Genomic DNA, 56,912 nt, shown 5'->3' with positions numbered 1-56,912 from the left:
GCACGAACGGCGACCACGCCAGCACCGCGAAGAACGCCGCCGTGTACAGCGCCGACGCGACCGACGTGCGCAGCAGGCCGGGGTGCTTCAACGCGCGGATCGGGTCGAGCAGCTTGATCGGCTCGCGCTTCTCGTGCGAGTCGCTCTTCAGGAACACCGAGCACAGCACGAGCGCACCGGCCATCAGCACGGCCGTGCCCAGGAACGGGCCGCGCCACGAGATCGTGCCGAGCAGCGCACCCAGCAGCGGGCCGACGGACAGCCCGACGCCCAAAGCCGCCTCGTACAGCAGGATCGCGCCGGACTGCCCGCCCGTGGCGGCGCCGACGATCACCGACAGCGCGGTGGCGATGAAGAACGCGTTGCCGAGGCCCCACACGGCACGCAGGCCCACGAGCTGCTCGATCGAACCAGCCGCGGCGCACAGCGCGGTCGCGGCGACGATCAACGTCAGCCCGACCAGCACGGTGCGCTTCGCGCCGAAGCCCGCGGACATCGAACCGGTGAACAGCATCGCGATCACCTGCACGCCGAGGTACGACGTGAACAGCAGCGTGACCTGCGACGGCGACGCGTTCAGGCCCTTGGCGATCGACAGCAGGATCGGGTCGACCAAGCCGATGCCCATGAACGCGATGACCGCGGCGAACGCCGTGATCCACACCTGTTTGGGCTGGCCCTTGACCGCGTCCAGCAGACTCGAGTGGTGCTCAGCGCTCATCGCTGATCAGTTCCTCCTGACTTTTCTTCCCTGGTACGACGTGGAAATCGCGGATCAGCTTGCCGAGCGCGGGCAGGGCGGCGTCGATCGCGGCGCGCTCCTCGTCGGTCAGCTCCAGCAGCCGTTCGCGCATCTGCGCTTCGCGAGCGGCAACGAGCTCGGCGTAGAAGCCTTGGCCCGCTTCCGTCGCTTCCACCAGCACGGCTCGCCCGTCGTCGGGGTCGGGGCGCCGGACCACGAGCCCGAGCCGCTCCAGCCGCCCGACGACGTCGGTCATCGACGGCATGCGCACGCCTTCGAGCTGCGCCAGCCGGCTCATGCGGCTGGGCCCGACGCGCACCAGCTCGGACAACACCGAGCCCTGGGTGGGCGTCAACGCCTGCGAAGTCTCGCGGCGCACCAGGTAGTAGAGCCGGAACACGACCGGCCACAGGCGGTGCGCGAGATCCACGATTCCGGAAGTCACTTAGCCAGGCTAACAAATTTAGTTAGAGTAGCGAAGTAATTCGCCTCACAGACTAGGATGCAGCCATGGACGCGGTGATCTTCGACCTCGACGGCGTGCTGGTGGACTCCGAAAAAACCTGGGACGAGGTGCGCCGCGCCGTGGTCGCGGAGCACGGCGGTACCTGGTTACCCGAATCGACCAGGGCACAGCAAGGGATGAGCACTCCCGAGTGGGCGGCCTACCTGGTCGGCACACTCGGCGCGCGGCTGACGCCCGACGAGATCGCGCGGACCGTGATCGACCGGATGGCGCAGCGCTACGCGTCGGGCCCGCCCGTGATCGACGGCGCGCCCGACGTGGTCCGCGCCGTCGCCCGCCGCTACCCGGTGGCGATCGCGAGCTCGTCGCCGCCGGTGCTGATCCAGGCATTCCTGCAAGCCTGCGACCTCACATCGCTGGTGCCCGTGGCGGTGTCGAGCGAGGAGGTCGGCGCCGGCAAACCCGCGCCCGACGTCTACCTGCGCGCGGCGAAGCTGCTGAACGTGCCGGCCGAGCAGTCCGCCGCCGTGGAGGACTCGACCAACGGGCTGAAGGCAGCACTGGCGGCGGAAATGGCCGTGTACGCGGTGCCGAACCCGCACTTCCCGCCGGACCCGGCCGTGCTGGAGCAGGCCACCGCCGTGGTGCGCGACATCAACGAGCTCCCCGCGGCGCTCGGTCTGTAGCAATCGGGCGGTAGAAATCGAGAAGGGCTCCCCGGTGAACCGAGGAGCCCTTCTGCCGACGAGGAAACGCGTCAGCGCTCCAGCTCGCCGCGGATGAACTTGTCGACCGCGTCGCGCGCGGTGGAGTCGTCGTACTGCTCCGGCGGCGACTTCATGAAGTAGGACGACGCGGAGAGGATCGGGCCGCCGATGCCGCGGTCCTTCGCGATCTTCGCGGCGCGCACGGCATCGATGATGATGCCGGCGGAGTTGGGGGAGTCCCACACCTCGAGCTTGTACTCCAGGTTCAGCGGCACGTCGCCGAACGCGCGGCCTTCGAGGCGCACGTAGGCCCACTTGCGGTCGTCGAGCCACTGCACGTAGTCCGACGGTCCGATGTGGACGTTGCCCTTGCCGAGCTCGCGGTCGACCTGCGAGGTCACCGACTGGGTCTTCGAGATCTTCTTCGACTCGAGGCGCTCGAGCTCCTTCATGTTCAGGAAGTCCATGTTCCCGCCCACGTTGAGCTGCATCGTGCGGTCGAGCTGCACGCCGCGGTCTTCGAAGAGCTTCGCCAGCACGCGGTGCGTGATCGTGGCGCCGACCTGCGACTTGATGTCGTCACCGACGATCGGCACACCCGCGTCTTCGAACTTCTTGGCCCACACCGGGTCCGACGCGATGAACACCGGCAGCGCGTTCACGAACGCGACGTTCGCGTCGATCGCGGCCTGTGCGTAGAACTTGTCGGCCTCTTCCGAACCCACGGGCAGGTAGGAGACGAGCACGTCGACCTTCGCGTCGCGCAGCGCGCCGACGATGTCGACGGGCGCCTCATCCGACTCCGAGATGGTCTCGCGGTAGAACCGCCCGAGACCGTCGTAGGTGTGCCCGCGCTGCACCGGCACGCCGAGCGGCGGCACGTCGGCGATCTTGATCGTGTTGTTCTCGCTCGAGAAGATCGCCTCGGACAGGTCGTGACCGACCTTCTTGGCGTCGACGTCGAACGCGGCGACGAAGTCGATGTCGCTGACGTGGTACTCGCCGAACTGGACGTGCATCAAACCGGGCACGCGCGTGCCGGGATCCGCGTCGCGGTAGTACTGCACACCCTGGACCAGCGAGGAGGCGCAGTTGCCGACGCCCACGATGGCCACCCGAACGCGGCGGTTCTCGCCCATGCCGGTTTCTCCTTCAATCCGTTACTTCATCTGCAGGTCTGGCCGCGACGTTGCGGCCCGAGCGGCGCGCCCTCACTCCTGCGGGTCACGCTGCTCGGCTTGTTCGTGCGCGATCAGCTCGTTGAGCCAGCGCACCTCCCGCTCGCTCGACTCGAGTCCCAGCCGGTGCAGCTCGCGGGTGTAGCGGTCGATCCTCTCCTCGGTCCTGGCCAGCGCCTCGCGCAAACCCTCGCGACGCTCTTCCACGCGACGCCGCCGGCCCTCCAGGATCCGCATCCTGACGTCGGCCGGTGTCCGCGAGAAGAACGCCAGGTGGACGCCGAATCCCTCGTCGTCCCAGGTCTGCGGACCCGCGTCACCGAGCAGCTCGGCGAACCGCTCCTTGCCCTCGGCGGTGAGCTTGTAGACGCGGCGGCCGCGCCGGGACCAGGCCCGGTCGTCCGCCTCGTCGAGCTCCTCGACGAGGAATCCCGCCCGCAGCAACCGACGCAGGGTCGGGTACAGCGAGCCGTACGAGAACGCCCGGAACATCCCGAGCGTCTCGTGCAAACGCTTGCGCAGCACGTACCCGTGCATGGGTGCCTCGTGCAGCAACCCGAGGATCGCGAGTTCGAGCACACCGCACCCCCTCACGGGAACAAACCGCAGCGGCCGCCGTTGCCCCAGTGGCTACCGGGGCGACCGCCTCCACGAACCTACTCGGCAACTATATCGCGCCGATACATCGAAGTGGCGGAAGTAACCCCCGGAAGTGGTCAGACCAGGGGAACGTCACCAGAGAGTTATCGAATTTCCGGCGTGTCCGAATGGTCGCCCTGGGTGGCCTCGCGCAGGGGGCACTGCGCACACAGGAAGAGCCCGTACTCTGTTCCTCGTGCTTACCCAGCGGCAGGTCGTGGACTACGCCTTGCAGCGCCGTGCGCTGCTGGCCGGCGTCCGCTCCGGACGCGTCGGCGACCATGAGGTGTGCGACGCGAGCCCGTACCTGCTCCGTGCGGCGAAGTTCCACGGCAGGCCGGACGACCGCGCCTGTCCGATGTGCCGCCGGACGCCGTTGACCCTCGTGTCGTGGGTCTACGGCGACGAGCTGAAGCACGTCTCGGGATCGGCGCGGACACCCGACGAACTGGCCCGCATGGCGGGGCTGTTCGGCGAGTTCACCGTCTACGACGTAGAGGTGTGCCGGACGTGCCACTGGAATCACCTGGTCCTGTCCTACGTCCTCGGCACGGGCGAGCCCCAGCCCACCCGGCCGCGGAGGACAGCGGGCCAGTGACGAGTACCAAAACCGCCGCAGAGCACAGGGCGGCACGCTCCGGCTTTTCCCGAACCCCGGTGCCGGCAGTGCCGCCTTCGGAGGCCCATTCGTGAACGACGACCGCAACCGCTCCTGGCCCGGCCAGGAGCCAGATGCACCTCGCCGTGCCCAATGGCCGGAGGAAGAACCGGGTCCCGCCTGGCCGGGCGAGGACGGCCCCCGCCGCCCGCCGCGGCAGGCCCCGCCACGACGCAGCCCCAACGGGGGTGCGCCGCGGCAGCCGCGTGGCGCCGCGCCCGAGTGGCCCAGCGGTGACGAGCCGCGTGGCGCGGACCGCCGTGGTCCAGACCCGCGTGGTGCAGACCCCCGCGGTGCAGATTCACGCGGCTCAGAACCACGCGGTTCAGAACCACGCGGCTCAGAACCTCAGTGGCCGGCTGACGAGCCCCCGCGCCGTCCGCAGCGGCCGCCGCAGCGTCCCCAGCAGTCCCAGCGCGTGCCGAACGCCAACGGTCAGGGCGGCATGCCGCCGCGCCGGCAGGCTCCGCCGCCCCCGCCGCCGCCCAGTGGAAGTCCGGCGGGGCCGAGCGGTCCCACCGCCAGCCCGCCGCAGGGCTTCCGCCAGCCGGGTCCGCCCAGGCCCGGTGGTCCAGGCCGCAACCCGTCCGGTCCCGTCCGCCGTCCGCCGCAGGGCCGGCCGGCTCCGCCGCCCCCGGCGTATCCCGACCGTGAACCGGACCTGATCACCCACGCCGCGCACAACGGCACGGAGTTCGGCTACGACCCGTACGACGACCGTTACGACGATCGGTACGCCGACGGCTACGACGACGCCGAACACCCCCAGTACTCGGACGAGGACGACTTCGAGGACGAGGGCCCCGAGCTCGACGAGAACGGCAAGCCGATCAAGCCGCCGCTCACGCCGAAGCAGCGCAAGAAGCGCCGCTGGAAGATCATCCGGCGCATCGCGTACGCGTGCGTGGGTCTGTTCATCGTCGTGCCGGCCGTCGCTTTCGTGATCACTTACTTCATGGTGAAGGTTCCTTCCCCGCAGGACGTGAAAGCGTTGCAGAGCCAGCCCATCACGTTCTTCTACGCCAACAACCAGGTGATGGGCCGCAGCGTCCCGCCGGGCGGCGACCGCGAGCTGCTGCAGCCCAACCAGATCCCCGACGTCGTGAAGCACGCCGTGTACTCGGCCGAGGACAAGACGTTCGAGACCAACTCGGGCTTCGACATCAAGGGCATCCTGGGCGCGGTGTACAACCAGGTCACCGGTGGTACCGGTGGTGGTTCGACCATCTCGCAGCAGTACATCAAGAAGGCGACGGAGAACGAAGCGCCGACGCTGACCCGCAAGTGGACCGAGCTCGCGAAGTCGTTCAAGCTCAACAACGAAGAGTCCAAATCGGACATCATCACGGGCTACCTGAACATCGTCTACTTCGGCCGCGGCGCCAACGGCATCGCGGCGGCCGCGAAGGCCTACTACGGCAAGGACGTCAGCCAGCTGTCCCCGTCGGAGTCGGCGCTGCTCGCCGGACTGATCCAGCTGCCGAGCAAATCGGAAGACCCGGCGTACACCCAACGACGCTGGTCGTACGTGATGGACCAGATGGTGGCCAACGGCTGGCTCTCTAAGACCGACCGCGACGCCGCGACGTTCCCGAAGCTCATCCCCAAGAACGCACAGGCCAAGCAGGACGCGGGCACGCTGGACTACTTCATCCAGCAGCGCATCCTCGACGAGCTCGAAGCCAAGGGCTACGACCAGGACAAGCTCTACGGCAGCGGCGCGAAGATCTACACCACGATCGACCCCGCCGCTCAGCAGGCGGCGGTGCAGGCCGTGCAGGACAACATGAAGGGGCAAACCGACCCCGACATCCTGGGAGCTCTGGTCGCCGTCGACCCGAGAACGGGCGGGGTCGTCGCGTACTACGGCGGCCCGAACACGGTGAAGGACGAGAACGGCAAGGACACGCTGGCCAACGACTGGGCCAACACGCCGCAGAACCCGGGCTCGTCGATGAAGCCGTACGACCTCACCGCGTTCCTCAAGATGGGCAAGGGGCTCGGCGAGACGTTCGACGGCACCAACAACCGTGAGCTCGGCGGTCGCATCGTCCGCAACGCGGGTGAGAGTGCCAGCTGTGGTCCGCAGTGCACGGTCAAGAAGGCCATGGAGGTCTCGGCCAACACCGTGTTCTACGACATGGTGCTGAACGTGACGAAGCCGACGCCCGTCGCCGAAGCCGCGAAGGAAGCCGGGGTGCAGCCGGCGCCGAAGGGCAAGGCCAAGCTCGGCGTCAACGACGCCAACATCGCGCTCGGCGGTGGTGAGACGTCGTTGACCCCGGAGGACCAGGCCGCGGGTTACGCGACCTTCGCTTCGGGTGGCATCTACCGCCAGCAGCACTTCGTCTCGAAGCTCACCAACTCCCAGGACGAGGTGGAGTTCGACGAGGCGACGCTGCAGGGCAAGCCGGCGTTCGATCCCGACGAACAGAAGAGCCAGCAGATCGCGGGCAACGTCACCGACGCACTCCAGCCGGTCATCAAGGAATCCCACCTGAAGTGCCCGACCGGCCACGACTGCGCCGGCAAGACCGGTACGCAGCAGTTCGACCCGCACGGGCAGACCAACCTGCCGAAGGGCTACGCGGACCGCAACGCCCAGACGTGGATGGTGGGCTACACCCCGTCGATCTCCGCGGCGGTGTGGATCGGCGGTGACGGCAACAAGCCGTTGCACGACAAGAACAACAAGCCGATCTTCGGTGCCACGATCGCGGGTCCGGCGTGGCAGGACTTCATGGACACCTACCTCAAGGGCAAGCCCACCGAGAAGTTCCCGAAGGTCGACCCGATCGGCAAGGACGCCGACACCGTCACGCCCTCGAGCCGGCCCAGCAGCACGACCACCACCCCGTCGTCGACGACCACCACGCCGTCCTCGACGACCACCACGCCGAGCACGGAATCGAGCGAGACGACCACGTCGGAGACCACCACGCCCAGCCGCCCCGGCGGGATCTTCGGCGGTGGCCCCGGCGACGGCGGCGGTCCGGGTCGTAACGGCGGAGGCGGCGACGGCGGAGGCGTCGAGGTGACACCGCCACCGAGACAGCCAGGCGGATAACCCGTGCCGAGGGGCTCCTCTCCGGTCAGGAGGGGAGCCCCTCGTCGTGTCCCGGCCGCCGCGACCCCACGCCCGGAGTGACCCGGTCGAAGTGACCCAGGCGACATCGCTCAGCGGCCACCCTGGGCGTAGTTTTGTCCGGTTCACGCCGCGCCGGGGCCGTTACCCAGAGATACGTCCCGCCGGTCGAGTGAACCGACCCCACCCGCGGTGCGTCCCCTTGTGGAGAGGGGATCTGCGCCCGCAGCACGCCCGCGTCCGAGAAGAGGATCCGCACGTGAACGACGACCGCAACCGCTCCTGGCCCGACCGGGATCCCGATCCGCGGCGTCAACCACCCCCCGCCGGACGGCAGGGGCCACCGCCGTGGGCCCGCAACCAGCCGCCTCCGGGTGACGCCCCTCGCACGCCCCCGCCCGGCAACCCCGCGCAGCCCGGCCAGCCTGTTCAGCCCGGCCAGCCGGGCCAGCCGCCGCGCGCGCCGCAGAACCGCCCCGGCACCCCACCGCCCGGCTTCCGGCAGCCGCCGCCCCCGGGCACGCGCGGGGGTCGCCCGAATCCGCCGCCGCGGCGTGAGCCGGAGCTGATGACGCACCACGTGCACAACGGCACCGCCGACGACGGCTACGACGCTCGGTACGACGCCGGCGGACCGCTCGACCCCGACGACGTCTACCCGGAGGAGCCGGAGCTCGACAAGAAGGGCCGGCCGGTCCTCACGGCCGCGCAGAAGAAGAAGCGGCGCTGGAAGATCATCCGGCGCAGCATCTACGCGTTCGTCGGCGTCTTCATCGTGATCCCCGCGATCGCGTTCGTCATCACGTACTTCAGCGTCGACGTGCCTTCACCGCAGAGCGTGGCGCAGGGGCAGAGCCAGGCCGTCACGTACCTCTACGCCGACGGCAGCCCGATGGGCAAGGACGTGCCGTCGGGTGGCAACCGGCAGATCCTCACCGCCGACCAGATCCCCGACATCATGAAGCACGCCGCGATCGCGACCGAGGATTCGTCGTTCGAGACCAACTCGGGCTTCGACGTCACGGGCATCCTGCGGGCCGTGTACAACCAGGTCACCGGCGGCACCGGTGGTGGTTCCACGATTTCCCAGCAGTACATCAAAAAGGCCACCGACAACGACGCGCCCACGCTCACCCGCAAATGGACCGAGCTGGCGAAGTCGTTCAAGATGAACCAGACGTACTCGAAGCAGGACATCATCACCGCGTACCTGAACATCATCTACTTCGGGCGTGGTGCGTACGGCGTGGGCGCGGCGTCGCAGGCCTTCTTCCACAAGGACGTGAAGGACCTCAGCTTCTCCGAAGCCGCGCTGCTGGCCGGCCTCATCCAGCAGCCGGGCCGTTCGGAGAACTCGAAGGTGGCGCACGACCGCTGGAACACCGCGCTCGACCGGATGGTGGAAAACCACTACATCACGGAGGCCGACCGCAAGGCCGCGCAGTTCCCCACGCCGATCCCGCTGTCGGAGGACCAGGACGACTCGAGCGCGCCCTACCGTTTCATCTCCGACCAGGTGCAGGCCGAGCTAGAGGCCCACGGCATCTCGAGCGACCAGTACTACTCGGGTGGCTACACGATCCAGACGACCATCGACAAGAAGGCGCAGGATCTCGCCGAGCAGGCGGGCGCTGACGCGCTGGCGAAGCAGTCGGACAACCGGCTGCTCGACGCGCTCGTGGCCGTCGACCCGAAGACCGGCGGCGTGCTCGCGTACTACGGCGGGCCCACGACCGTCGACGTGAACGGCCAGAAACAGAAAGCGCGAGACTGGGCCGACACCCCGCAGAACCCCGGTTCGTCGATGAAGCCGTACGACCTCACGGCGTTCCTCAAGATGGGCAAGGGGATCAACTCGACCTTCGACGGCCGCAACAACCGGGAGTTCGACGGGCGCATCGTCCGCAACGCCGGTGACAGCGACAGCTGTTCGGAGCAGTGCACCGTCGCCGAGGCCATGAAGATCTCGGCCAACACGGTCTTCTACGACATGGTCCTCAACGTCACCAAGCAGGGCCCCGTCGAGCAGGCCGCCCAAGAAGCCGGCGTCAAGACCAAGGACAACGGCGGCGGCAACTCGCAGATCGACATCTCGAACAACAACATCTCCCTCGGCGGTGGCGACACGAAGATCACGCCGGCCGACCAGGCCTCGGCCTACGCCACCTTCGCCGGCGACGGCCAGCAGCGCGACCGCCACTTCGTGCTGAAGGTGACGAACGCGCAGAACGAGGTGGCCTACGAAGCTCAGGCACAGCCGGCCAAATCGGCGTTCGCCGACGGCGACCCGGAGCTGAGCAAGCAGATCGCGGGCAACGTGACCACCGCGTTGGAGCCGGTGATCGGCTTCTCGAAGCTGAAGTGCCCGTCGGGACACGAATGCGCCGGCAAGACCGGGACGCAGCAGCACACGAAGCGCGCCGGTGAGCCGGCTTCGGCGGCGAACGCCAACGCGCAGACGTGGATGGTCGGCTACACGCCGTCGGTCTCCGTGGCGGTCTGGGTCGGCGGCGACGGCGACCTGGCTCTACACGGCAAGGGCAGCACCCCGATCTTCGGTTCCACGATCGCCGGCCCGCTGTGGCAGAAGTTCATGACGAACTACCTCGCGGGCAAGCCGGCCGAGCGCTTCTCCCAGGTGTCGCTGATCGGCGACGCCGCGCCGCCGATCAGCCCGCCGAGCGACCCGAACATCCCGCCGTCGGACATCACGCCGACCGACAACCCGGACAACCCGGGTAACGGCGACGGCAACCCGGTGAACCCCGGCGACCCGAACGGCCCTGGCGGCCCGGGCGGCAACTTCCCGTCGTTCCCCACGCACACCCCGAAACCGCCGAAGAACACGCCCTCGGGCGATCCAACCGATACGGGCGACCCCGGCGACACGGGCGATCCCGACGAATAGCCAGGGAGTCGCAAGAGAAAAAGGCTCCCCCAGCCGGGTTTCCGGACGGGGGGAGCCTTTTTCGCGCCCGCAAAGGAAAAGCGGGGGAGGCCGCGAGCTCGGCACTGGGGGTTGCCGAGCTCGCGGCAAGCTAGTCGAGCGTGATGACGCGGCCCTCGGCTCCGGAGCGGTGGGCGGCTTCGATCACGCGCAGCGCGGCCACGGAACCGGCCGGGTCCACGGGGAACGCCGCTTCGCCGCGCAACGCGTCGCGCACCTGGGCGTAGAAGTCCTCGTAGCGGCCGACCTCGGTGGGCACGGTTTCGGTGTGGTCGGTGCCGTCGTCGACGCCGAGGGTGCCGGCGTCGGCCTCGGGCTCGACGCCCCAGCGCTCGTCGCCGGGGCGCAGGCCGTCCTTGATCTGGGGTTCCTGCACGTCGAGGCCGTACTTGGTGAAGGCGGCGCGGTCGCCGAGCACGCGGAAGCGCGGGTTGCGCGTGGCGGCCAAGGCGGAGGCCCACAGGTGCGAGCGCACGCCGTTGGCGTGGTGCAACGCGACGAACACGTCGTCGTCGACCTGCACGCCGGCGCGGCGGCGGTCGACCTCCGCGTAGACCTGCGTGACCGGGCCGAACAGCTGCAGCGCCTGGTCGACGATGTGCGCGCCGAGGTCGTAGAGCAGGCCGCCGGCCTCGGCGGGGTCGCCGAACTCGCGCCAGTTGTCCTTGATCTTCGGCACCCAGCGGTCGTAGCGGGACTCGAAGCGGAACACGTCGCCGAGGCGGCCGGACTCGATCACCTTGCGCACGGTGAGGAAGTCGGAGTCCCAGCGGCGGTTCTGGAAGACGGTGAGGCCGACGCCCTTGGCCTTCGCCGCCGCCACGACCTGCTCGGCCTCGTCCGCGGTTGGCGCGAACGGCTTGTCCACGACCACGGGCAGGCCGAGCTCGATGGCGCGCAGCGCGAGCGGCACGTGGGTACGGTTCGGGGTGCTCACCACGACGAGGTCGAGGTCACCCGCCTGGGCGAACAACGCGTCGGCGTCGGGCACGATCTCGGTGCCGGGGTACTCCGCACGGGCCTGACCGGCGCGTTCCGGGTTCGCCGTCACGATCGCCGTGGGCACCAGGCCCGGCGTCGAAGCCACCAGCGGCGCGTGGAAAACGCGGCCGCCGATGCCGTAACCGAAAATGCCGACTCGCAAGTCATCAGCCATGCCACCTATTAAACAACACTGTTGCGTAACTAGCCAGTTCTTCGGGAGGATCTCCGGATGGCGGAAACCGGGGTCAACCTGCGCGGGCTGCGCCGCTACAACAGAGCGCTGCTGCTCGGTCACATCCTGCGCGCGGGCGGGCTCAGCCGCGTGGAGCTGGCCGAGCGCACGGGGCTGACGCAGCAGGCGGTGTCGAAGATCGTCGCCGAGCTGCTCGAGACGCAACTGCTCGATGTCGAGCGGCAGGCCGCGGCCGGCGTCGGCAAGCCGCGCACGCAGCTGCGGATCCGGCCCTCGGCGAAGTGCGCCCTCGGCGCGCAGCTGGACCGCGACGGGTTCCTCGTGCTGCGCACGGGCCTGTCCGGCGAGGTCGAGGCCACCGTGGAAGGTCCGCTGCCCGTCGGCTTCACGCCTGAACAGGCCGTGACCGCCGTGGTGGATGCGACGCGCAAGCTGCTCACCGACGTCGACCCGGCGCGGGTGCTGGGCCTGGGCGTCGGCGCGGTGGGACCGCTCGACCACCGCGAAGGCCGCGTCCGCGACGCCACGAACATGCCGGGCTGGCACGACGTGCCCCTTCGCGACCTCCTCGCCGAGCGCACGGGACTGCCCGTGACGCTCGACAAGAACACGAACTCCGCCGCGGTCGCCCACACGTGGCCCGACACGCCGGAGACCGCGACTGCCGTGGTGCTCGTGGGTACCGGCATCGGCGTCGGGTTGCTGGTCGACGGGAACGTCTACCGCGGCCCGCGCACCAACGCCGGTGAGTTCGGCCACACCACGATCGCCTACGACGGCCCGCGCTGCGCCTGCGGACGGCGCGGTTGCGTCGAGATCATGCATCGCTCGGCCGCCACGCCGGCCGAGGCCGCGCGCCTGCTCGGGATCGGCCTCGCCGACCTCGTGCAGGTCCTGGACCTGGAGCGGATCGTGTTGTTCGGCCGCACGATCCGCGCGGCGCCCGAGGTCTACCGGGACACGGTGTCGGCGCAGCTGCGCGAGCTGCTGCCGGTGCCGCACTGGCAGCGCATCGACGTGGAGCTGAGCGACCTCGGCGAGGAAGCCGTGGCCCTCGGTGGGGCTTTCGAGGTGCTTGCCGGGTTCTACTCCGACCCTAAATGACCGGCGCCTGACCTGGGGGCAGATAGCATCCGCGACGTGCCCGACCAAGCCACCGCCGAAGAGCCGGACGCGGCTCCCCGCACGCTGACGCCAGCGGAGCGGATCGTGCCGAGCTGGAACGACCCGCTGGCCTCCGCGGCGACCAGACCGATCGGCGGTCCGCTCGGCGAGCACGCGGCCGTGGGCCGGCACTGGTTCTGGTCACCGCAGCGCGTCGGGCTGGGCCTGGCGGTCCTCGCGCTGGTGCTGTGCTGGTTCGGCAAGGCGTCCTGCATCCAGCAGTACCAGGACTCCAGCGGCGCCAGCCAGCTCGACTGGCGGGCGGGCCGCCCATTCGTCGCGATGTGCTACTCGGACATCGTGCCGCTCTACAGCTCCGAGCGGCTCAACGACCCGAAGACCTTCCCGTACGTCTCGTCCTGGCAGGAGGACACGCAGACGGCGCAGAACCAGACCCGTTACATGGAATACCCCGTGGTCACGGGCCTGTTCCAGTGGATCAACGCGAAGCTCGCGGCGGGGTGGCTCTCGGTCGCGAACTCCGGCTGGCTCCCCAGCGCGCTGCCGGTGGCGATCTACTTCAACATCTCCGCGTTCTGGCTCTCGCTCGCGTGGCTGATCACTGTTTGGGCGACCGGGCGCACGATGAAACGCCGGCCGTGGGACGCGGTGCTGGTGGCGATCTCGCCGCTGGTGCTGGTGCAGGCGTTCACGAACTTCGACGCCATCGCCACGGCGTGTACCGCGGCCGGAATCCTCGCGTGGTCGCGAAAACGGCCGGAGATCGCCGGCGTGCTGCTGGGGCTCGGCGCCGCGGCGAAGCTGTACCCGTTGCTGTTGCTCGGGGTGTTGTTCGTGCTCTGCCTACGCGCCGGGAAGCTGCGCACGTGGGGCAGAACCGCGGCGTTCACCGTGCTGACCTGGCTGATCGTGAACGTGCCGTTCATCCTCGTGGCCACGCGCGGGTGGTGGGAGTTCTTCCGGCTCAACACGTTGCGGCCGATGGATCCCGACTCGATCTACAACGTCATCTCCTACACCACGGGGTGGACGGGATTCGACGGCGTGCTCCAAAAAGGACAGACGCCGGCGATCCTCAACACCGTGATCGCCGTGCTGTTCCTGCTCTGCTGCGCCGGCATCGCCTACGTCGCCCTCACCGCGCCGCGACGGCCGCGGCTGGGGCAGCTCGCGTTCCTCGTGGTGGCGGCGTTCCTGCTGACCAACAAGGTGTGGAGCCCGCAGTACTCGCTGTGGCTCGTGCCGCTGGCGGTGCTCGCGATCCCGCGCTGGCGGCTGCTGCTGAGCTGGATGGTGATCGACGCGCTGGTGTGGGCGCCGCGGATGTTCTACTACCTCGGCATCGACCACAAGGGACTGCCGGAGGGCTGGTTCCTCGGCACGGTCGTGGTGCGCGACCTCGCCGTGGTGGGCATCTGCGTGCTGGTGATCCGCGAGATCTACCGGCCGCGCACGGACCTCATCCGGCTCGCCGGCGACGACGACCCGGCGGGCGGTGTGCTGGAACGAGCGCGTGACCGCGTGACGTTCCCGGGCTTCGGGAAGCACCGCCAGGCTGTGCCGACAGTGCCCCCGGTGCCCCCGGCGCCTCCCGCGCCCGAGTCCTAGGCGGTCTGCTTGCGCAGGTAGGCGATGTCGGCCGCCTGGCCCTCGCTCGGCGTCTCCACGACGACGGGCGCGCCCGCCTTGCGGACGACGTCGGCGAGCAGCTCGGGGTCGATGGTCCCCTCGCCGCCGACGACGTTGGCGTGGCGGTCGCGGTTGGAGCCGAACTCGTCGCGCGAGTTGTTGAGGTGCACCAGGTCGATGCGGCCGGTGATGGCCTTGACCTTCTCGACGGCGTCGGCCAGCTCCCAGCCCGCGGCGTAGGCGTGGCAGGTGTCGAGGCAGAACCCGGCGCCGAACTCGCCGACCTCGTCCCACAGGCGCGCGATCACGTCGAGCTCGCGGGTCATCGCGTTCTCGCCACCCGCGGTGTTCTCGATGAGGATCGGCACGGCGAAGCCGCCCTTGTCCGCTTCGCGTTCGAAGAGCTTGCGCCAGTTGGCCAGGCCCTCGGCCACGTCGTCGCCGGCGCCCACGTGGCCGCCGTGCACGATGAGTCCCTTCGCGCCGATCGCGGCGGCGCCGGTGGCGTGCTGCGCGACGTTCTTGCGCGACGGGATGCGGATGCGGTTGTTCAGCGACGCGACGTTGATCAGGTACGGCGCGTGGATGAACACCTCGACCGGCGACTCCTTGATCGCGTCCCCGAACGGGTGCGGTTTCGGAGCCTTCCACCCCTGCGGGTCGGACAGGAAGAACTGGACGACGTCGGCTTCTCGCTCGGCGACAGCGGCCAGCGGATCGTCGTCGCGGACATGGGCGCCAATCTGCATGCCAGCACGCTACCCCCGGGTGAATCCGCACCTGACGCCCCAGTTGGTGACGCTCGTGGAGTACCGTGAGCGCGTTCCGTGATCCAGTTCGGGGCCGACGGAGGGGTTTTGCATGGGGAAGCACGCCGCCCGGATCACCACGTTGGGGATCGCCGCCGCGCTGCCGGTTCTCTCGGCCGCGCTCGCGCTCCCCGCCACGGCTTCCGCGGATCCGAGCCCCACGCTCAACGGCGACTGCTCGGCGACGCTGCAGAACGGCAAGTCCGGCAACGGCCTGTCGCTCGACGCGGGCGCGCCGCTCAACGCCCCCAACCGTCTCACCGTCGGCCTCGACTCGAAGGCCGAGCAGTCGGACGGGAGCAACCCGCTCTTGACGCTCCCGGTGGGCGACGTGGTGCGCGGCCTCGGTGTCGGCGAGGTGCCGGTGGTCGGTGACGCGGCGACCAACGCCGTCTGCCCGCTCGCGCAGAACACGGCCAACGGTGTCGGCAACGCCACGCAGAGCCTGGTCGGCGGCGTGACCGCGCCGGTCGTGCCGCCCACCGACAACCCGCCCACCGACAACCCGCCGGACGACAACCCGCCCGGGACGCCTCCCGGCATCCCGCCGGGTGGACCCGGTGGCCCCGGCGGACCGGGACAGCCCGGCGGTCCCGGGAGCAGCCTCGACCCGGTGATCACCGGCGCTGGCGACCTGTCCGGAATCGACTCCATCGCGGGCATCTTCACCAACGCCGCCATGCTGCCGTCCGGGCTGGTGCAGGCGCCGCCGGTGATCACGCAGGTCATCCCGGGCCAGCTGCCCGCGGACCAGGTCCCGACCGTCGACGCGAAGAAGTCGGGCACCGCCGAAGCGCTGCCGGCCGTGACGCCGCCGGCGAAGCTGCCGATGCTCATCGCGGTGCTCGCGCTGGCCCTCGTCGCGGCGGCGCTCGTGCGGGCGTGGCTGCGCCGCAAGACCGCCTGATCGACACCCGCGGTGACGCCCGCTTCCACCCGAATGCCTGACATCGGTGGCTGAGCGGGCGTCACTCGTTCCCGTTACCGTCGTTGTCCAGGGGAGACAGGTTCGGACCGGACGCGGCGGAGGGCTCGATGGCCAGGCAGCACCGCACACGCAGGGCCACCGCGGTGGGAGCTGCCGCCTTCGTACTGGCCGGTTCGGCCGCGCTCGCGGCGCCGAGTACGGCGTCCGCTGTGTCGGATCCGGAGACGCTGACCACGCCATGCGGGTCCACGATCACCGCGAAGCCGGGTGACAAGGTCAAGGCGACGACGCCGTTGCTGGGGATCCCGCTCGACCTCGGCGTGGTCGGCCAGGTGTCCGGCGTGCTGACCGGAACCGTGAACGCGCTGCTCGGCACCGTCTGCAAGGTCACCGTGAACGTGGTCGACACCGTCGTCGCGCCGGTGCCCGTGGTCGGCGCACCGGCCGCCGGGGCGCTGAACAAGACCGTCTCGGGAACCACGAACACGCTGCAGCAGGGCGTCGACTCCACGCAGCGCGCGCTGGCCGGCGGGGCGCCCGCGCAGCAGAACCCCGGCAGCCCGCAGCAGCCGCCGGCGACCGGTCCCGGCGCGCCGCAGGGTGGCACTCCCGCCGGACAGACGCCGATCCCGCCGGTGAACAGCCCTTTGCTGCCGCTCTCGGGCGGTGGCGGCGCGCTCGCGTCGCTGTTCCCGGGCTTCTCGAACTTCTCGAACCTGCCGTTCAGCACCGGCTACTCGCCGATGCGCGACTACAGCGACATCCCGATGGCGATGGCCGGGCTGTTCTCCCCGTCGCCGGCCCTGCGCTACGGGAGCCAGATTCCCGGGTACGCGCCGCAGTACGGCCTCTCGAACCCGGGTCAGCCGTCGGCCGGCGGCAACGCGAGCGTTCAGAACGCGGGCGAGGCGCAGGCGTTACCGCCCACTGGAGACAACCACACGAACGGGTTGGACTGGCCCGTGCTGGTGGCAGTTCTTGCACTCTCCGGAGTCAGTGCGGGCCTGGTTCGGACCTGGGTGCTCCGCCGAATGGCCGCTGCGAGCTAGGCCGACTCACCAGTATCTTTTCGGGGTCCCGCTCGTTTACCTGTCGCGATGGTCGACGCCCGCAGATCCTGGAGGACACCGCTCGTGCCGAAGAACCCCACCTGGCTGAGAACTCGGGGCGTACTCAGCGTCACCGCGCTGGCGGCCCTGGTGACCGGCGGAGCGTTCCTCGGCTCGGGCACCGCTTCGGCGGCCACGACCCTGGCCAACCAGTGCACGGGCTCGGTCAGCGGCAGCATGGGCGACACGGTCGCGTTGCCGGGCTCGTCCGTCAGCGCGCTCGCGAAGCAGGCCGCGGCGGCGAAGCAGCAGTCGCTGTTGTGGCTCATCCCGCTCAACGGTGTGGACCCCAACGGCGTGGCCAACGCGCTGTCCGCGAAGACGCTCACGGTCGGCACCGTGCCCAGCTCGTCGGGCGGCACCATCGACGGCAAGGCCATCGGCAGCGCCGTCAACCAGGCGCTGCAGGGCAACGCCGCGCTCGGCTGGAGCGCCGACACGAAGAAGCAGGTCCTCGACGCGATCACCACCTCGGTCACGTCGAACTGCGGCCTGACCACGCTGGCCACGCACTACACGCCACCGACGTCTTCGTCGACGCCGCCGAGCAGCAGCTCGTCGTCGACCTCGCCCTCGACCTCGTCGGGCTCGGAAGGCGGGCCGCTCGCGAACCTGATCCCCGGGTCCACGGGCACCGCCCCGCAGCGCGACTACAACGGCATCCCGACCGCGACGCCCGGCACCGCCGTGGCCCCCGGCATCCGCTACCCGGCCAACGGCACGCTGCCCGGCTCGGCCGCGCCCGTGACCGGCGGCCAGGACACGCAGAGCCAGGGCCCGGACGTGCGCAACGCCGGCAACGCGGAGTCGCTGGCGACCTCCGGCGGCGCGTCCGACGTCCAGCTGCCGATGCTGCTCGCGGTGATCGTGCTGGCGGGCGTGACGGCCGGGCTGGTGCGCACCTGGGCGCTGCGCCGGGCCTCCTGACAAGGCCTCCCGACAAGACTGTCGGTACCCCAGGTACTCTTACCTGGACAAACCCTCCTGCTACGGACAGTCCGTGGCCGCGAGCCCATAGGAGGTGAGTGGTTGTGTCACGCCATTACGAGGTAATGGTCATCCTGGACCCCACGCTCGACGAGCGCACGGTCGCCCCCACGCTGGACAACTTCCTCAACGTGATCCGCACTTCGGGCGGAAGCGTCGAGAAGGTCGACGTCTGGGGCCGCCGTCGCCTGGCGTACGAGATCAAGAAGCACGCCGAGGGCATCTACGCGCTGCTCGACCTGAACTCCGACTCCGACGCGGTCAAGGAACTCGACCGTCAGCTGTCGCTGCAGGAGACCGTGCTGCGCACCAAGGTCATGCGCCGCGAGGTCAAGCGCGCCGCGGCCAAGCCCGTCGCCGCCAAGGCCTGAGCCGAAGGGACGTCCCCGTGGCTGGAGACACCGTCATCACGGTGATCGGAAACCTGACCTCCGACCCGGAACTGCGTTTCACCCCGTCCGGCGCGGCGGTCGCGAACTTCACGGTCGCGTCCACCCCGCGCACCCTCGACCGGCAGTCCGGCGAGTGGAAGGACGGCGAGGCGCTGTTCCTGCGCTGCAACATCTGGCGCCAGGCGGCGGAGAACGTCGCCGAGTCGCTCACCCGCGGCGCCCGTGTGGTCGTGCAGGGCCGGCTCAAGCAGCGGTCCTTCGAGACCAAGGAAGGCGAGAAGCGCACCGTCGTCGAGCTCGAGGTCGACGAGATCGGGCCCTCGCTTCGGTACGCCACGGCGAAGGTCAACAAGGTCAGCCGCGGTGGCGGCGGCGGTGACTTCGGCGGCGGCGGTGGCGGTGGCAACCGCGGTGGCGGCGGTGGCGGCGGAATGCCGGCCGACGACCCGTGGGGCTCCGCTCCGCCCGCGGGCGGTGGCGGCGGCGGCGGTTTCGCCGACGAGCCCCCGTTCTGATCTCGCACTTTTACACCTCAAGATTTGAATCCAGGAGAAGACAGTGGCCAAGCCACCCATCCGTAAGCCCAAGAAGAAGGTCTGCGTTTTCTGCAAGGCCGAGAAGAAGGGCCGCCCGGAACTGATCGACTACAAGGACACCAACCTGCTGCGGAAGTACATCTCCGACCGCGGCAAGATCCGTGCCCGTCGCGTCACCGGCAACTGCAGCCAGCACCAGCGTGACATCGCCATCGCGGTGAAGAACTCGCGCGAGATGGCGCTGCTGCCCTACACCTCGACCGCTCGCTGAGGAGGCTCGTCATGGCGAAGATCATTCTCACCACCGACGTGGCGAACCTCGGTGGCCCCGGCGACATCGTCGAGGTCAAGGACGGTTACGCCCGCAACTACCTGCTGCCCCGCGGCTACGCGATCGTGGCCAGCAAGGGTGCCGAGAAGAACGTGCGCACCATTCAGCGCGCGCAGGAATCCCGGCGCATCCGCGACCTCGACCACGCCAAGGAAATCAAGGCGACCCTCGAGGGCCTCGGCGCCATCCAGCTGACGGGCAAGGCGGCGGAGGGCTCGAAGAAGCTCTTCGGCTCCATCACCGCCGGCGAGATCGTCGACGCGATCAAGGCCCAGGGCGGCCCGCTCCTCGACAAGCGCGTCCTGGACCTCCGCGACCACATCAAGACGGTCGGCAAGCACTCCGTCAACGCCCGCCTCCACCCCGATGTGAAGGTCGACGTCCGCCTCGAAGTCAAGGCGACTTCGGTCTGACGGTTTGTTTCTGTTGCTCCAGCAAAGCGCCCCCGGGTCTTCCCGGGGGCGCTTTGCGTTTGCGTGAACCCACCCGATCGGGCGAGCGACAAGATCGGTTCCGACCTGCGCACAAGGTCGTCTGAACCCGAGCGGGAACCAATGGCCGTGCGTTACCATCCAACCTGCTGATCTCGCCGTTTGGGGAGCGAGAAGTAGCCAAAGGGGGTCACGCCGATGTCCGAAGTTCCACCCACTCCGCCGATCAAGGTCGGCAGTTACGGAACCGGCGGCGGTTACCAGTTCAGCGAGGACGAGGTCGACAGCGTCATCAACCAGTGGCACGACCTACTCGTACACATGAAAACCGACCTCGACCACGCTCGGGCGATCGCGCAGGTGAAGGCGCCCGCGGACGAGTTCGCCAGTGGCGACTTCATCAACGGCGGCGCGAATCCGTCGGGGCAGACACTGCTGGACCAGCACCAGCGCATGCACGACTACGTAAACAACTTCATCACTGCCTTGAAGGCGGCGAAAAACAAGATCACCGTCGCGGAGCAGGAAGCGCGCGACAACATCAAGACTGGAGTCTGAGCCCCGCATGATCTCCCGCACCGTTCGCATCGCCGCCGGAACCGTCGCTGCGCTGGCCGCTCTCACGGCGTGCAGCGGTGAGAGCGGCGGCGGTACCAGCCCCTCGTCCTCGGCACCGGCGAGCAGTCCGGCAGCGGGGTCGGGTCCGAAGGTGCCGGCGGCGCTGCCCACCGACGCATTGCTGAGCGACCCGTGCAGTGTGTTGACGGCAGACGGGGCCACCCAGGTCGGACTGGCTTTGCCGGGCAAGAAGGACACCAGCAGCAGCCAGCTCACCGGGTGCATGTGGGAGTCGACCCGCAGTGATCAGAACTCTGTTGCGGTCTACCCGTTGCCGCAGAACAAGGGCGGCATCAGCGATATCTACGACCAGAAGGCCCAGGACGTCTACTTCGAGCCGGTGTCGATCGACGGTTACCCCGGGGTGTTCGCCGACGTCCAGGACGGCCGCCCCTCCGGCACCTGCACGCTCTGGGTCGGTGTCACCGACCAGCTCGCGGTGTCCGTGATCCCGTCGATCGGCGTTGGCGACAACAAGAACAACCCGTGCGGAATCGCGCAGAAGTTCGCGACCGCCATGGTCGGACACCTCAAGGGTGCGGCGTGACCGAGCACCCGAACACCTCAGAAGGAGTGGCTCATCATGGGGAATGACGCCAACACCATGGGCAAAGAACTCAAGGGGATGGCGATCGGCGCCGGCTACGGCGCCGCGATCGGTTCCGTCGTTCCCGGTGTCGGCACCGCGGTGGGCGCCGGCGTCGGCGCCATCGCCGGTGGTCTGGTGGGCCTGTTCAGCGGTGGTCCCGAGGCACAGCAGCAGTCGGCGGACCTGGGTGGCCGCTCGATCGACGCGTACTCGATCTACCAGAAGATCCACGCCGGTGACCCCTCCTCGCTCGAGAACGGCGCGAAGGCCGCCGGCGCGCTCAAGGAGGTGCACAGCGGCCGGGTCACCGACATCGACAACCTGAACAAGAAGATGGACACCGCCTGGCAGGGTGCCAGCGCGATGGCCGCCCAGGCCGGTGCGCACCCGCTTGGCATCTGGCTGCAGGACTCGGCCGGCAACCTCGGTAAGAGCGACATGTACCTGGGCAACCAGGTCGACTGCTTTCACACCGTCAAGTCGAAGGTCCAGGACATCCCGAAGGACCCGCCGTCGGCCGGGTTCCTCGACGGGATCAACCCGATGAGCGACAAAGACGACGAGATCAACCAGTACAACGACAATTCGAAGTCGAACGTCCAGGCCTACACCGCCTACTTCAACGCCTCGAGCAGCAACGCCCAGCAGCTGCCGCAGTACAGCGCTTGGCAGGGGAACAACCTGTCGAACGGCGGTGGCGGCAACAACTTCGGTGGTGGTGGCGGAGGCGGCAACTTCGGTGGCGGTGGCGGCGTCGGCGGCGGTGGTGGGGGCGGCAGCTTCAACCCGGCCGACATGCCGAAGTTCGACGCCAAGCCGCCGTCGGTGAATCCGACCGGGACGGACCAGTTCAACGACCCGAACGGGCCCAATGGGCCCAATGGGCCCAATGGGCCAGGCCACACCAACCTGCCGACGTACACCCCGCCGGGGTCGGACTCGACCACGGCGCAGGGCTTCACGCCGTCGTCGTTCGACTCGAGCGGTTTCGGGCCGGGCGGTGCCGGCGGGTTCGGGCCCGGCGGTGCCGGCGGCTTCGGCCCGGGCGGCAGCGGCGGCGGTTTCGGCGGCGGCGGCGCCGGTTCGGGTGCTGTCGCAGGCTTCGGGCCGGGTGCGTTCGGCGGCGGGGCCTTCGGCTCCGGCGGTGTCGGCTCGGGTGCCGCGGAAGGCCTCGGCGGTGCCGGAGCCGGTGGTGCTCGCGGCGGCGCGATGGGTGGCGGCATGGGCGCGGCCGGCAAGGCCGGGACGTCGGGCATGGGCGGGATGGGTGCCGGCGGCGCCAAGGGCGGCAAGGGTCAGGAAGACGAGGAACACCAGACGAAGTACCTCGTCGAAGAGGATGCCAACGACCTCTTCGGCACCGACGAGCTGACCGCGCCACCCGTGATCGGTGAATGAGGCCCAACGACGTGATCACTCTCGACCAACCGACGAAGTTCACCGTCCCGACGCTGTTCACCCTGATCAGGCGCCGGGGCGGTGAGCCGCATCAGACCATCGCGGACATGGCGACCTTCTACGACCCGACGGCCGAACGCCGGATCGACGAGGACGTCAACGCGGTGCTCACCGACCTCGGGCTGATGGGGCCGCGCGGCATGGACCGCGACCTGCTGGCGCTCATCGAGTCGATCTGCCACCCGCAGATCGAGTACTACGGGTGGTTCGACGGGCAGTTCGAAGACGGCAGCCCCTCGAACTACGCCGTGCTGGTCGGGAGCGGGAACGGCGGCGGCTTCGCGCTGCTCCGAGTCGTCGGAGAGCAGACGGTCACCGTGGTGCGGCAGCGGCCGGACCTGCTGCTTCCGACGTTCCTGGACCTCATGCCCGCAGGCCAGGGTGCGTCCGGGCAGCCGCTGGTCACCAGCAAGAGCGAATTCGAAAGCGGGCACGCCGCGGGGTCCGAGGACGTGTCGCAGCGTTCGATCATGCAGACGGGGCCCGGGCGGAACGAGGCGCTCGCGCCGCTGAAGGAGATTCAGCGGATCCTCAAGGCGCCGCGGACCGGGGCGGGGTCGTTGTACGTCGCGACGCGGCCGAACGGGGGGCGGCGCCGGCGGATTCCGAAGCCGATCAACTTCGTGGACACCGCCGAGGGGCGCTGGCTGATGGAGGAGCGGCCCGGCCGGGACGACTCCCTCATCGTGTTCACGCCGGGCACGCCGAAGGCGATCGGGGATCGGTTGCGGACCGCGCAGAGCGCGCTGGGCTGACCCGTTAGAGCGCTACTCCGGGTGGGGTTTCGTGTGCGGCACGTTCAGGTGGCCGCCAGGTGAACCCCACCCGGTTTGCGTGGTGGCCGGTCTACCCGCGTGAACAAGATCAGCTATGACGCGACGACATCAACCAGACTTGGAGCCCAAGTCCCAGCAGCGCAGCCGATGGCGCAGCCGGACCCACGGTGCCCGCGCCCACTCAGGACTTGGTCAGCGACCCGTGCTCGGTGCTCAACGCCGCCGAAGCAGCTCAAGTCGGCCTCGCCTACCCCGGTGAGCAGGTCACCCAGACCCTGGTCAGCTGCAACTGGACGTCGTCCGGCAGCAATCAAAACTTTGTTCACGACACCCCGCTCCCGCAGAACAGCGGCGGAATCAGCGACGTCTACGCACAGAAGTCCAACCAGGCGTACTTCGAACCGACCGATGTCGACGGCTACCCGGCGGTCTACGCCGACGCACAGGACGGACGCAAGTCCGGCAGTGCACCCTCTGGGCGGGAGTCACCAACCAACTAGCCGTCTCGATCATCCCGCAGATCAGCACCGGCAAGAACGTGGACGATCCGTGCGGAGTCGCAAAGACATTCGCGACCGCCATGGGCGGGCACCTCAAGGACGTCGCATGAGCAAGCAGGCCACGTCGACGGACTGAACAAGCAGCCGGATCCCGCCCCGCAAACTGACCCGTTAGAGCGCTACTCCGGGTGGGGTTTCGAGTGCGGCACGTTCAGGTGGCCGCCAGGTGAACCCCACTCAGTTTTCGTGGTGCGGGCGGCCTACCAGCGCGTTCTCACTCAGCGGTTACTCAGAGCACCGAAACGCCGGTGTGCGACCGGCGTGGCCACTCGTTCAGCCCACCGTGTCACGCCTCTACGCTCCGTAGCATTCATCCACAGGCAGGTGTGCACGCGTCCGGACGACACGCCGAAGGACGCGCCGAGCGCGACACGCCGGACGAGTTTCGACAAAGTTCTCCACAGTCTCTACACAGGCCTTGACCTGGGGATTTCGTGAAGGTGATCAGGACTGTCCCCAACTTGTCCACAGCCTGGCGGCTACCTGTGACTGGTTACCTCCAGTCGTCCACAAGTTATCCACAGGACGGTCAACACCCGGAATTGCGCTCGTCCGTCCGGGGGATCTAGCGTGCCCTCTCGGCCAGCACTCACGGTGGCGCCCGGCGTGGCAAGTCATCGGTGAGGGGGACGCCGGTCCATCATCAAGGAGGGCCCGGCGGTTGGGCTGGGAAAGTCGGAGAGGATCCGGCATACTCGAACAGGTGTTCGCACGAGGAGGGCTCGCGCGGCACCGTTCGACACAGGACGTGACGAGTGGCAGGGGATGACCGCGGCTTTGCCCGCCGGTCGAGGAGGTGTCCGGGGCGGTGGCGCTGACCGACGACCGCGGTCCGATGTACGACGCGGACTCCGACCCGGGGCCGAGTGACCCGGGTTCGGGCGGGTTCGACCGGCAGCCGCCGCAAGACATGGCGGCGGAGCAGTCGGTGCTGGGCGGCATGCTGCTGTCGAAGGACGCGATCGCCGACGTGATCGAGGCGCTCGGGCCCGGCGACTTCTACCGGCCCGCGCACCAGGCCGTGTACGACTGCATCCTCGACCTCTACGGCCGCGGCGAGCCCGCCGACCCGATCACGGTGTCGGCGGAGCTGGAGCGCCGCGGCGAGCTCGGCCGCGTCGGCGGGGCGCCGTACCTGCACACGCTGATCGCGACCGTCCCCACCGCGGCCAACGCCGGCTACTACGCCGAGATCGTCGCCGAGAAGGCGGTGCTGCGCCGGCTCGTGGAGGCGGGCACGCGCATCGTGCAGTACGGCTACGGCGCGGCGGCCGCCGACGGCGCGAACATCGACGAGGTCGTCGACCGCGCGCAGGCCGCGATCTACGACGTCACCGAGCGCCGCACCAGCGAGGACTACGTCGCGCTCGAAGACCTCCTGCAGCCGACCATGGACGAGATCGACGCGATCGCGTCGCGCGGCGGGCAGTCGCAGGGCATCCCGACCGGGTTCGCCGACTTCGATGAGCTCACCAATGGCCTGCACCCAGGCCAGATGATCATCGTCGCCGCCCGTCCCGGTGTCGGTAAGTCGACGCTGGGCCTGGACTTCGTGCGGTCAGCCTCGATCCGCCACGGCCTGACCAGCGTCATCTTCTCGCTGGAAATGAGCCGCACCGAGATCGTGATGCGCATGCTCTCGGCCGAGGCCAAGATCCGCCTCGCCGACATGCGCGGTGGCAAGATGTCCGACGACGACTGGACCCGCCTGGCCCGCCGCATGAGCGAGGTCTCGGAGGCGCCGCTGTTCGTCGACGACTCGCCGAACATGACGATGATGGAGATCCGCGCCAAGGCCCGCCGGCTCAAGCAGCGCCACGACCTCAAGCTCGTGGTCGTCGACTACCTCCAGCTGATGACGTCGGGCAAGCGCGTCGAGTCCCGGCAGCAGGAAGTCTCGGAGTTCTCGCGGCAGCTCAAGCTGCTCGCGAAGGAGATCGAAGTGCCGGTCATCGCGATCTCCCAGCTCAACCGTGGTCCGGAACAGCGAACCGACAAGAAGCCGATGCTGTCCGACCTCCGTGAGTCCGGCTCCCTAGAACAGGACGCCGACATCGTCATCCTCATCAACCGCCCCGACGCCTGGGAACGCGACGACCCCCGTGCCGGCGAAGCCGACCTCATCCTCGCGAAGCACCGCGCCGGCCCGACGAGCACGATCGTCGTCGCGCACCAGCTGCACTACAGCCGCTTCGCCGACCTCGCGCACGACTAGCACGACTAGCTGGGGCGCCAGGCGGCCATCGCGGTGTACTCGGCCCGCAGGACAGGCGGCAGCGTCGCCGCGGCGGCAGCCTGTTCGGACGCGGGCAGGAAGGTGAACATCTCCACGAAGCCGACCGCGATCGCGTTCTCGAGCCCCGGGTCGGACTTGAGCTGGGCGTCCAGCACGGCCGCGACGGCGCCGGCCTGCGCGAACTGATCAGGGTCGGCGTCGCGGCGGCGCCAGGCAGCGAGATACCAGACGCCGAGGGTGTCGAAGTACATGATCGGCAGTAGTTCGCCGTGGTCGGAGAGATGTTCGGTCATCAAGGCCGCCGCGTGCGGTGCCGCGGCGGCGGCAGCCTGAGCCACGCGGATCTGCGCTGGAGACGCGAAAGATTCGACGTCGCCCCGGTCAGGGTCGTCCATGTCGATCACCCTGCCATCGGGACGCTGGGCGGTCAGCGGCAAAGGGCCTCGTAGTTCGTGATGAAACTCGTCAACAGGCGGGCGAACGTCGCACGGTCCTCCGCGCTCCACGGGGACATCGCCTCCGCGAAGACAGTGCGGCGGAACGTGTGCAGCGCGTCCAGCCGGGCCCGGCCGGCCGAGGTCAGGACCAGGACGGTACGACGGCCGTCGGACTGGTCGGCTTCCCGCTGCAGGTCACCCTGGTCGACGGCGCGGGCGACGAGACGGCTGGCGCGCGGCTGATCGACGCCGAGCGCCGTGGCCAGCGACGTGACGGTGGCCGGGTCACCCCGGTCCGCGAAGTCCTCGACGACGTCGAGCAGTTCAATCACCGGGTCGAGCGCGTGCTGGCCACGATCACGGGCGATGCGAGTGAGGGCACGGCGCTGCTGGCTCCGGCGGATGGCGATCATGGCTCGCTCGACGTCGGCCACCGGGTCCGGCATGGGCGTCCTCTCATGGAAATACATGTACATTTACATGCAGTTGCTCTTCGACATAGGGAGTATCCATGAAACCCATCGGCCACTGGCTCCGGCACAACCACGAGTTGCTCGAAAAGGCCCTCGACCAGCCACTCGGCACCTACCACCTCACCCGCCGGCAGTGGCAGGTGCTCAACTCGGTCGCACAAGGCGCGCGCACCACAGAACAAGTCGACGAAACGCTGAAACCCTTTGTCGCTTAAGAAGGCAGCATGGCCCGGCACCTCGACGAGCTGTACCACCGCGGCCGGCTCACCCCGGACCACCGGCTCACCGCCGAAGGCCGGCAAGTCCACCAAGGGATCTAGGCCGAGGTCCGAGCGTTGCGCGCCCGAGCCACGACCGGCATCGACGAGCTGGACTACCTCATCACCGTCCGCACCCTCGAGCGAATGGCTGAAAACCTCACCTGACGAAATATCGCCGGGCCCCCCAGCGTCACGTACTCTGGTAGTTGAAGTTTCAAACACTTGGAGGCACGCATGGCCCGCACCCCGGTTCTCTACCTCAGCCACGGTGCGCCGCCGCTCACGGACGACGCGCGGTGGACGCGGCAGCTCGCCGGCTGGTCCGCGGACCTGCCGAAGCCCCAGGCCATCCTCGTCGTCTCGGCGCACTGGGAAGAGGCCCCGCTGACGCTCGCGGCGACCGAGACCGTCCCCCTCGTCTACGACTTCTGGGGCTTCCCCGACCGCTTCTACCAGGTGAAATACGCCGCACCTGGCGCACCCGCGCTGGCCGCGAAGGTCCGCAAGCTGCTGAGCTCAACCACGCCGGTGCACGACGCGCCGGACCGCGGTCTCGACCACGGCGCGTACGTGCCGCTCGTCGAGATGTACCCCGACGCCGATATCCCCGTGCTGCAGGTCTCGATGCCGTCGCTCGACCCGCAGGTGCTGTTCGACCTCGGCCGCAAGCTCGCGCCGCTGCGCGACGAAGGCGTGCTGATCATCGGCAGCGGTTTCTTCACCCACAACCTCAGCGCCATGCGCGAGACCGACGGCACCGACGGCACGCCGCCGCGGTGGTCCACCGAGTTCGACCACTGGGGCGACGAGGTCATCAGCCGAGGCGACGTCGACGCACTGCTCGACTTCCAGCACAAGGCCCCGGCCGCCGCCGTCGCGCACCCGCGCATCGAGCACTTCGCGCCGCTGTTCGTCACGCTCGGCGCGAGCGAAACGACCGGCCGCACCGTGATCGACGGGTTCTGGCACGGCCTCGCGAAGCGTTCGCTCGAATTTTCCTGACACACAAAGAAAACGGGCCCGGAAGCTGGCTGCTTCCGGGCCCGTTTCGGGTTAGCTACATGCTCACTTCTTGAAGAAGCCGGTCACCTTCGCGGCCAGCTGCTGGATCATCGCCAGGGGCGAGGAGTCCATGCCCGACAGCGCCGGGACCTGAGCCACGGGCAGCGCCGGGACGGCGGGCAGCGTCGGCAGAGCCGGCAGACCCGCGGTCGGCAGCGCCGGGACACCCGACGTCGGCAGCGTGGCGGGCACGCCCGGCAGAGCCGGCAGCGCCGTCACGGCGGGGAGCTGCTGCAGCGTCGGCAGGTTCGCCTTCACCGGGAGCTGAGCGGGCAGCGCCGGCAGAGCCGGAGCGTCGGCGCGCTCGCCACCGAAGGGCAGACCCGGCAGGTGCACGCCGCTGCCCAGACCCGACACGGTCGGCAGGGAGGTGGCGCCCTTGAGCTGGCCCAGCTCGTTCAGGCCCGAGAGCCCGCTGACCGGCAGGTCGGCGCGCTCGGCACCCGGCAGCATCGCCATGGCGGGCAGACCCGGCAGCGCACCGGCGTCCGGCAGGGCGGGCAGACCCGGCAGCGCGGGCAGACCCGGCGTGGCGCCGGAGGTCGGGAGCGACGCCAGAGCCGGCAGCGCCGGCAGCTGAGCGGCGCCCAGCTCGTTGCCGAGCGGGGTGTCGATCGACGGCTCGGACACGACGGTGTTGTCGGTGCCCTCCGCGGTCGCGGTGCCCAGCAGCTCCAGCGGGACGCCGAAGACCGGGACGTTGACCGGCAGGTGGTGGTAGAAGTTGTAGCCCGAGAGCGCACTTCCGTCACCGTCGGTGGTGGGGGTCCCACCGTTGGTCGCGGTGATGTTGTTGTCACCGGTCGCGTGGGCGACACCGGCCGCGGAAACGGCGTTGGTCACCACGTGCGGCACCGCGCTGACGGGGATGTCGAGGATGTTGCCCGAAACCGAGCCCTCGAGACCCGACGTGGTGTCGTCACCGGCAGCGGTCACGTCCTGCGTGTTCATGCTGTCGGCGGAGGACACGCCCGCTGCGGACACCGAGTCCGCCACGACCGGGACGGCCGCCAGCGGGTCGGCACCGATGACGTTGCCCGCCACCGCACCGGCGTCGCCGTTGGTCTGCGAGTCGCCACCCGCGGTCGACGCGACGTCGTTCGAACCGGCCGCGTGGCCCAGCGCCGCACCCGCGACACCGACGCCCGACGGGTTCACCGCACCGCCGACCGGCGCCTTGATGATGTTGCCGGCGAGGCCGCCGCCCTGACCGTCGGTGCTGGCGTGGCCGCCCGCGGTCGAGTCGGTCAGGTTGTCGGCCTGCGCGGTGCCGATGCCGGCCACCGCGCCGCCGATCCCGTGGCCCTGGACGGGCAGCGAGACCGGAGCTTCGATGATGTTGCCCGCGCCCGCACCCTTGGTGCCGGTCGCGTGCGTGTCCCAGCCGGCACCCGAGGTGGTGTCGCCGGAGGCGTTGCCGTGGCCCTGGCCCACGAACGCGCCGCCGATGCCGAAGACCTGCACCGGAGCCGACACCGGGACGGTGCCGAGGTTCGAGCTGAGGAAGCCGTTGTCGTCGGCGGTGTTGCCGCCGCCGCCGCCCTGGACGACCTTGGTCTCGTGCGCGTCGGCCGAGCCCTGGCCGATGAACGAGCCACCCACGCCGAAGACCTCGGCGGGCACGCCCACCGGGACCTGGACGACGTTGCCCGAGCCCGAGGAGTCGTTGCCCTGGCTGCCGTCGTAGCCACCGGCCGTGACGGTCTTGGTCTCGTTCGACGTGCCGGAGGCGTTGCCGATGTGGCTGCCACCGATGCCGTGCACCTCGGGAGCGCCCGCCACCTGGCTGTTGACGACGTTGCCGCCCAGCACGGTGTCGTTGCCACGGGTGTAGCTGCCGTCGCCCGCGTTGGCGTCGGTGGTGTTGTCACACGCGGCGTGCGCGTTGCCGATGTAGGTGCCGCCGACGCCGCACGCCTCGACGGGCAGGGCCACGGCCGGGTCGACCACGTTGCCCGCGCCCGCGGCCTGCTGGCCCGAGGTCTTGACGAAGCCGCCGGAGTCGACGGTGCTCGAGTGCGAGCTGCCGACCGAACGCTCGGGCGACATGCCCGTCGTCGCGTTGCCGATCCACGAACCCGCCACGCTCGCGACGTTCGCGATCGGGCTGAGCTGCGCCGCCGCGGCGTTGCCGCCGAGGAACGACTGGTCACCGTCGGTCTCGAGGTAGGTCGGGGTGCCGGCCAGGCTGCCCGGCCGCTCGTCGCCGGCCTTCGCGTCGGCCGAGGAGGAGGACGTCGCGTCGGCGTCCGAGCCCCACACGCCACCGGCGTTGCCGTTGAACTTCACCGGCAGGGCGATGGGCGCGCCCACCACGTTGCCGGTGCCGGCGCCGCCCTTGCCGTCGGTCAGCGCGGAGCCGCCCGAGGTCGCCGAGGTGTCGGCGGTGTACTGGCTGTAGCCGTTGCCCAGGATCCAGGACGCGGCGTTGCCGGTCACCTGCACCGGGGTGGCGAACTGGCCGGCGACGACGTTGCCGGACAGGCCGGAGCCCTTGCCGGTGGTGTCGATGTTGCCGGTCTCGGTGGTGCTCTGGCTGGCCGAGCCGCCGTGCACCGCGCCGGACCCGCCCGCGAGGCCGACGCCGTTGCCGGCCAGCTGCACGGGGAGCGCCCAGTCGAGGGCGACGACGTTGCCCGCGAGCCCGGAGTTCTTGCCGGAGGTCGCGATGTCCTGGTTGTGCGAGTAGGTCTGCTCGTGCGACTTGCCGTCGACGTTCGCGTCACCCAGCACACCGACGGCGTTGTCGACGATCTGGATCGGCACGACGAGGTCGCCGGAGACCTTGTTGCCCTTGAGGGCGTCGTGGGTCGGCGTCAGCTGCCGCGGCGCGTCGGCCTTCGGCAGGCTGTCCGTCAGGTTGCTCGCCGCACCGCCGGGGGCCTTCGCCGAAGCGAGCGCGTCCTTCACAGCGGAGGTGACGGGCTTGGTGCTGACCTCACCCTGGTAACCAGGGACGTCCACCTGACCCAGCGGGGTGCCGATGGCGTTGTTGTCGACGTCGACCGGAACGGTGACGTTGAGGTCGAGCGGGGAGGCCGGGGTGTCAGGGTTGACGTTTTCGTCGGCCGAGGCGATGCCGGTGCCCAGCATCAACAACCCACCCGTGACCAACGCGGTCTGGAGTCCGCGCTTTGCCCAGGTCTGCATGGGGTTTTTCTCCTTCATTTCGGGTTCCCTTGCGGGCTTGTGGAGGTGCGCTTTTCGCCGTGATCAATTGAGGGAAAGCGCACCAGAGGGGTGGTGCGGTGCGAGCGCGGAAAAGGGGCGCATCGCGAGAAAACCCGCGGGGTTCAGTCGGTGACGCGAAGCAGGCACGACAAAGGTGCTCTGGCTTCAGGGCGCGTCAACGACCCCGCGGGTGAGGTGAATCAGTCAGGAGTGACGCCGGGCTGGTGGCCCGGGCTGAGCGGCGTGTGCCGCACACCGGCGCGGGTCGAACCCGCCACGGCGTTGTCGACGGCAGCGGTGACCCAGGAGGGGACACCGAAGTTGAGGCCGTCGAGGTGACCACCGGGGGCGGTGTTGTTGCCGCCGCCGGGGACAGTCGGGATGGAGGGGGGCGCCATCGGAAGCTGCGCCGGGGAGAACGGGTCGGGCAGGTTGCGGTGGTCGCCACGCGAAGGCGTGTCGACGCTGTCGCCTGCTGCCGCGAAGTCCTCGTGTGCGGAGCGGGAGAAGATCGCCCGCAGCGCGTCGGAGGTGGAAACCGCTGCGGCGCCGAGGTTCTGCGCCGTGTCACCGGTGGTGCCGGTGGCGGCCGAGACGGGAGCGGCCGGCTCGACGGGCGAGCCCGGGAGCTCGGGGAGGTCGACCAGCGACCCCGTGTGGCGCGGGTCGAGCAGGTCCCACACCTTGCGGCCGAAGTCCTGCGCCTCGGGCGACGGGGCCGTGGCCTCGTCGATCACGCGGCGGGTGTCCTCGGGCTTGCGGGCGATGTGCTCGAGCGCGCCGAGCGTGCGCGCCGCGGGGTGCAGCACGGCGTCTTCACCGAGGTCGGTCACGGCGTCGCTGACGCGCCCGGACACCTCGTGGTCGGCCGTGGTGCGCACCTGGTCGCGGTGCGGGCCACCGATGTGATCGCGCGGGTCGAGCGAGCAGATCGGCCGGTCATGGCCCGGCTCGGACCACGTGGTGGCGTCCTGCTCGCACGCGGAGACGTTCTGCACGGCGCCCGCGGCGGTACCGGCGACGTTGCCGGCGAACTCCGAGACACCGCGCGTGACGTCGCCGAGGTTGGTCACGGTCGCGTCGGTGACCGGCGTGACACTCGCGTTGACGTCGCCGGCCTGGATCGTGTCGGCCGAGGCGGCGGAGGAGGAGACGGCCCACGCGGCGGCGGTCGCGGCGACCGCGCCACCGAGGACGAACAGCGCACGCGACGCGAGACGGCCGACGCGCATCGCGCCCCGCCCCTCGTTCGCCGCGTTCGTCACTCGTGCTTCTCCTCAACTCAAAACGTCTGGCTCGGGAAAGACTTTCGGGGTTTCGATGTTCCCGCCGGCTTTCGCGGAATCGCGGAAATGCGTTCCTCATCGCCGGGTGTGGAACCGAGAGAACCAGGACTCACACCCGTTACGCATCCTTGACACGACTTGATGCCACCATCGTGTGAACGACACAGAGTGTGGTCTGATCTCACTTTCGGTGATCATCACTGGCGGAGCGGGGTTACTCCGCAGTCGGCTGTCAAGCGCCACTTCGGGCGAACCACCGGACGCGCCGCCGCCCGCGGCCCCGCGATTCGCCCGGAATGACAGGGCGGACCGATACGGTGAGACCCGTGAGCCACCCAGCACGCGGACGGCGCGAGCAACCGTTCCTCCCCGAGACAAACGACGTCACGGGCCTTGTCCCGCGCGGGCTCCGGGTGGCCGCGGCCCTGAGCTGGCGGTTCATCGTCGTGATCGCTGCGCTGTACGCAGTGATCTGGCTGATGGGCTACCTGTCGGCGGTGGTCATCCCGGTCTCGATCGCGCTGCTGCTTTCGGCGCTGCTCGCGCCCGCCGTCGAGAAACTCGTGCACATCCGGTTCCCGCGCGGGCTCGCCACGGCGATCGTGCTGATCGCCGGGCTGGCGGTGCTGGGCGGGCTGCTCACGTTCGTGATCACGCAGTTCTCCAGTGGCCTGCCGCAGCTGCAGCAGCAGCTGAACAACAGCCTCACCCAGATCAAGAACTGGCTCACCGACGGGCCGATTCACCTGCGCCAGGAGCAGATCCAAGACTTCCTGAGCAACGCGATCGGCTTCATCCAGAACAACCAGGCCTCGCTCACGAACACCGCGCTGACCACGGCGGGCACCGTCGGCGAGATCCTCACCGGCTTCGTGCTCACGCTGTTCGTCACGATCTTCTTCCTGGCCGGTGGTAACCAGATCTGGTCGTTCCTGGTGCGCGGCGTCCCCACGCGCGTGCGCAAACGCGTGGACGTGGCCGGGCGCCGCGGTTTCGCATCGCTCGTCAGCTACATCCGCGCGACGGCCGCCGTGGCCGTGGTCGACGCCGTGGGCATCGGCATCGGGCTGTGGATCGTCGGTGTGCCACTGGTGATCCCGCTGGCGACGCTGGTGTTCCTCGGCGCGTTCATCCCGATCATCGGTGCGGTGATCGCGGGCAGCGTCGCGGTACTGATCGCGTTGGTGACCAAGGGTTTCATCGGCGCGGTGATCGTGCTGGCGATCGTGATCGGCGTGATGCAGCTGGAAAGCCACGTGCTGCAGCCGCTGCTGCTCGGGCGCGCCGTGCGGCTGCACCCGCTGGCCGTGGTGCTCGCGATCGCCACCGGGCTGGTCGCCGCGGGCATCGCCGGCGCGCTGCTGGCCGTGCCGCTGCTGGCCGTGCTCAACGCGGGCATCCGGTCGCTGCTGCACGAGCACGACCCCGATCCCGAGAGCGTCGACGTGCTCCACGACCAAGCGGCGCAACCCAACGACGCCGAGCCGGGCTCCGACGAAGCCGAAGTGCCGACTCGGGGCGACGACGAGGAGAAGTGAGCACGCCGGCCACCCGCGACCCGGCAACGCCGCTGTGGCGCGGGGTCGTGCTGCTGCGTGTGGTCACGTGGGCGTTCGCGCTCGGCGTGGTGATCGTCCACCGCAGTGAGTTCCAGCGTGCGTGGCTGGCGTGGGCCGTCGTCGGCGCGATGGGCGGCTGGACGCTGGTGTCGGGCCTCGCCTACCTGCGTGAAGGCGGCCGGTGGCGGTGGCTGGTGGTGCTCGACGTCGTGCTGACGACGGGGCTGATGTTGTTGTCGCCCTTCATCTTGTCGCCGACGCAGTACGCCGAGGCCGCGCCGCTGATCACCACGGTGTGGGCCGCGGTGGGACCGATCGCGGCGGCGACGCGCTTCGGCGCGGGCGGCGGGGTGCTGGCGGGACTCGTGGTCGCCATCGGCACCGGCATCGCGCGCGAACGACTGGACCTCGACGTCTTCCGTGACGGCGTGCTGCTTTGCGCGAGCAGTGTGCTGATCGGCATGGCGGCCACCACGGCACGGCGTTCGGCGGAGGCGCTCGCGTTGGCGTTGCGCACGGAAGCCGCGACGGCCGAACGGGAACGGCTCGCGCGCTCGATCCACGACAGCGTGCTTCAGGTCCTCGCGCGCGTGCGCCGGCGTGGCATGAAGGTCGGCGGCGAGGCGGCCGACCTGGCGCGGCTGGCGGGTGAGCAGGAGATCGCGTTGCGCGCCTTGGTGACCACCGAGCCGTCGTGGGCGGTGGCGAGCAACGGGACCGCGGACCTGCGTTCGGCGTTGCAGCTGCTCGCCACGCCTTCGGTTCAGGTCGCGACGCCCGCGGGCACGGTCGACCTGCCGGCGCACGTGACTTCGGAACTGGTGGCCGTCACGCGCGAGGCACTGTCCAATGTGGAGAAGCACGCGGGTCCCGATGCCCGCGCGTGGGTGCTGCTGGAGGACCTGGGCGGCGAGATCGTGGTGAGCATTCGCGACGACGGCCCGGGCATTCCCGAAGGCCGGCTGGCGCGCGCGGAGGCCGACGGGCACCTGGGTGTGGTGGAGTCCATCCGGGGCCGGGTGCGTGATCTCGGCGGCACCGCCGCCCTGGACAGCGCTCCGGGCCGCGGCACGGAGTGGGAGGTGCGCGTGCCGAACACGCCGGTCCCGAACAAGAGCGGGCCGAACAAAGCCCTGCCGAACAAGACGAGGGGCAGACGATGACGATTTCCGTGATGGTGGTCGACGACCACCCCATCTGGCGCGACGGCGTCGCCCGTGACCTGGGCGAAAACGGCTTCGACGTGCGCGCCACGGCGCCCGACGCCCCCGCCGCCGTGCGGATCGCGCGCACGGTCCGCCCGGACGTCGTCCTCATGGACCTCAACCTCGACGGCACCTCCGGCGTCGACGCGACGCGCGAGATCACCACCGAGCTGCCGGACACGCGCGTGCTGGTGCTGTCGGCTTCCGGCGAGCACTCCGACGTGCTCGAGGCGGTGAAGGCCGGCGCCTCGGGTTACCTCGTGAAGTCGGCGTCCGTGGCGGAGCTCGTGGACGCCGTCCGCCGCACGGCCGAGGGCGATCCCGTCTTCACGGCAGGTCTCGCCGGTCTGGTGCTGGGGGAGTACCGGCGGATGGCCGACGCGCCTGCGTCCGCGGAGCCGGCGCCGCCGCGGTTGACCGAACGCGAGACGGACGTGCTCCGGCTGGTCGCGAAGGGGCTGACCGCGCGCCAGATCGCGGAACGGCTGGTCCTTTCGCACCGGACGGTGGAGAACCACGTGCAGTCGACGCTGCGGAAGCTGCAGCTGCACAACCGCGTGGAGCTGGCGCGGTACGCGATCGAACACGGCCTCGACGAGGACTGATCGCTACGAAGCGCTGACTGCGGCTGTCTGCAGGGCGCCGGCCAGCCTGGCTTTCCCGAGCCGCCACGCGGGTTCGCCCGGGTGCCAGGCCGCGACCACCCCGTCGTCGAGCACGAGGTCGCCGTCGTCGGTCCAGTCCAGCGACGAGCGCTTGAGGTTGTCGGTGGAGAACGGCATCGACGGTGCCTGCTGCCAGGTCAGGTCCGTGAGGTCGAGCAGCCACACGTCGCGGGTCTGGATGTCGGAGCTGTGCCACGCGGGCGAACCGAAGTCGACGGCCGCGAAGTTGCCTTCCCGGCTCGGGACGACCAGGGGATTGCTCTGGACCACCGGCGGCTGGATCTTCTTGCGGCTCCCGTCGCCCAGGTCGACGACCGTCAGGTCGGTGAGGCCGCCGAGGATCAGCCGGTCGCCGATCGCGGCGAGGATGCTCGGGGCCTGCTGCACGGTGCGTCCGGTGTCGGGGTCGATGAGGACGTCGACGGTTTCGGCGGTGCCGTTGTTGACCGTGATCAGCAGGCCGTGGGAGGTCTCCTGCCGCAGGACCGTGGCGCAGCTCGCCGAGCTGCCGCCGCCCAGCGTCGAGCCGGCGAGCGACACGTGCTCGAGCCGGCAGCTGTCCGGGGCGTCCTGGCGGATGACCCACACGCTCTTGGCGTCGGCGCCCGGCGCGAGGCTCACCGCCTGGCCGAGCGGCGTGGCGACGCCCGCGTAGGCGTAGACGTCGAACGGCTGGCAGGTCTGCTGGCACCGGGGCGAGGTGAAGATCACCGGGGTGCGGCCGACGCGCTGCACGCCCACCAGCCGATCGCCGCCCGGCACGCCGGGCACCGGGCCGTTCGCGCCGGTGTCGGCGTCGAACAGGGTCGGCGGTGACGTGGCGAGCAGCAGCTGCACGCCGATCCCGCCGGTGGTGACCGACCCGGTGAGCCCGCTCGGCGGCGGCCCGGTCGGCCCGACGGGTTGCGGACGCTCGGTCGTCGGCGCGGGGGCCGGGGTGGGGATCCCGCCCGTACACGCGGCCAGCAGGAAGCTCGTCGCAACGAGGGCGACGCCGGCGCGATATACGGGTCTGTTCAGGGTTTTTCCCCGATCTGACGAGGGAAATACGGTTCTACCATCGTTTACATGGCCGAGGAAGAGACGACCGGCGCGGAGACCGCGACCGAGACGAAGCCGTTGACCGCGCGCGACATCCGGGTGTCGGACGACGAGCGCGAACACGTCGTCGCCGTGCTGCAGAAGGCGATCGGGCTGGGGATGCTCAACCTCGACGAGTTCACGGAGCGCACCGACAAGGCGCTTGCGTCGCGTACGCGCGGCGAGCTGAACGCCGTGCTCACCGACCTGCCGGGGCTGCTGCACCCGGGGGCCGCGCCCAGTCACCCGGCTTACCAGGCGCCGACCAGCACGTATGCGCCCGGTCAGCGGCTCGAGCTCAACGCGAAGTACTCGTCGCTGCAGCGCGGCGGCCCGTGGCTGGTGCCGCCGGCGATGGTCGTGCGCAACAAGTACGGCAGTACGAAGCTGGACTTCACCGAGGCCCAGGTGTCGACGCCGGTCGTCGAGATCGAGCTGGACTCCAAGTGGGGCTCGGTCGAGATCATCATCCCGCCGCAGGCCGCGGTGGACTACAACGCGATCACCGAGATCAAGTTCGGCTCGCTCGACGACAAGACCGGCAGCAACGGCCGCGCCGGCAGCCCGCGCTACGTCATCACGGGCCGCATCCATGGAGGCTCGCTGGTCATCCGCAACCCTCGGCGGGGCTTTTTCGGCTGACCAGTGATGCGGTGCCGGACCTGGTTTTCCATCCGTCGGCCGGGTCCGGCTCCGTCTTTTTAGCTCGCTGCCACGCGCGCCGCGACCGGATCGGCGCTGGCCAGCGCGTTGGTTGCTTTCGCCTCGGCCTCGGCCAGCGTGACCGCGGCCAGCGACGCGCCGACGGCCCGCACGGCCGCCGCGTTCATCGACAGGCTCGTGAGGCCAAGGCCCGCGAGCACCACGGCGAGCCGCGGGTCGGCCGCCGCTTCGCCGCAGACCCCGGCGGGCTTGCCGGTCGCCTTCGCCGCGTCGCCGATCAGCTTGAGCAGCCGCAGCAACGCGGGCTGCCACGGGTCGTTCAGCTTCGCGACGGCGCCGAGCTGGCGGTCGGCCGCGAACGTGTACTGGGCCAGGTCGTTCGTGCCCACCGAGACGAAGTCGACGACGTCCAGGATCTCCCGCGCGGACAGCGCGGCGGCCGGGATCTCGATCATCACCCCCGCGCGCTCGATGCCCGCCGCGCGCACCCGTTCGGCGAACCACGCGGCTTCCTCGGCCGTCGCGACCATCGGGGCCATCACGGAGACCAGCGCGCCCGAATCCTGGGCCGCCCCGGCGATGGCCTCGAGCTGGCGATCGAGCACTTCGGGCCGGTCGAACGCCACCCGCAGGCCACGCACGCCGAGCGCCGGGTTGGGCTCGTCGTCGGGGTTGAGGAAGGCGAGCGGCTTGTCGGCGCCGGCGTCGAGCGTCCGCACGATCACCGGCTTGCCGCGGAACGGCGCCAGCACCGCCGCATACGCCTTGCGCTGCTCGTCGACGGACGGCTCCGCCGGCGCGTCGAGGAAGCTGAACTCGGTGCGGAACAGGCCGACGCCCTCCGCTCCCGCGTCCGCGGCCGCCTGCGCGTCGGCGGGCGAGCCGACGTTGCCGTAGACCTTGACGACGTGCCCGTCGGCGGTCGCGCCCGCGCCGTTCCACTCCGCCGGCCCCTGCGCGACGGCGGTGACGATGGGCGCGTTTGGGTCGACTGGCTGGATGAGGCCCGTGTCGCCATCGACACTCAGCGCCTCCGCGTCGAGGTCGAGGATCCCCTTCACGGCCACCACCGCCGGAATCCCGAGGGCGCGAGCAAGAATCGCCGTGTGACTCGTCGGCCCGCCCTCCTCGGTGACCAGCGCGAGCACCTTCGCCGGATCCAGCCCGGCGGTGTCGGCGGGCGCCAGGTCCCGGGCGACCAGCACACTGGGCGAGGCCAGCTCCGGCACCCCGGGCGGCGCGACGCCGAGCAGCTCGGCCACCAGCCGGTCACGCACGTCACGCACGTCACGCACCCGCTCGGCCATGTAGCCCCCGGCAGCGGCCAACGCCTCGGCGAACCCCTCGGCGGCCTGGTAGACAGCGCGCGCCGCGGGCAGGTTCTGCGCCGTCACCAGCTGCCGTGCCTGCGTGGCCAGCGCGGGGTCGGCGGCCATCGCGGCCGTCGCGATGAGGATCGTGGAGGCCTCGCCGGTCGCACTCCCGGCCTGCGCCTCCAATCGCGCGGCGACCGCCTGCGCCGCGGGCTCGATCCGGGCGGCCTCAGCGGCCGCGTCGGCCGGCGCGGGCGTGCTCGCAGGCTCACCAAACGACTCGGCAACACGCACGACGGGACCGCTCGCGCGCCCCGGACTCACCGCGACACCGCTCAGGCTCACACCGGCGGCGGACTGGCTCTCAGACATGGTCTAGACCATAGCTCAGATGCCTGCGGATGGCTCGCGGCGTCGGCCACACCCGCCGACGCTCCTTGCTGTGTTGCACCCGCGCCACCTCCTACCTCGCTCCGATCCCGTGTGACGCTCGCCCTTCCCCGGCCCGCAACACAACCCCCACCCTCTCCGGGGGGCTGCCCCGACTCCATTTTACCGAGGTCAGGGGCCTGAAAACGGGCTGTGGGCAATCTGTGGACAACTCGGGATCAGCGGGACCCGCTGTGGACAACTCGGGGCGGGGCGGCGGACAGCGGCCGGATCGGAGGGGCGTCCAGATCTGCGGGACAGGGTGCGCGTCGAAGCGAGGACCGCGGGCCAGGTCCACAGGCGCTCGCCGGGCGCGCCGTCAGGATGCGAATCAACCCGAGGCGGCAACGAGTGGAGAGCACCGGCGCTAATCCATCGCCACCGAACAAGCCTCGCGCAACGGGGGAGGTTCCAGGAAACACGAGCGGCAAGGCGAGAGGCCCACCGAAGCAACCTGGGGATGGCCGCCGAGGACGAACCCGCCCCTCAGGTCAGTCCAGCGGGGAACGTAGACGGCGCCCTGGTCACCGCGAGGGCCCCCAAGGCCAACCGCGAGAGGCAAAAGCTCGCCCTCGCTTGAACGCGCCGCCGAGGAGACCATGGGCCTCAAGCCATCAGGTCATTCCAGCTCGTCCGACGACGGATACGACGGCTGAGCCCCGTGGCGGGTCACGCTGATCGCCGCGACCTTCACCGCGCGCCGCGCCGCGGTGACGAGTGCGGTGCCCTCGGACAGGGCGGCCGCGAGTGCTCCGGCGAAGGCGTCGCCGGCGCCGGTCGTGTCGACGGCCTCGACCGCCGGCGACGCGACCTCCGTGACCCCGTCGGCGTCCACCACCACGGCGCCCTTCGCGCCCAGCGTGACGACGGCGGCGCGTGGGCCCAGATCGAGCAGCTCGCGGGGGTCGGCGTCGTCCGAGCGGAGGAGGTAGGCGGCCTCGTGTTCGTTGACCAGCAGCACGTCCACCGCAGCCAAGGTCGAAGCGGACAACCGGGCGGCGGGTGAAAGGTTGAGCACCACCGTCACCCCTGCCGCAGCCGCGCGGCGGACGGCGTGCTCGACGGTCGGCAGCGGGACTTCCAGCGACAGCACCACCACAGCGGCCCCGGCGAGCGCCTCGGACGTGATGTCCGCGGGTGTCAGGGCGGAGTTGGCGCCAGGCGAGACCAGGATCGAGTTCTCGCCGTCGGGAGTGACGGTGATGTACGCGATGCCGGTCGGGCGATCGACGACGCGCAGAAACGTGGTCGAGACCCCCGCGCCCGCCAGGGAATCGCGCAGGAGGGCGCCGTAAGGGTCCGAACCCACGGCGCCCAGCAGAGCGACATCCGCACCCAGCCGCCCCGCCGCGACGGCCGTGTTCGCGCCCTTGCCGCCCGGCGACAGCACGGTGTCGCCGCCCAGGACGGTTTCGCCGCCGGCCGGGCGGCGGTCGACGGGGACGACGAGGTCGGCGTTGGCGGAACCCACCACCAGCACGGCTGCACACATGGTCGACACCTTGCCACGGGCGCGCTCGGGCGCAGGTCACCCACCGTCCGTGCGCAAAAGTGAAGGTTTTTGTAACTTATCCGGCGCCCAGTGCGACAATCAGGCGAGCAGCGGCTGCCCGTCACTCGATCGGGGGATCCATGTCCCCCAGGCGTCACTTCTGACACGGGTTCCGCTCTTGTGGAGCGTCACTGTCCTTGAGCCAGTGGCGTTGCCCCGACCGGAAGCGCACCGGAGAGGGCATCGGGTCGCCGGCGCCGATCACGTAGCCCCCCGAGTGATCGGCGTCGGCGGCGCCCCGACCAGTGCGGCCACGGTCCGCGCGGCCGGCATCGAAACCCCCGAAGCGAGCACGAAGTCGCCGCCGTCGCGCCGGGTCACGCGCAGGACGCCGCCCGCCTCGGCCGTCAGGGCCGAAATCTCGTCAAGCCGCACCACGACCCCGTTGTCGTACCGAGGAATCCACGCCACGCCCGCGCCGTCCACGGTGAACACGCCCCGCGTGCCGCGGTGCCGGGTCCAGACCAGCGCGGCAACGCACACCGCGACCGCGATCAGCCCGGGCACCGTGACCGGCAGCCACGTCCGCACGACGAGCACCGCCGCGAGCAACGCCACCGTGCCCCCGATCGCCGCCTGACGCGCGCCCGAAGCCTTGCTCGCCCGCACCGTCACGCTCTCGCCGGCCACCGGCTTCCGCTTCACCGCGGTCCACCGCACCACCGTCGCCGCCACGCGCTGCGGGCCGAACCCGCCGCGCCGGACCTCGAGAGACGGCCACCGCACCAGCCCCGGCCGCACCGTCTCGACCGCGGCCGCCAGCCGGTGGGCCTCGTCGGGTTCGAACAGCGTCGACAGGACGAAGCCGTGGGGACCGCGGCGGCTGAACCGCTTGACCAGGCGATCCTCGGCGGCCGAAGCCGGCGCCAGGTACACCTCGACCCGGTTGTGCTTCTCGACCAGCGCCACCGCGCTGACGTCGGCCCACGGCAGCACGAGCCGCGCCTCGCGAACGGGGAACCGCAGACCACTCGGCGCAACCTCGACGCTCAGGCGCTCCTTGCGCAGGCCACGCCGCCCGATGGGGATGCAGCCCAGCAGTACGAGCCCGACCAGGGCGATCACGGACCCGGCATACAGACCGGCGCGGCTCACCGTCATGAGCACGCCACCGAAGCCCGCGATCAGGAGCCCCGGAACCAGCAGCAGCAACGTCGCCAGCCGCACCTCGTCCGGCGGGGCGGGCGTGGGGTAGGTGACCGTGGTGATTTCGTCCATCTCGGACGAAGTGTGACAGAACGCGGTCGAGGTTTCCCTACCCCGTTCGGCGGACGACCGGATGTTTTCGCAGCTCAACGATCCCTAGCGTCGAACCCATGAAGATCTCGGACTGGAAACGAGTGCTCTACGCCCTCCTCGCCCTGCCCGCGTGTTTCGGCAGCAGACGTGCCCGGCAACTGCTCGCCGAACGGCTCCTCCACGTCCCGCCGCGCGAAGGGACCCCTCGTTACCTGGCCGCGGCCGGTGTGAGCGTGCCGGCCATCCCACTGGCGCTGCTCATCGGGTTCCTGGTGTGGCGGATCGTGACGTACGGCCTGTTCTGGGACCCCTCGACGGCCAATGAATCGTGGGGTGGGCCGTCGCTCGCCGGGGCGTGGATCGTGCACTTTTTCTGCGCGCTGGGCATGGCCGTGGTGGCCATGTGGGTGCTGCGTCCGCTCACCGATCTGCAGGCCCGGCTGCTCTCCGGCCGCGTTGTTGCGGGAACAACGGTGCCGACCACCTAGAATGTCCGGATGAGCAGCCCCACGCGAAGGGGCCGCGCGCGAGCGGCTACCGAGCAGGACATCCGCCGGACCGCCCGGAGACTGCTGGTCGAACAGGGTCCGGACGCCGTGACGCTCCGGGCGATCGCCCGGGAGCTGGGCATCACCGCGCCGGCCCTGTACCGCTACTACGAGTCGCGCGACGACCTCGTCGAGAACCTGCGCCTCGACGTGATCGCCGATCTCGCCGCCGAGCTGGCCGAGGACGTCGCCGTGCTCCCCGACGACGGCATGGCGCAGCTCTTCGCGATCTGCAAGGGCTTCCGCCGGTGGGCGCTCACGCACACCAAGGAGTTCACGCTGGTGTTCGCGTCGCCCACGGGCGGCGTCGGCACCACCGCGGGCAGCGCGCTGCACCGCCTCGACGAGCCGTTCGGCCGTGTCTTCCTCGCCGCCGCCGGCCAGGTCCTCGCCACGCACGACCTGGTGATGCCGCCGAACGACGTCGTCCCGCCCGAGCTGCGCGACGACCTCACCGCGTTCCAGAGCGAGCTGCTCGCCGTACTCGGCGAGTCGGGCCGCGCGATCGCGCCCGAGAAGCTGGACCTCGGGCTCACGTACCTGATGATCCAGTTCTGGGCGCGCCTCTACGGCCACGTGACGCTCGAGGTGTTCGGCAACTACCCGATCCCGGTGTCGAAGCCCGACATCCTCTTCGAGGCCATCCTCACCGACCTGGCCCGCGACGTGGGGCTGTACGCCGGTTAGGCCGCGTGCCCGCCGTCGACCGAGAAGGTCGCGGCGGTGAGGGTCGCCGACGCCGTGACGTACCTCGCCGGCCCGGCGAGCGCGTACTCCCCGTAGCGCCCCACGGAGGTGAGCGACTTCTGGTCGTCGGCGAACGGACCGTCGGCCGGGTTCATGTCGGTGTCGGTCGGCCCGGGGTGCACCAGGTTCACGGTGACCCCGCGCGGCGCGAGCGCCTTCGTCAACCCCGACCATCGCCGACTTGCTCATCGCGTAGAGCACCACGCCCGGCCCCGCCACGCGATCGCTGACGCAGCTGCCGATGGTGACCACGCGCCCACCGTCGCCGAGGTGCGCAGCCGGGCTGCCGCTTCACTCGCAGGCACACGATCGGCTTCGGTCCACGACGCCTGCGTGGTGGCCACGCCAGGCCCACCCACCGCCGTCGATCACCCGAAACTGCCGGAACTGCCGCAGATCACGCGGACATTTTCGGCGTTCGACGTGTGCCCCCGCCGCACGGACACGCCCCCACCCTCCTCGGGGGGCGTCCCCAGTCCAGTTTATCGGCCGGGTACGACAAACCCGGGAAAAGGAACGTGAGGAAGCCAAGCTGTCCACAACTCCGGTGCGGCTGTGGACAACGTCGGCGAGGGCGCGAGACGGCGATGTCAGATGACTGGACTCGACGCCGTGCACCCGAAGAACGGCGGGAGCGCGTAGGCCGGTCATCCCGCCGGCCGAGTGGTTCGGTTTCGCGCACGGCCGGACACGGGTTGTGACAAACTCACCTTTGGATCTTGAACGGGAGGGCCGGGGGTTGCTGCACGTCCAGGGGCTGGTGAAGGACTACGACGGGCGCCGGGTGGTGGAAGGCGTGTCGTTCGCGTTGCAACCCGGCACGGTCACCGCGTTCCTCGGCCCGAACGGCGCCGGGAAGTCGACGACGCTGCGCATGATCTGCGGCTTGACCCGCCCCACCGCGGGCACCGCGACGATCGCCGGACGGCGGTTCGCGGACTGGCCCAACCCGGGACACGTAGCGGGCGTGCTGCTCGACGCGGCTGCCGTGCACCCCGGCCGCACGGGCCGCCACCACCTCGTGAACGGCGCCAAGCTCATGCGGCTGCCCAGTTCACGCGCCGACCAGGTGCTCGCGCAGGTCGGGCTCAGCGACGCGGCGAACCGGCGCATCGGCAAGTACAGCCTCGGCATGCGCCAGCGCCTCGGGCTGGCGCACGCGCTGCTCGCCGACCCGCCTGTGCTCATCCTCGACGAGCCCATCAACGGCCTCGACCCCGAAGGAATCCGCTCCACCCGGCAGCTTCTGCGCGGCTACGCCCAACGCGGCGGCACCGTGCTGCTGTCCAGCCACGTACTGTCCGAAGTGGACCAGACGGCCGACCGCATCGTGATGATCGGCCACGGCCGCGTCGTCGCCGACGGTCCGCTCGCGAGCTTCGCCGGCCCTGCGCGGACGGTCGTGCGCACCAACGACGTCCCCAAACTCGGCGCCGCCCTGCAACGCGCGGGCCTCGACGTCCGCCAGACCGGGCCCGACGCGCTGTCGGTCGCCGCCCCGACGGAGCGCGTGTCGGACATCGCGTTCGCCGCGCAGGTGCGGGTGCTCGGGCTGGCCGAGGAACAGCAGAACCTGGAAGAACTCTTCTTCCGCCTCACGGGAGGTCCGCGATGATCCCGATGCAGACGCAGGTGCAGCAGCAGCCGGCGTGGGCCACCGGTGCCGCGAAGCGCGCTTCGTTCGGCACGGTGGTGAGTGTCGAGCTGCGGAAGTTCACCGCCACGCCGGCCGACAAGATCCTGCTGATCGCAGGACCCATCGCGCTGGTGCTGCTGTCGATCCTGTTCATGGTCGACCCGTTCAACCCGGTGACCCTGCGCAAGCAGCTGGGGACCGTGGTGACGACGGTGCGCCTCGCGGCGATCCTCGTGGACGTCGCGCTGGTCAAGCTGATCGCAAGCGAATGGCACTACCGCAGCGCCCAGCCGACTCTGCTCGCCCAGCCCTCGCGACTGCGGTACGCGCTGGCCCAGGGCACGATCGCCTTCCTCGCCTGGTTGCTCATCGCCGGGCTGCACATCCTGATGACCTACACCTACTTCGCCGGCGTGCTCGACGACCACGACGCCCAGAACCTGCTCGCGATCCGGGCCGGCACCACCATCGGGGTGTGCCTGGTCGGTTCGTTCCTGATGACCCTGCTGGCGGTGTCGATCGCCTGGCTGATCCCGAACACCGCGGGCGCCATCGCCACGTACTGCCTGATCTCGATCCTGTTCGTGATCGTGCAGGCCAACCAGGACTTCGCGGGCTGGGTCGATCCGATCGAGCCCGCACGGCAGCTGGGCGGGCTCTCTGCGCACGGGCCGATCGCGCTGGCGACGTCGCTGGTCCTCTGGCTCGGCGTCGCGGCGCTCGGGATCTTCCGTGCCGCACGGCGGGAAGCCGCCTAGCGCGCGAGGGAGCCGCCACCCGGGTCGACCACGGTGAGGTAGTCGCCGACGAGCTTCCGGACAGTCGGGCAGTACTGGTCGGCCCTCGCGCGCAGCGCGGCGACGGAGTCGTCCGAGCTCTGGCGGTACTGGTAGCCGAGACTCAGCGTGAACGGGAGAGGAGAACCGGTGTTCACCGTGATCTCGCAGCCGTTGGACCTGACCGTGCTGACCGCGTAGTAGCGATCGAGCACCACCTCACGGCGGAAGTGGTCGACCAAGCCGGATTCGCCCATCCACGTCTCGACCCAGGGGCTGTCGTGGCCCTCCTCCTGCTTCGGCTGCTGCAGCACGATCAAGCCCTTGTCGGCGATCGGCACGATGCAGCTGCGGGTCGACGAGTCGTTGACCGGCGGGTCGGTCGCGGCGAAGGTTCGCACGAGGTCGGGATGCTGTTCGAACTGCGCGCACGTGCCCGCGAAGAGGTTGGGCCGGGTGGTCTCCGTCGGCAGCTGGTCGTAGGCGACCGACTCGGCGGGCAGCGCCGGGGCCGGCTTGCCCGGGGCGGGAGCGGGCGCGACGGCGCACCCGGCGAGGGTCAGCGCCAGGAGCGGCAGAACGGTGAGCGATCGACTACGCACGGCGAGCACGTTACCGGCCCGGGTACGAGACCCGGGCCGGAACGCACCGATTCACAGCACGATGTTGACCAACCGCCCCGGCACCACGATCACCTTGCGCGGCGTCTTGCCGCCCACCAGCGCGGCCACCTTCTCCTCCGCCAGAGCCGCCGCCTGCACGGCTTCGGAAGACGCGTCCGCCGCGACGGTGACGCGGGCGCGGACCTTGCCGTTGACCTGGATCGGGTACTCCACCGAGTCCTCGACCAGGTACTGCTCGTCGACGACCGGGAATGGGCCGTGGACGAGGGAGTCGACGTGGCCCATGCGGTGCCACAGCTCCTCGGCGACGTGGGGCGCCAGCGGGGCCAGCAGCAGCACCAGCGGCTCCGCCACCTCGCGCGGCGTGCCCGCGGCCGAGCCGTACACCTTGGTCAGGTGGTTGTTCAGCTCGATCAGCTTCGCGCCGGCGGTGTTGAAGCGCATCTCCGCGTAGTCCTCGCGGACGCCGGCGATGGTGCGGTGCAGCAGCTTGCGGTCGGCCTCCGACGGGTCGTCGGCAGTCACGCGCAGCTCACCGGTCTCCTCGTCGACCAGGAGGCGCCACAGGCGCTGCAGGAAGCGGTGCGCGCCGACGACGTCCTTGGTCGCCCAGGGGCGGGACATGTCCAGCGGGCCCATGGACATCTCGTACATGCGGAAGGTGTCGGCGCCGTAGGTGTCCGACATCTCGTCGGGCGTGACGGCGTTCTTCAGGCTCTTGCCCATCTTCCCGTACTCCTGGGCGACCTCCTCGTCACCCAGGAAGAACTTGCCGTCGCGCTCCACGACCTCGTCGGCCGGCACGTGGACGCCGCGCTTGTCCGTGTACGCGTACGCCTCGATGTAGCCCTGGTTGAACAGGCGGCGGTACGGCTCCTTCGACGACACGTGGCCCAGGTCGAACAGCACCTTGTGCCAGAAGCGCGAGTACAGCAGGTGCAGCACCGCGTGCTCGACGCCACCGACGTACAGGTCGACGCCGCCCGGGTCGTCGACGCCGTGCTCGGCCGGGCGCGGGCCCATCCAGTAGGCCTCGTTCTCCGGCGCGCAGAACACGTCAGGGCTGTCCGGGTCGACGTAGCGCAGCTGGTACCAGCACGAACCCGCCCACTGCGGCATCACGTTGGTGTCGCGGCGGTACTTCTTCGGCCCGTCGCCCAGGTCCAGGGTGACCTCGACCCAGTCGGTCGCGCGCGACAGCGGCGGCGACGGCTCGGAGTCGGCGTCGTCCGGGTCGAAGGTCTTCGGCGAGTAGTCGTCGACCTCCGGCAGAACCACGGGCAGCTGGTCCTCGGGCAGCGCGATCGGCAGCCCGCTCTCGTCGTAGACGATCGGGAACGGCTCACCCCAGTAGCGCTGGCGGGCGAACAGCCAGTCGCGCAGCTTGTACTGCACGGTGCCTTCGCCGTGGCCGTTTTCCTCCAGCCACGCGATGATCGTCTTCTTCGCGTCGGCCACGCCCATGCCGTCCAGCGAGACGGTGTCGTTGGCCGAGTTGATCGCCGCGCCCTCGCCGGTGAACGCCTCCCCCTCGAAGCCCTCGCCCGGGTCGACGGTGCGGACGATCTCCAGCTCGAACTTCTTGGCGAAGTCGTAGTCGCGCTGGTCCTGCGCCGGGACGGCCATGATCGCGCCGGTGCCGTAGCCCATCAGCACGTAGTCGCCGATGAAAACCGGGATTTCCTTGCCGTTGACCGGGTTCACCGCAAACGCGCCGGTGAAGACGCCGGTCTTCTCCTTGTTCTCCTGCCGGTCCAGATCGGACTTGCGCGACGTGGCCAGCCGGTACTCCGCGACGGCGTCGGCCGGGGTCTTCGCGCCGCCGGTCCACACCTGCGGGTGCTCGCCGGGCCACTCGGCCGGCGTCAGCTTGTCGACCAGCGGGTGCTCGGGCGCCAGCACCATGTAGGTGGCGCCGAACAGCGTGTCGGGGCGGGTGGTGAAGACCTCGATCTTCTCGTCCCCGGAAACAAAGGCGACCCGCGCGCCCTGCGAGCGTCCGACCCAGTTGCGCTGCATGGACTTGACCTTCTCGGGCCAGTCCAGCAGGTCCAGGTCGTCGACCAGGCGATCGGAGTACGCGGTGATCCGCATCATCCACTGGCGCAGGTTCTTGCGGAACACGGGGAAGTTGCCCCGGTCGCTGCGCCCGTCGGCGGTCACCTCTTCGTTGGCGACGACCGTGCCCAGGCCGGGCGCCCAGTTCACCGGCGCCTCGGAGATGTAGACCAGGCGGTGGTCGTCGATGACCTTACGGCGCTCGACGTCGCTCAGCTCGCTCCACGCGCGCCCGTCGGGCGTCGGGCGCTCACCGGAGGCGTAGGCCTTCTCCAGCAGCTCGATCGGTCGCGCCTTCTGCGCTTCCTCGTCGTAGTAGGAGTTGAAGATCTGCAGGAAGATCCACTGGGTCCACTTGTAGTAGTCCGGGTCGATCGTCTCGATCGAGCGGCGCTCGTCGTGGCCCAGGCCCAGGCGCTTCAGCTGGCTGCGCATCGTGGCGATGTTCGCCTCGGTGGTCGTGCGCGGGTGCGTGCCGGTCTGAACCGCGTACTGCTCGGCCGGCAGGCCGAACGCGTCATACCCCAGCGTGTGCAGCACGTTGCGGCCGATCATGCGGTGGTAGCGCGCGTACACGTCCGTGCCGATGTAGCCCAGCGGGTGCCCGACGTGCAGACCCGAGCCGGACGGGTACGGGAACATGTCCTGCACGAACAGCTTGTCCGACGGCACCGGCTCGCCCTCGACCGCCAGCGCGCCCGTCGGGTTCGGCGCGTGGTAGGTGCCGTGGTCGGACCAGTAGTCCTGCCAGCGGCGCTCGATCTGCCCCGCGAGCTCCGCGGTGTAGCGGTGCGGCGGGGTGTTCTCGGCGCCGGGAGCGCCGTCACCCGTGGTCGGGGTGGGCGCCGTGGACTCTGTCATCGCCGTCTTCCTCCGTGATCGGACCACTCCAGAAACAACTCGACCCCTCAAGCCCGAAGGCATGAGGGGTCGCCGCGCCGGCCGGGCCAAGGGTTGGCCGAGTCAGCGCGGCAGGCCAAGGAGCAGCCGAGCCGTGTTCATGAGCTCATGTTACCAATCCGGCCAAAAGTAGGCGGACACCGACCGGACGTGACCTCGTCAGTCCGCGGTTTCCGCCGCGACTGTGGTCGGATTGGTAACGAACAGCACAGTACGTGGTGGTCAAAGCCGTTCCGATGGGACCGCCAAAGCGATGACCTGCGTCACCTGGGTCGCGGAGAAGTTATTGTCGCTCACGAAGACCAGGCTGCGTTCGCCGTTGGGCAGCGTCGGACCCCAGGTCATGCCCTCGACGTTGTCCACAGCCGGCAGACCGAAGTCCGACAGGTCCGCGATGAGCTTCTTCTTCACCGGCTTGATCCCCTTCGCGCCGGCGAGCGAGGGCACGTGCAGCACGTTCGTCGCGCCCGTCGTGTCGATCTCGTACACCCGCACCTTGTTGCCGACGCCGGTGACGAACGAGCGCTCCATCATCAGGAACTTCGTCGGGTCGAGCTGGTTCACGGCGAGCATCGAGGACACGCCGGTGTCGGCGAACGCGTCGGCCGGCACCGGGGTCGCGAACAGCTTCTCCTGCGGGTAGGCGTACTGCGCCAGCACCGGACCGGTGCGAGCCTGCAGGGTGACCCGCGAAAGCGCGCCGGACGTCGGGGTCGGCGGCGGGCCGTCCTGCAGCAGCGGCGCCTCGACCTCGCTGGCCAGCAGCGCGCCGAAGCCGGTGTAGGCGAGGCCTTCGAGCACGTAGTTGCGACGCGGGCCGGCGTCGACGGTCATCTTCTCGTCGGCCGGCAGCGGCAGGTCACGAACGTAGCGGCCGTCGCGAGTCGCCTCCCGGATGGAGGGCTGGATGAGCGAGTCCGCCAGCCGGTCGCCCTCCTGCGACCAGGTGTACCCGCCGGTCCACGGGTCCACGCGCAGCTCTTCGGGATCGATCGTCTGCTCGTTCTGCGGCGCCGCCGGGTCGTTCTGCGCGAGCGGCGGGTACGGCGTGCCGTCGGGACGCAGCAGCGGCTTCGTCCCCGTGAAGGTCACCGGGCCGAGGTGGTGGGCGTCGAGGGAGAACTTCGCCGTGTAGAAGCGGGCGGGGTTGATCGCGGAGCGGTCGTCGCAGATGAACGCGTAACCGCCGGTGCGCGGGTCGAAGTCGATCGACGACAGGCCGCCGACGGTGGTGCCCTGGAACTGGATGGCGTGGGGCACGATCTGCTCGCCGATGAGGCGAACTGGGCGAGCGTGACTCTCCGCGGCGTTCGCCGCCGGAGCGGCGAGCAGGGAAAGGGGCAGTGCCCCGATCAGGGCAGCGGTGAGCGCGCGGCGTCGCTGGGACGAAGACATGGCGTGTAGCACAACGGACGAGGGTATCCACCACGTTGCCGGAAGGTCACGCTTATCCTCAGGGGGTGTTCGCTATCGCGCTCGTCCCGATCGTGCTGGGTCTCGTCGTCGGCTGGGGTGGCTTCCTCGGCTTCCGCGAACGGCTGACCCGCGAAAGCGGTACCGGTGTCCGCACGGCGGCTTCGCTGCGCAGTGACGCCGCCTTCAAACTGGCCAACCGGGTCGCGAGCGTGCCGACGCTCGCGGGCGGCGCCGTCGGCGTGGTCGCCGGGCTGGCGGGTATCGCCACTGGCACCACGGCCGGGATCATCGCCGCGGCTTTTGTTGGTGTGCTGGGCATGCTGGTGCTGGTCATGGGCGGCGGGGTGCTCGGCGCCCGCGCCGCGCTGACCGTGCCCGCCCCGGCTCCGGCCGCCCCCGCGGGCTGCGCCGGCTGCGCGTGCGGCTCGGGTGGCTGTGGCGTGTTCCAGAAGGCCGACAGCTAGTTGCGCTGCAGGTCACCCGGGTGGGTGGCCAGCAACGCGATCGGCACGCCCTGGCGGCGCAGCACCTGACCCCAGAGGTCACGGTTGGGCGAGGCCAGGATGTCGCTCGGCAACGCGGGCACGATGACCCAGTCGTCGCGCTCGATCTCGCCCGCCAGCTGGCCGGAGTCCCAGCCCGCGTAGCCGGCGAAGACGCGTACGCCGCGCACCTTCGGCACGAGCGCTTCCGGATCCGTGTCGAGGTCCACGAGCGCCACCGGCCCGCGCACGGCGATCACGCCGGGCACACTCGCCGCCGTCTCGCCCGTGCGCAGCGCGGCCAGGCACAGAGCCGTTTTCTTCTCCACCGGACCGCCGACGAACACCGACTGCGGCTCCGCCACGTGGCCGCCCCAGTTGGGCAGCACATCGTGCACGGGGACATCGCTCGGGCGGTTCAGGACCACGCCGAGCGTGCCCTCGTCGCGGTGATCGATGACGAACACCACGGTCCGCTTGAAGTTCGGGTCGAACATCGTGGGGGCGGCGACCAGGAGCGTTCCCGGTTCAACCTCGGCGTCCGCTGGCACGCCGCCAATCCTCCCACTTCCCGCCGCGAGAATTTCCGTCGGCACGGGAACACCAACCACTCGTGCCCCGTTGGGAACAGTAGGCCGGCGCACTCCGTGTCCCCCGGGCTCACTGAAGAACAGCCTTTGTGGAATACCAGTTCGGCTGGAGCCACACTGCGCCAAGCCGCCGAGAGGCGACCAAGTGCGCCGGCCCCCAACCTCCCTCAGCCGTGCCACGTCCGCGGCCGCAGCGGCAGACCCGACGTGCCCTCGTCCGGCGTCCGCACCGCCAGGACCTGGTTCACCCCGATGGTGTTGCTCTCGAACGCGAGCGCCGAAGCCGCCATGTACAGCCGCCAGACGCGGGCGCGACCGGCGCCGGCGAGCCCCGCGGCCCGGTCCCAGTCGGCTTCGAGGTTGGCGACCCAGCGGCGCAGGGTCAGCGCGTAGTGCTCGCGCAGCGCTTCGACATCGCGCACCTCGAACCCGGCGCGCTCCAGCTGCGTCACGGTCGTCCCGACGGGAGCTAGCTCGCCGTCGGGGAAGACATAGGCGTCGATGAACCCGTCGAGCTGGTACTCGGACTCGTCCTCGCGCGGCCGGCGGCCGATCTGGTGGTTGAGCAGCTTGCCGCCGGGGCGAAGCAGGGCATACAGATCGCGGGCGTACTCCAGGTAGCTCTCGGCGCCGACGTGCTCGGCCATGCCGATGGACGAGATCGCGTCGTAGGGACCGTCGGAGACGTCGCGGTAGTCCTGCACGCGGATCTCCACGCGGTCGGTCAGCCCCGCCTCCGCCACGCGCTTGCGGGCGTAGGTGGCCTGCTCTTCCGAGAGCGTCACGCCGACGACGCGCACCCCGTGCTCGCGCGCCGCGTGCAGCGCCATCGAGCCCCAGCCGCAGCCGACGTCGAGCAGCCGCTGGCCTTCCTGCAGACCGAGCTTGGCGCAGACGAGCTCGAGCTTGTCGCGCTGGGCCGTTTCCAAGGTGCTGCTTTCGGACCAGTACGCGCACGAGTAGACCATCGACGGGCCGAGGACGAGCTCGTAGAAGTCGTTGCCCACGTCGTAGTGGTGGCTGATCGCCCGCTTGTCACTGCGCCGCGTGTGCAGGTGGCGGGGCCGGCGCACCTCCTCGGGCGGCCGCGGCGGCGGCAACGGCGGTCCGGCGAGCTTCAGCAGCTCACCGATGGCGGCGCGCACCTCCGGGTCGCGCAGCGCGCTGAGGACACCGCCATTCTCCGCCTCGTCGCGCTCCCAGATCAGCCCCGAAATGGCTCCGAGCGCGGTGTAGAGATCCCCTTCGAGGCCGAGGTCACCGGACACCCAGGCGCGGCCCAGGCCCAGCTCACCCGGTTTGAACAGCAGGCGGCGCAGGGCGCGGCGGTTGCGCACCACGAGCACGGGCGCACCCTCCGGGCCGGCCTGGGAACCGTCCCACGCTCGGATCTGCAGCGGGAGCTCTGCTCCGAGCAGCTTCTCGGCGGCACCCACCAGCCGCGACGCGGCGCCGGTCATGGCCACACCCCTTTCTCGGAGACGACAGTCGGACGTCTGTCCTCTGGATAAAACGCTTTCATGCCGCTTCGCACTCCGCCAGAGGCGTCACAGCTCAGTAAAATGCCCGCTGTTCACTGGGCGAAGTGCGCTCATTAGGACCTTCTGGGCCGTTCGGGCCGTAGCTACGCTGGCCCCCGTGACGATCAGCGCGACGACGGAGCGGATCGGGCCGAAGCTCCTGGTCCGTGATCGCGAGTTCCGCAGGCTGCTCTACACCCGGTTCGCCGCGCAGTGGGGCGACGGTGTGTACCGGGCGGGCCTCGCGGGCGCCGTGCTGTTCAACCCCGAACGCGCCGCCGACCCGCTGGCCATCGCCGAAGGCTTCGCGGTCTTGCTGCTGCCGTACTCCGTGGTGGGACCGTTCGCGGGCGCGCTGCTCGACCGGTGGGACCGCCGGCGCGTGCTCGTGTTCGCGAACCTGCTGCGGGTGGTCGCCATCCTCGCCTCGGCCGCCGCGGTGGCCACGGGTCTCGGCGGGCCGGGGCTGTTCTCCCTCGCGCTGCTGGCCGAAGGCTTGTCACGCTTCATCGGCTCCGGGCTGTCGGCCTCGCTGCCCCACGTGGTCCCGGCGTCGAGCGTCGTCTCCGCCAACGCCTTCGCGACCACACTCGGTTCAGCACTGGCCGTGGTCGGCGGCGGGTGCGCCATCCTGCTGCGCGCGGTCTTCGGCGCGGACAACCTCGGCTCGGCCGAGACCACGGCGTTCGCCGCGCTGGGCGCGCTGGTCTCGGCGCTGATCGCCCGGCGGTTCACGCGCGGGGTGCTCGGGCCGACGGTCGTCGACGAGCCGCCGAACCCGTTCCTCGCCGTCGCCCGCGGTCTCGCCGACGGCGCCCGCCACGCCTGGCGCGCGCCGAGCGTGACGGCCGGGTTCATCGCACTGTTCGCCCACCGCGCGGCCTACGGCATCTCGCTGCTGGTCACCGTGCTGCTGATGCGCAACTACTTCACCGACAACGGGATCTTCCGCGCCGGCCTGCCCGGACTCGGCCAGATGGCCGCGCTCGCCGGCGCCGGCATCCTCGTGGCCGGGTTGCTCACCGCGCGGCTGATCCGCGGCTTCGGCCGGCTGCGCGCGATCCTCGGCGCGCTGCTGGTGGCCGCCATCGCCCAGTCGGCGCTCGGGCTGCCGATGGTGCTGCCGCTGGCGTTGCTGGCGTCATTCCTGATCACGGGCGCGGGCCAGATGCTCAAGCTGTGTGTCGATTCGTCGATCCAGCTCGACGTCGCCGACGAGGCCCGCGGCCGGGTGTTCGCCCTGTACGACACGCTGTTCAACATCACCCAGGTGGCCGCTGTGGCCATCGGCGCGGTTTTCATCCCGGACAACGGGTACTCGCCGGGGCTGATGATCGCGGCCACGATCTGCTACTTCCTCGGCGGCGTCGGTTACCTCGTGGCGCGCCGCCGCGCCGTGCCGGACCGGCCGAACTGATTCGCTGCCGCAAACCGTTGGGCCGAACGGGGTCAGTGATCGTCGCATTGGCATTAGAGTGACGCGTGACCCAGCCGGGTGAACCCCGGCGAGTGCAACCGACACGGGGGGCCACCGTGAGTACCGCAGGGGACGACCGCGCTCTGGAAGCCGCTCCTGCAGTGCTGACGTCTCCTGACGGGCTGGTCCGGGCCACCGTCGGCAGTGGCGGCACGCTGGGCCGGCTGGAGTTCGCTCCGGACACCTTCCAGCGCACCACTCCCGCCCAGCTCGCGTTCACCGTCCAGGCCCTGGTGCAGCAGCTCGCCGAGGCCCCGCTCACCGACGCCGCACCGCAGCAGATGCCGTCCCCTCGGCCGACGCCGCGCCGCGTGCGTCCGCGTACGGCATCGGCGCCGCAAAGCCCCAGCACGCAGAGCCCCGCCACGCAGGGCGCTGTGAAGCCGCAAGGACCGCTGCCTCCGCGAAGCGCCGTGCCGCAGCACCGGCGCCGCGGCTACTAACGCCGCGCGTGGCGGATGTGCTGAGACCTGTGGAACCACCACTTTCCGAGTCCGACCAACACGACCGGCTCGTCGAGATCGGGCGACTTATCCGCGCCCACCAGCCCGACGAGGGCGCCCCCGCCGGCATCGGCTTCGCGCAGGTCGGCGACCACACCGAGGTCCAGCCGCGCAACACCGAGGCCGGCCCCGAGCTCGTCGGGATGTTCCACGCGCTGCGCGACGGCATGTACCGCCAGGGCCGCGGCACCTGGCTGCAGGCGCGGTTCGTGCTCGCGGCCGACGGCACGTTCGACTTCGATTTCTTCGTCGACGGCGAACCCCAGTGGACGACCCCGCCCGACGCCGGCGCCTACCGCGACGAGCTCGAGACGTTCCCCGCGAGGACGAGCACGTCCCCGACTGGTGGCGGCTGCGCACCGGCCTGCCGCTCGGCGTCGAGTTCCGCCGCGCCCGTCCCGCCGACGTGGGGGAGGAGCGCGAGCCGCTGGCCGACGAGGAGCTGCCGCTCGTGCTGCAGTACCTCGAGCGCGAAGCGCTGGTCGGCGACGCGCACCGCACCGACGGCACGTGGCTGTGGCCCGAGACCGTGCCCCACCAGCTGCGCCGCCACGGCATCCCGCCGGAGCCGGAGCTCGTCGCGCACATCCGTGAGCTGGGGTTCCAGCCGCCGTACGTCGAGCACCTCGTGCGCCGCACGGCGGAGGCCGACCTGGTCGGCCGCCCGCGGCCGCGTCCCGGCGCCGAGGACGGACAGCGCACCGCGGGCGACGTCGCCGCCGAGCTGGAGACCAGCCCCGACCCGGACCTGGCCAACGAACAGCTGCTGGTGGTCCTCGTGCAGCGGCTCGAGTCGTTCGGCGTGTGGCCGCAGGCCTACCGGATCGGTGCCACCGAGGCCGGGAAGTGGTGCCTGACCAGGGGCGACGACGGCTGGACGGTCACCTCCTCGATCGGCGAAGGCCAGACCTTCGACAACCTCGCCGACGCGGCCCAGCAGCTGCTCGGCGCGCTCCTGCTGCACCCGGCCCGGCGGACGGGCGGGCGTGAGACCCCGCTCGAGACGGCGAAGGAAGTGGACGACTGGCCCATCCAGCCGACCGCGGGTGACCCGCCGCTGACCCTGCTGCGCAACAAGAGACTCACCCGACTGCCCGAAGGTACGGTCGTCCTGCGCTTCGGGGAGGAA

54 protein-coding genes (2 of these 54 cut by a window edge) are annotated in these 56,912 nt (G+C 70.2%); 33 read left to right on the top strand and 21 right to left on the bottom strand.

All coding sequences use genetic code 11. From position 1 onward, the window contains the following. A protein-coding gene (locus QRX50_RS08540) for an MFS transporter (protein ID WP_285971415.1) crosses the window boundary here: on the bottom strand, positions 1–721 show its 5' portion. Its footprint begins 500 nt before the window's first position; only the first 721 of its 1,221 coding nucleotides appear in the window; it begins with the start codon at positions 719–721; the stop codon falls past the left edge of the window. Continuing rightward, on the bottom strand, positions 711–1,187 hold the full coding sequence (locus tag QRX50_RS08535) for a MarR family winged helix-turn-helix transcriptional regulator (protein WP_285971414.1): 477 nt from the start codon (positions 1,185–1,187) through the stop codon (positions 711–713). The genes QRX50_RS08540 and QRX50_RS08535 overlap by 11 nt, the downstream gene beginning before the upstream one ends. A gap of 65 nt (positions 1,188–1,252) precedes the next feature. Here QRX50_RS08535 and QRX50_RS08530 point away from each other — a divergent pair, with 65 nt between their 5' ends. Then, positions 1,253–1,894: an HAD family hydrolase gene (locus tag QRX50_RS08530; protein ID WP_285971413.1), complete on the top strand. Its 642-nt coding sequence runs from the start codon at positions 1,253–1,255 to the stop codon at positions 1,892–1,894. Between the two features lie 71 nt (positions 1,895–1,965). Here QRX50_RS08530 and QRX50_RS08525 read toward each other — a convergent pair whose 3' ends face one another. Together QRX50_RS08525 and QRX50_RS08520 are read right to left on the bottom strand one after the other, a co-directional pair. Further along, positions 1,966–3,054 (bottom strand): inositol-3-phosphate synthase, encoded by a 1,089-nt coding sequence (locus QRX50_RS08525; RefSeq protein ID WP_285971412.1) that lies wholly within the window; start codon positions 3,052–3,054, stop codon positions 1,966–1,968. A 72-nt stretch (positions 3,055–3,126) separates the two neighbouring features. Then, the gene (locus QRX50_RS08520) at positions 3,127–3,672 is read right to left on the bottom strand and encodes a PadR family transcriptional regulator (RefSeq protein WP_285971411.1); all 546 of its coding nucleotides are present in this window, start codon (positions 3,670–3,672) and stop codon (positions 3,127–3,129) included. Positions 3,673–3,928: 256 nt separating this feature from the next. Here QRX50_RS08520 and QRX50_RS08515 point away from each other — a divergent pair, with 256 nt between their 5' ends. The 3 genes from QRX50_RS08515 (at position 3,929) to QRX50_RS08505 (ending at position 10,383) form a co-directional block, all read left to right on the top strand. Next, positions 3,929–4,330 (top strand): DUF5318 domain-containing protein, encoded by a 402-nt coding sequence (locus QRX50_RS08515; RefSeq protein WP_285971410.1) that lies wholly within the window; start codon positions 3,929–3,931, stop codon positions 4,328–4,330. Between the two features lie 478 nt (positions 4,331–4,808). Next, a complete protein-coding gene (locus QRX50_RS08510; protein WP_353074108.1) occupies positions 4,809–7,457 on the top strand; it encodes a transglycosylase domain-containing protein in 2,649 nt (882 codons plus the stop codon). A 586-nt stretch (positions 7,458–8,043) separates the two neighbouring features. Continuing rightward, positions 8,044–10,383 (top strand): transglycosylase domain-containing protein, encoded by a 2,340-nt coding sequence (locus QRX50_RS08505; protein ID WP_434533329.1) that lies wholly within the window; start codon positions 8,044–8,046, stop codon positions 10,381–10,383. 130 nt (positions 10,384–10,513) lie between these two features. On the opposite strand, the gene QRX50_RS08500 is transcribed toward QRX50_RS08505, so the two are convergent. After that, positions 10,514–11,578: a Gfo/Idh/MocA family oxidoreductase gene (locus QRX50_RS08500; RefSeq protein ID WP_285971407.1), complete on the bottom strand. Its 1,065-nt coding sequence runs from the start codon at positions 11,576–11,578 to the stop codon at positions 10,514–10,516. A 57-nt stretch (positions 11,579–11,635) separates the two neighbouring features. On the opposite strand from QRX50_RS08500, the gene QRX50_RS08495 reads away from it, so the two are divergent. Beyond that, positions 11,636–12,703 carry an ROK family transcriptional regulator gene (locus QRX50_RS08495; protein ID WP_285971406.1) on the top strand — a complete coding sequence of 356 codons (1,068 nt, stop codon included), beginning with the start codon at positions 11,636–11,638 and terminating at the stop codon, positions 12,701–12,703. Between the two features lie 36 nt (positions 12,704–12,739). After that, positions 12,740–14,332, top strand: coding sequence for a glycosyltransferase family 87 protein (locus QRX50_RS08490; protein ID WP_285971405.1), 1,593 nt, complete (start codon positions 12,740–12,742; stop codon positions 14,330–14,332). Here QRX50_RS08490 and QRX50_RS08485 read toward each other — a convergent pair. Next, positions 14,329–15,102, bottom strand: a complete 774-nt coding sequence (locus QRX50_RS08485; RefSeq protein ID WP_285971404.1) for a deoxyribonuclease IV — start codon at positions 15,100–15,102, stop codon at positions 14,329–14,331. The two genes, QRX50_RS08490 and QRX50_RS08485, sit on opposite strands and share 4 nt — an antisense overlap. Before the next feature lie 112 nt (positions 15,103–15,214). Here QRX50_RS08485 and QRX50_RS08480 point away from each other — a divergent pair, with 112 nt between their 5' ends. The 13 genes from QRX50_RS08480 to dnaB all read left to right on the top strand — a co-directional run bounded on the left by QRX50_RS08480 (position 15,215) and on the right by dnaB (position 26,092). Next, positions 15,215–16,069, top strand: coding sequence for a hypothetical protein (locus QRX50_RS08480; protein WP_285971403.1), 855 nt, complete (start codon positions 15,215–15,217; stop codon positions 16,067–16,069). A 128-nt stretch (positions 16,070–16,197) separates the two neighbouring features. Further along, complete coding sequence (locus QRX50_RS08475; RefSeq protein ID WP_285971402.1) at positions 16,198–17,139, top strand: hypothetical protein; 942 nt, start codon at positions 16,198–16,200, stop codon at positions 17,137–17,139. An 84-nt stretch (positions 17,140–17,223) separates the two neighbouring features. Continuing rightward, on the top strand, positions 17,224–18,126 hold the full coding sequence (locus QRX50_RS08470) for a hypothetical protein (protein ID WP_285971401.1): 903 nt from the start codon (positions 17,224–17,226) through the stop codon (positions 18,124–18,126). Between the two features lie 104 nt (positions 18,127–18,230). Next, entirely contained in the window at positions 18,231–18,557 is a 327-nt protein-coding gene (gene rpsF, locus QRX50_RS08465; protein ID WP_220245346.1) for a 30S ribosomal protein S6, read from the top strand. Between the two features lie 17 nt (positions 18,558–18,574). Then, the gene (locus tag QRX50_RS08460) at positions 18,575–19,093 is read left to right on the top strand and encodes a single-stranded DNA-binding protein (RefSeq protein WP_285971400.1); all 519 of its coding nucleotides are present in this window, start codon (positions 18,575–18,577) and stop codon (positions 19,091–19,093) included. Positions 19,094–19,136: 43 nt separating this feature from the next. Next, entirely contained in the window at positions 19,137–19,385 is a 249-nt protein-coding gene (gene rpsR, locus QRX50_RS08455) for a 30S ribosomal protein S18 (RefSeq protein ID WP_003098744.1), read from the top strand. 11 nt (positions 19,386–19,396) lie between these two features. Further along, complete coding sequence (gene rplI / locus QRX50_RS08450; RefSeq protein WP_220245348.1) at positions 19,397–19,858, top strand: 50S ribosomal protein L9; 462 nt, start codon at positions 19,397–19,399, stop codon at positions 19,856–19,858. Between the two features lie 216 nt (positions 19,859–20,074). Then, positions 20,075–20,434, top strand: a complete 360-nt coding sequence (locus tag QRX50_RS08445; protein WP_285971399.1) for a hypothetical protein — start codon at positions 20,075–20,077, stop codon at positions 20,432–20,434. A gap of 7 nt (positions 20,435–20,441) precedes the next feature. Continuing rightward, positions 20,442–21,041 carry a DUF3558 domain-containing protein gene (locus QRX50_RS08440; RefSeq protein ID WP_285971398.1) on the top strand — a complete coding sequence of 200 codons (600 nt, stop codon included), beginning with the start codon at positions 20,442–20,444 and terminating at the stop codon, positions 21,039–21,041. Between the two features lie 36 nt (positions 21,042–21,077). Next, positions 21,078–22,481 carry a hypothetical protein gene (locus QRX50_RS08435; protein WP_285971397.1) on the top strand — a complete coding sequence of 468 codons (1,404 nt, stop codon included), beginning with the start codon at positions 21,078–21,080 and terminating at the stop codon, positions 22,479–22,481. A gap of 11 nt (positions 22,482–22,492) precedes the next feature. Continuing rightward, entirely contained in the window at positions 22,493–23,296 is an 804-nt protein-coding gene (locus tag QRX50_RS08430) for an ESX secretion-associated protein EspG (protein ID WP_285971396.1), read from the top strand. Positions 23,297–23,484: 188 nt separating this feature from the next. Continuing rightward, positions 23,485–23,817 carry a DUF3558 family protein gene (locus QRX50_RS08425; RefSeq protein WP_285971395.1) on the top strand — a complete coding sequence of 111 codons (333 nt, stop codon included), beginning with the start codon at positions 23,485–23,487 and terminating at the stop codon, positions 23,815–23,817. Between the two features lie 868 nt (positions 23,818–24,685). Then, positions 24,686–26,092, top strand: coding sequence for a replicative DNA helicase (gene dnaB / locus QRX50_RS08420; RefSeq protein WP_285971394.1), 1,407 nt, complete (start codon positions 24,686–24,688; stop codon positions 26,090–26,092). Positions 26,093–26,097: 5 nt separating this feature from the next. Here dnaB and QRX50_RS08415 read toward each other — a convergent pair whose 3' ends face one another. Both QRX50_RS08415 and QRX50_RS08410 read right to left on the bottom strand, forming a co-directional pair. Beyond that, positions 26,098–26,508: a hypothetical protein gene (locus QRX50_RS08415; RefSeq protein ID WP_285971393.1), complete on the bottom strand. Its 411-nt coding sequence runs from the start codon at positions 26,506–26,508 to the stop codon at positions 26,098–26,100. Between the two features lie 32 nt (positions 26,509–26,540). After that, entirely contained in the window at positions 26,541–26,996 is a 456-nt protein-coding gene (locus QRX50_RS08410) for a MarR family winged helix-turn-helix transcriptional regulator (RefSeq protein ID WP_285971392.1), read from the bottom strand. 65 nt (positions 26,997–27,061) lie between these two features. Between QRX50_RS08410 and QRX50_RS08405 the strand changes: the two genes are divergently transcribed. Beyond that, positions 27,062–27,238 (top strand): hypothetical protein, encoded by a 177-nt coding sequence (locus QRX50_RS08405; RefSeq protein WP_285971391.1) that lies wholly within the window; start codon positions 27,062–27,064, stop codon positions 27,236–27,238. A gap of 279 nt (positions 27,239–27,517) precedes the next feature. Then, positions 27,518–28,285, top strand: coding sequence for a dioxygenase family protein (locus QRX50_RS08400; protein WP_285971390.1), 768 nt, complete (start codon positions 27,518–27,520; stop codon positions 28,283–28,285). A gap of 63 nt (positions 28,286–28,348) precedes the next feature. On the opposite strand, the gene QRX50_RS08395 is transcribed toward QRX50_RS08400, so the two are convergent. Both QRX50_RS08395 and QRX50_RS08390 read right to left on the bottom strand, forming a co-directional pair. Beyond that, positions 28,349–31,495, bottom strand: a complete 3,147-nt coding sequence (locus tag QRX50_RS08395) for a PE-PGRS family protein (RefSeq protein WP_285971389.1) — start codon at positions 31,493–31,495, stop codon at positions 28,349–28,351. 221 nt (positions 31,496–31,716) lie between these two features. Beyond that, positions 31,717–32,781, bottom strand: a complete 1,065-nt coding sequence (locus tag QRX50_RS08390; RefSeq protein ID WP_285971388.1) for a hypothetical protein — start codon at positions 32,779–32,781, stop codon at positions 31,717–31,719. Between the two features lie 317 nt (positions 32,782–33,098). On the opposite strand from QRX50_RS08390, the gene QRX50_RS08385 reads away from it, so the two are divergent. From QRX50_RS08385 to QRX50_RS08375, 3 genes are read left to right on the top strand one after another with little or no spacing between them, the layout of a single operon-like run. Further along, positions 33,099–34,340 (top strand): AI-2E family transporter, encoded by a 1,242-nt coding sequence (locus QRX50_RS08385; protein WP_434533249.1) that lies wholly within the window; start codon positions 33,099–33,101, stop codon positions 34,338–34,340. Continuing rightward, on the top strand, positions 34,337–35,524 hold the full coding sequence (gene macS, locus QRX50_RS08380; protein WP_285971386.1) for a MacS family sensor histidine kinase: 1,188 nt from the start codon (positions 34,337–34,339) through the stop codon (positions 35,522–35,524). Before QRX50_RS08385 ends, macS begins: the two co-directional genes overlap by 4 nt. Beyond that, positions 35,521–36,171, top strand: a complete 651-nt coding sequence (locus QRX50_RS08375; RefSeq protein ID WP_285971385.1) for a response regulator — start codon at positions 35,521–35,523, stop codon at positions 36,169–36,171. The genes macS and QRX50_RS08375 overlap by 4 nt, the downstream gene beginning before the upstream one ends. 3 nt (positions 36,172–36,174) lie before the next feature. Here QRX50_RS08375 and QRX50_RS08370 read toward each other — a convergent pair whose 3' ends face one another. Beyond that, positions 36,175–37,068, bottom strand: coding sequence for a hypothetical protein (locus QRX50_RS08370; protein ID WP_285971384.1), 894 nt, complete (start codon positions 37,066–37,068; stop codon positions 36,175–36,177). Positions 37,069–37,299: 231 nt separating this feature from the next. Here QRX50_RS08370 and QRX50_RS08365 point away from each other — a divergent pair, with 231 nt between their 5' ends. After that, entirely contained in the window at positions 37,300–37,953 is a 654-nt protein-coding gene (locus tag QRX50_RS08365; protein WP_285971383.1) for a DUF1707 SHOCT-like domain-containing protein, read from the top strand. Between the two features lie 59 nt (positions 37,954–38,012). Here the strand turns inward: QRX50_RS08365 and ptsP are convergent, their stop codons facing one another. The 3 genes from ptsP to QRX50_RS08350 form a co-directional block, all read right to left on the bottom strand. Beyond that, positions 38,013–39,659 carry a phosphoenolpyruvate--protein phosphotransferase gene (gene ptsP / locus QRX50_RS08360; protein WP_285971382.1) on the bottom strand — a complete coding sequence of 549 codons (1,647 nt, stop codon included), beginning with the start codon at positions 39,657–39,659 and terminating at the stop codon, positions 38,013–38,015. 676 nt (positions 39,660–40,335) lie between these two features. Continuing rightward, the gene (locus QRX50_RS08355) at positions 40,336–41,208 is read right to left on the bottom strand and encodes a ribokinase (protein ID WP_285971381.1); all 873 of its coding nucleotides are present in this window, start codon (positions 41,206–41,208) and stop codon (positions 40,336–40,338) included. Between the two features lie 261 nt (positions 41,209–41,469). Further along, complete coding sequence (locus QRX50_RS08350; RefSeq protein ID WP_285971380.1) at positions 41,470–42,486, bottom strand: hypothetical protein; 1,017 nt, start codon at positions 42,484–42,486, stop codon at positions 41,470–41,472. 98 nt (positions 42,487–42,584) lie between these two features. On the opposite strand from QRX50_RS08350, the gene QRX50_RS08345 reads away from it, so the two are divergent. Both QRX50_RS08345 and QRX50_RS08340 read left to right on the top strand, forming a co-directional pair. Next, entirely contained in the window at positions 42,585–42,995 is a 411-nt protein-coding gene (locus tag QRX50_RS08345) for a hypothetical protein (RefSeq protein WP_285971379.1), read from the top strand. A 9-nt stretch (positions 42,996–43,004) separates the two neighbouring features. Next, complete coding sequence (locus QRX50_RS08340) at positions 43,005–43,742, top strand: TetR/AcrR family transcriptional regulator (protein ID WP_285971378.1); 738 nt, start codon at positions 43,005–43,007, stop codon at positions 43,740–43,742. Here QRX50_RS08340 and QRX50_RS08335 read toward each other — a convergent pair. After that, a complete protein-coding gene (locus QRX50_RS08335; protein ID WP_285971377.1) occupies positions 43,739–43,966 on the bottom strand; it encodes a hypothetical protein in 228 nt (75 codons plus the stop codon). The genes QRX50_RS08340 and QRX50_RS08335 overlap by 4 nt on opposite strands. A 548-nt stretch (positions 43,967–44,514) precedes the next feature. On the opposite strand from QRX50_RS08335, the gene QRX50_RS08330 reads away from it, so the two are divergent. Both QRX50_RS08330 and QRX50_RS08325 read left to right on the top strand, forming a co-directional pair. Further along, the gene (locus QRX50_RS08330) at positions 44,515–45,417 is read left to right on the top strand and encodes an ATP-binding cassette domain-containing protein (RefSeq protein ID WP_285971376.1); all 903 of its coding nucleotides are present in this window, start codon (positions 44,515–44,517) and stop codon (positions 45,415–45,417) included. Continuing rightward, the gene (locus QRX50_RS08325) at positions 45,414–46,196 is read left to right on the top strand and encodes a hypothetical protein (protein ID WP_285971375.1); all 783 of its coding nucleotides are present in this window, start codon (positions 45,414–45,416) and stop codon (positions 46,194–46,196) included. Before QRX50_RS08330 ends, QRX50_RS08325 begins: the two co-directional genes overlap by 4 nt. On the opposite strand, the gene QRX50_RS08320 is transcribed toward QRX50_RS08325, so the two are convergent. From QRX50_RS08320 to QRX50_RS08310, 3 genes are all read right to left on the bottom strand, one after another. Beyond that, positions 46,193–46,816, bottom strand: a complete 624-nt coding sequence (locus QRX50_RS08320; RefSeq protein ID WP_285971374.1) for a hypothetical protein — start codon at positions 46,814–46,816, stop codon at positions 46,193–46,195. The two genes, QRX50_RS08325 and QRX50_RS08320, sit on opposite strands and share 4 nt — an antisense overlap. Before the next feature lie 51 nt (positions 46,817–46,867). Then, positions 46,868–49,756: a leucine--tRNA ligase gene (gene leuS, locus QRX50_RS08315; RefSeq protein ID WP_285971373.1), complete on the bottom strand. Its 2,889-nt coding sequence runs from the start codon at positions 49,754–49,756 to the stop codon at positions 46,868–46,870. 261 nt (positions 49,757–50,017) lie between these two features. Then, positions 50,018–51,190 carry an esterase-like activity of phytase family protein gene (locus QRX50_RS08310; RefSeq protein WP_285971372.1) on the bottom strand — a complete coding sequence of 391 codons (1,173 nt, stop codon included), beginning with the start codon at positions 51,188–51,190 and terminating at the stop codon, positions 50,018–50,020. 65 nt (positions 51,191–51,255) lie between these two features. Between QRX50_RS08310 and QRX50_RS08305 the strand changes: the two genes are divergently transcribed. Continuing rightward, a complete protein-coding gene (locus tag QRX50_RS08305) occupies positions 51,256–51,675 on the top strand; it encodes an SdpI family protein (RefSeq protein ID WP_285971371.1) in 420 nt (139 codons plus the stop codon). On the opposite strand, the gene QRX50_RS08300 is transcribed toward QRX50_RS08305, so the two are convergent. Both QRX50_RS08300 and QRX50_RS08295 read right to left on the bottom strand, forming a co-directional pair. Next, a complete protein-coding gene (locus QRX50_RS08300) occupies positions 51,672–52,253 on the bottom strand; it encodes a YqgE/AlgH family protein (RefSeq protein ID WP_285974395.1) in 582 nt (193 codons plus the stop codon). The two genes, QRX50_RS08305 and QRX50_RS08300, sit on opposite strands and share 4 nt — an antisense overlap. Positions 52,254–52,450: 197 nt before the next feature. Beyond that, a complete protein-coding gene (locus QRX50_RS08295) occupies positions 52,451–53,743 on the bottom strand; it encodes an SAM-dependent methyltransferase (RefSeq protein WP_285971370.1) in 1,293 nt (430 codons plus the stop codon). A gap of 178 nt (positions 53,744–53,921) precedes the next feature. On the opposite strand from QRX50_RS08295, the gene QRX50_RS08290 reads away from it, so the two are divergent. Together QRX50_RS08290 and QRX50_RS08285 are read left to right on the top strand one after the other, a co-directional pair. Beyond that, entirely contained in the window at positions 53,922–55,220 is a 1,299-nt protein-coding gene (locus QRX50_RS08290; protein WP_285971369.1) for an MFS transporter, read from the top strand. 116 nt (positions 55,221–55,336) lie between these two features. Further along, positions 55,337–55,723, top strand: coding sequence for a hypothetical protein (locus QRX50_RS08285; RefSeq protein ID WP_285971368.1), 387 nt, complete (start codon positions 55,337–55,339; stop codon positions 55,721–55,723). Here QRX50_RS08285 and QRX50_RS08280 read toward each other — a convergent pair. Further along, entirely contained in the window at positions 55,720–55,935 is a 216-nt protein-coding gene (locus QRX50_RS08280; protein WP_285974790.1) for a hypothetical protein, read from the bottom strand. The genes QRX50_RS08285 and QRX50_RS08280 overlap by 4 nt on opposite strands. 113 nt (positions 55,936–56,048) lie before the next feature. Between QRX50_RS08280 and QRX50_RS08275 the strand changes: the two genes are divergently transcribed. Beyond that, on the top strand, positions 56,049–56,912 hold the 5' portion of the coding sequence (locus tag QRX50_RS08275) for a TNT domain-containing protein (RefSeq protein ID WP_434533248.1). It continues 222 nt past the right edge of the window; the window shows 864 of its 1,086 coding nt (coding positions 1–864); the start codon lies at positions 56,049–56,051; its stop codon lies off the right edge, out of view.

Source organism: Amycolatopsis sp. 2-15, assembly GCF_030285625.1.
GTDB classification, from domain to species: domain Bacteria; phylum Actinomycetota; class Actinomycetes; order Mycobacteriales; family Pseudonocardiaceae; genus Amycolatopsis; species Amycolatopsis carbonis.
Note: the sequence above shows the minus strand (reverse complement) of the source record. Positions and strands in the feature narration are given on the sequence as shown.

Excerpts from the sequence above, each read along its gene's own strand:
- QRX50_RS08310 (WP_285971372.1), bottom strand. The coding sequence starts at position 51,190 with ATGTCTTCGTCCCAGCGACGCCGCGCGCTCACCGCTGCCCTGATCGGG.
- QRX50_RS08530 (WP_285971413.1), top strand. The coding sequence starts at position 1,253 with ATGGACGCGGTGATCTTCGACCTCGACGGCGTGCTGGTGGACTCCGAA.
- rplI (WP_220245348.1), top strand. The coding sequence starts at position 19,397 with ATGGCGAAGATCATTCTCACCACCGACGTGGCGAACCTCGGTGGCCCC.
- QRX50_RS08400 (WP_285971390.1), top strand. The coding sequence starts at position 27,518 with ATGGCCCGCACCCCGGTTCTCTACCTCAGCCACGGTGCGCCGCCGCTC.
- QRX50_RS08495 (WP_285971406.1), top strand. The coding sequence starts at position 11,636 with ATGGCGGAAACCGGGGTCAACCTGCGCGGGCTGCGCCGCTACAACAGA.
- leuS (WP_285971373.1), bottom strand. The coding sequence starts at position 49,756 with ATGACAGAGTCCACGGCGCCCACCCCGACCACGGGTGACGGCGCTCCC.
- QRX50_RS08445 (WP_285971399.1), top strand. The coding sequence starts at position 20,075 with ATGTCCGAAGTTCCACCCACTCCGCCGATCAAGGTCGGCAGTTACGGA.
- QRX50_RS08340 (WP_285971378.1), top strand. The coding sequence starts at position 43,005 with ATGAGCAGCCCCACGCGAAGGGGCCGCGCGCGAGCGGCTACCGAGCAG.
- QRX50_RS08475 (WP_285971402.1), top strand. The coding sequence starts at position 16,198 with ATGGCCAGGCAGCACCGCACACGCAGGGCCACCGCGGTGGGAGCTGCC.
- QRX50_RS08505 (WP_434533329.1), top strand. The coding sequence starts at position 8,044 with ATGACGCACCACGTGCACAACGGCACCGCCGACGACGGCTACGACGCT.
- QRX50_RS08485 (WP_285971404.1), bottom strand. The coding sequence starts at position 15,102 with ATGCAGATTGGCGCCCATGTCCGCGACGACGATCCGCTGGCCGCTGTC.
- QRX50_RS08410 (WP_285971392.1), bottom strand. The coding sequence starts at position 26,996 with ATGCCGGACCCGGTGGCCGACGTCGAGCGAGCCATGATCGCCATCCGC.
- QRX50_RS08480 (WP_285971403.1), top strand. The coding sequence starts at position 15,215 with ATGGGGAAGCACGCCGCCCGGATCACCACGTTGGGGATCGCCGCCGCG.
- QRX50_RS08355 (WP_285971381.1), bottom strand. The coding sequence starts at position 41,208 with ATGTGTGCAGCCGTGCTGGTGGTGGGTTCCGCCAACGCCGACCTCGTC.
- QRX50_RS08405 (WP_285971391.1), top strand. The coding sequence starts at position 27,062 with ATGAAACCCATCGGCCACTGGCTCCGGCACAACCACGAGTTGCTCGAA.
- QRX50_RS08325 (WP_285971375.1), top strand. The coding sequence starts at position 45,414 with ATGATCCCGATGCAGACGCAGGTGCAGCAGCAGCCGGCGTGGGCCACC.
- QRX50_RS08500 (WP_285971407.1), bottom strand. The coding sequence starts at position 11,578 with ATGGCTGATGACTTGCGAGTCGGCATTTTCGGTTACGGCATCGGCGGC.
- QRX50_RS08375 (WP_285971385.1), top strand. The coding sequence starts at position 35,521 with ATGACGATTTCCGTGATGGTGGTCGACGACCACCCCATCTGGCGCGAC.
- QRX50_RS08440 (WP_285971398.1), top strand. The coding sequence starts at position 20,442 with ATGATCTCCCGCACCGTTCGCATCGCCGCCGGAACCGTCGCTGCGCTG.
- QRX50_RS08385 (WP_434533249.1), top strand. The coding sequence starts at position 33,099 with ATGACAGGGCGGACCGATACGGTGAGACCCGTGAGCCACCCAGCACGC.
- QRX50_RS08415 (WP_285971393.1), bottom strand. The coding sequence starts at position 26,508 with ATGGACGACCCTGACCGGGGCGACGTCGAATCTTTCGCGTCTCCAGCG.
- QRX50_RS08435 (WP_285971397.1), top strand. The coding sequence starts at position 21,078 with ATGGGGAATGACGCCAACACCATGGGCAAAGAACTCAAGGGGATGGCG.
- QRX50_RS08365 (WP_285971383.1), top strand. The coding sequence starts at position 37,300 with ATGGCCGAGGAAGAGACGACCGGCGCGGAGACCGCGACCGAGACGAAG.
- QRX50_RS08395 (WP_285971389.1), bottom strand. The coding sequence starts at position 31,495 with ATGCAGACCTGGGCAAAGCGCGGACTCCAGACCGCGTTGGTCACGGGT.
- QRX50_RS08345 (WP_285971379.1), top strand. The coding sequence starts at position 42,585 with ATGAAGATCTCGGACTGGAAACGAGTGCTCTACGCCCTCCTCGCCCTG.
- QRX50_RS08350 (WP_285971380.1), bottom strand. The coding sequence starts at position 42,486 with ATGGACGAAATCACCACGGTCACCTACCCCACGCCCGCCCCGCCGGAC.
- ptsP (WP_285971382.1), bottom strand. The coding sequence starts at position 39,659 with ATGTCTGAGAGCCAGTCCGCCGCCGGTGTGAGCCTGAGCGGTGTCGCG.
- QRX50_RS08295 (WP_285971370.1), bottom strand. The coding sequence starts at position 53,743 with ATGACCGGCGCCGCGTCGCGGCTGGTGGGTGCCGCCGAGAAGCTGCTC.
- QRX50_RS08525 (WP_285971412.1), bottom strand. The coding sequence starts at position 3,054 with ATGGGCGAGAACCGCCGCGTTCGGGTGGCCATCGTGGGCGTCGGCAAC.